The sequence below is a fragment of the Larsenimonas rhizosphaerae genome (genome assembly GCF_023700005.1).
GTDB lineage: Bacteria > Pseudomonadota > Gammaproteobacteria > Pseudomonadales > Halomonadaceae > Larsenimonas > Larsenimonas rhizosphaerae.
In genome coordinates this window covers 1-57,671 of the sequence record NZ_JAMLJK010000001.1, presented here as the reverse complement: position 1 = coordinate 57,671, position 57,671 = coordinate 1, and the positions used below count along the sequence as shown (strand labels likewise).

The following is a 57,671-nucleotide window of genomic DNA, read 5'->3' as shown; positions in this document are numbered from 1 at the left end:
CGCCGTCTTCGTATTCAAGGCCTCGTGCCATCTCGGGAGCTGTCACGGAGTACGCGCCTCGACCGGCATGCGTATCTATATACGTAATACCTGAATCCTTACGTAATAAGTGGTCAATGACCCCATGAAGGGCCAGATGTTTATGCACATCGGCAATGTTGCCGGCGTGATAGGCATGCTGATAGGAAAGCACCGGGGTCTCCTGGACAGAAAAAAGGCGCCTCGGCGGGCGCCCTGGAATACAGACTGACTGACTCAGCCCTGATTGGGTACAAGCGTTATTTCCACGCGACGATTCTGAGCACGGCCGGATTCGGTAGCATTGCTGGCCACCGGATTTTGCTCGCCCCCTCCCTGAATATTCAGGCGGTTATACGCCACACCATCCTGAGCCAGATAATTGCCCACTGCCTGGGCACGTTGCTGTGACAAACGCTGATTGTAGGATTCAGCACCAGTGGAGTCGGTATAACCAATAATGTTGATATTGGTATCGCCATATTCCTTGAGTACTTGCGAGACACCGCTCAAGGCATTGTTGATCTGAGGCGTCAACTGAGTCGAATCCGATGCAAAGGTGATGCTGCCCGGCATGTTCAGAACGATCTGATCGCCGACACGCGAGACGCTGACGCCGGTACCCTGCATTTTTTGACGCAACTGGGCTTCCTGACGGTCCATGTAGTAGCCAATGCCGCCGCCAGCTGCAGCGCCCAGAGCGGCGCCGATCAGTGCCTTGTCGGTACGGTGATGTCCGCTTTTGGTGGCGCCGGCAACAGCCCCGACGGCCGCGCCAATTCCTGCCCCCTTGGCCAGACTGGATGTCTGCTGTTCGTTGGTATACGGGTTATAGGTAGAACACCCTGCCAGCGCAATAGCGGCACTCAGCGGCAGCACCATCCACATTGTCTTTTTCATAGTCACTCCATCAAATCCTTGACGCTGCTCAGGCGATATCACATAACGCCAGAACATCATTTAGAAACAGCAATCCCTTGTCATTCACCTGAATACGGGAGCCCTCACTACTCAGTAAGCCGCGCTGTCGGGCAGGCAAAAGATGCGCTTGAAGTTGCTCCGATGACAGCCCGGTACGTTCATACCATAACGAGGATGGCACGCCTTCAACAAGGCGCAACGCGTTCATCAAGAATTCGAGCGGCAACTCTTCGGCGTCGATGGTTCGTTGCCCGGCCAGAAAACCTCTGGGGTCGACCCGCCGTCGCAGATACGCCTCAGGCTGGCGCGTTTTCCAGTAGCGTGAAACCGTCAGCTCTCCGTCATGCCCTCGATGGGTTATCTTTCCGTGCGCTCCGGCCCCGATGCCGAGGTAGTCTCCAAAAGTCCAGTAATTCAGGTTATGGCGTGATTGACGGCCGCCACGTGCATAGGCCGAGATTTCATAACGCGCATACCCGACAGACTCCAGCCACCGATGCCCGGATTCCTGAATATCCACCAGCGTATCTTCGTCTGGCAGATCAGGTGGCCGGGAATAAAAGGCCGTATTCGGCTCAAGGGTCAACTGATACCAGGACAAATGCTCCGGGCCCAGTGCCTCTGCCGTTTTCAGATCATCCATGGCAGAGGCGACCGTCTGGCCCGGCAGGCCATGCATCAAATCGATATTGATGTTGTCAAAGCCTGCTGATCGCGCATGGGCAAAGGCAGAAAGGGCCTCTTCACGACCATGAATGCGGCCCAGAATCCTCAGCGCCGTTTCATCAAGACTTTGTACCCCCAGAGATAATCGGTTGATACCTGCCTCACGGTATCCTTCAAGATAGCGACGCTCGGCTGTCCCGGGGTTGGCTTCCATCGTGATTTCCGCATGATCGTCAAAGGCAGCATTGGCGCGCAGCGCCTCGAAAAGACGAGCATAACCACGATCGGAGAACAGGCTGGGAGTTCCGCCACCGATGAAGACAGCACTGATGGCTCGGCCCTGAAGCATCGGAGCATCTGCCTTGAAATCATCGATCAAAGCATCGATATATGCCGCTTCATCCATGCCCGCGCCAGCATCTGCCTGATGTGAATTGAAATCACAGTAGGGACACTTTTTGATACACCACGGCACATGTATATAGAGTGCAATTGAAGGTAGGATCATGTTCTGGACAAAAGGCCGATCAAATCTCGCACGGCACGGCCCCGATGGCTGTTGTGATTCTTGTCTTCCTTTGACAGCTCGGCTGCCGTGCACCGATGATCAGGTAGATAAAAAAGCGGGTCATAGCCGAACCCGCCTGCTCCCCGAGGCGACGTCAGTATTTCTCCCTGCCAGTCTCGTTGAACAATCAGAGGCACCGGATCGTCGGCATGGGTCAGATACACCAGCACACACCAGTAGCGGGCCTGACGGTGACCGGAGGGCACATCTTCGAGGGCCTGCAATAGCCGGGTATTATTATCGGTATCCGTTGAATCGGGGCCTGCATAGCGTGCGGAGTAGATACCGGGCGTGCCGGATAATGCATCAACAGCCAGACCCGAGTCGTCGGCAATCGCAGGAAGACCCGTCTGTCGGGATGCGTGTCGAGCCTTGAGCAGAGCGTTTTCAACGAATGTCAGGCCGGTTTCTTCAGCGCCTGACACGCCAAATTCAGACTGAGAGCAAATCGTCAGTCCCAGCGGCAACAGCAGCTGGCTGAACTCAGCGAGCTTGCCTGCGTTGCCACTTGCCAGTACCAGTGAGGGCATGGAGTAATCACCTTGGTGGAATAGGGGGCAAGTGTAATCCGGTTGGCATCACGCCACCATGAGCCTGAAGAGCGCCATTGACGTCACAAGATGGCGCCTGGTGCCATTTGTTACTTGATTCATCCTTTAGCTAACGGCTGAATATGCCGTAATACCAGGATGAAGCACGAGGCAGACCCGACATCGAAGGCTGCATCCAGCATTAGCGTTAAGGATATCAGGGCCGAAAATACAGGCCGGTAAAAATATGCTCACATGTGAAAACCGTTACCTTAAGTTACAAAAAGGGCGTATAGTTACTCAGGCTTGTCGCTGGTTTTCTACCGAACCACCTGACGACTCCCTAGCGCCTACAGCATCCAGGAGGCTGTGTGGAAATTGAAACCAGTGTCACGGTCGTACTCGTGACTGAAATAAATCCTCAAAGCGAGCTGTTCGTACAGTACGTCAGAGACAAGCTCAGCTGCGAGGTTGAAGCTCTGGGGCCCAGAGACAACGTGCCCGATGATAATGACAGGCACTTTGTTGTCTTGCTTGATGCTGACCATGTCAATGAAAAGGATATGCATCAGTGGGAGGAGTGCGCCGCCAGTGATCAAAACAACATGACCATGGCAGCGTTCAACCTGGCTGACGAGAATCAGGCAATCACACTGGCAACAACATTTCGCCTCCAGGGCGTATTTTATCGTCGAGACAGCCTGGCACTGATCTGCAAGGGCATTGCCAAGCTCATCAACAGCGAGCTCTGGATGTCCAGAACCCTGATGACGCGACTTATCAAGTTCTACCGGCGCCAACAGGTCAACGCCTACCGCCCGGCCTGTGGATTGACACACCGCGAGCTTGAGATTCTGCGTTTGCTGGGTACCGGCGCATCAAATACCGAGATCGCAAACCAGCTGTTCGTCAGCGAACATACTGTCAAGTCTCATCTCTATAATATCTTTCGCAAGCTCAAGGTCAAAAACCGGATACAGGCCATGAACTGGGTTCGTCAGAATCTGGGCACGCCGTCCATGACACAAGGCCAGTCAAGACAGGCCGACTAGATACCTGTGTATCAAAACGAAAAAGACCGCCGGCAGTGTACGGCGGTCTTTTTTTGTCTGTCGATGCCTAATCAGGCAGCTTTCAGTGGCTTTTCTGCAACGGGGGCAAAGGTAGCGGTGACGCCATTGAAGGCTTTCAGTTCGACCGTAATATTGCGCTCTCGAGAGGAAGCCATGAAGTTATCGATATCCTCGAAAATATCCGGGTCAATGTATCCGGCACTGCCCGCATCGATGATCAGATAGCTGTTTTCAGGTACCAGATCAAGATACTGTCGCAACCGCTCACGACTCAGAAACGAAATATCCTTGTGAATCCGTAACAGACAGTGATGCCCGCTTTTGTTGAAGGACATGACCGAACGATGGTTGGAACGCAGCATGAAGAACAGGCCGCACAGCACACCGACCGCTACTCCCTTGAGCAGATCCGTCATCATGATGACCACTACGGTCGTGGCAAAGGGGGCGAAGCGTTTCAGGCCAGACCTGTACAGGGACACCATCATTCCCGGCCTTGCCAGCTTGAAACCGGTATGGAGCAGAATCGCCGCCAGACACGCCAGTGGAATCCACTCAAGCATGAAGGCAAAAAACATCACACTGACCAGCAGCAGTGCCCCATGAATAAAACCGGCCAGTCGGGTACGCCCACCTGCCTGCACGTTGGCAGAGCTTCGAACGATCACGGCCGTCAGTGGCAAACCGCCAATCATCCCGCACACCAGGTTGCCAACCCCTTGTGCCTTCAGTTCTCGGTGAGGCGGTGAGTGGCGCTTGTAGGGGTCAATCTTGTCAACGGCCTCCAGGCTAAGCAGTGTCTCCAGACTGGCTATCAGAGCAATCGTCAGTGCCGTCATGTATACAGCCGGATCCAAGAGGCCACTCAAGGCAGGGCCCTGCAACTGCCCCAGAAAGGCGGCGGGACCATCCAGACCGGGCAACTGTACATATTGCTCACTGTTCAGAACCGAAGGCGCTTGCACAAGCACGGACAGTCGATCGATACCGATCGCCACCACAACCGCCATCAAGGCCGCAGGAATACGTCGAAGATACCCCAGCCGCTGCCCGGCCGGACTGTCCCACAGCCAAAGAATCCCCAGAGATACCAGCGTAATGACCATTGCCAGAGGAGAAATCGCCTGAACCCATGCCGCCGGAGACAGACTTTCCGGTAATGCACCGTCCGGTATACCGAATGCCGTCGGCAATTGATTCAAAATCAGGATCAAACCAATTGCCGCCAGCATTCCCTTGATAACTGAAGCGGGAACATATGATCCAATCTTTCCAAGTTTGAGATAGCCAAATACCAGCTGTATTACGCCGGCCAGTACTGTGGCCATCATCATTTTTTCAAAACCGAGCGCATTGATGGCACCAAGGACAATGACAGTCAGACCAGCGGCAGGGCCACTGACACTCAATGCCGAGCCACTCAAGCTGGCGACTACCAGTCCTCCCACGATCCCCGCAATCAACCCCGATACCGGGGGAGCGCCAGAGGCAATGGCAATACCAAGGCACAATGGAATAGCCACCAGAAATACTACCAGCCCTGCCGGAAAATCCTGAGCACTGTATTTAAGCGTAAAGGGAAATGACATTCTGAACTCCTTTCAAAATAGGTTGATGCTGAATATCAGTCCGGTGTAACCCATCGGTCCGGCCCCACATCGTAGGCTGCGATTTCACGCAGCAGCCCTTCTTCCAGTGCATAAACCATTCCATGGAGCCGTATCCCCCTTTCCGTACCGGTTGCTGCCTGTTTTATTGCTTCGAAGCCGGATAGTTTTTCTATCTGGCTTATTACATTAAGTTCGACCAGACGATTTACCCGACTATTGTCATCGGGAAGCTCTTCGAGTTCCTTTTTGTTTTTATCTCTGGTTTCCTTTATTTCAACAAGGTGATTATCAACATGGAAAAGATTTGTTTTCTCTTCTTCCATGGCAGCTTTTACACCACCACAAAGATGATGGCCGCAGACAACAATATGTTTAATACCAAGGGCATGAACAGCATATTCAATGGCGCTGGCACACCCCGGCTGATCAAGTGAAACAATATTTGCGACATTGCGGAAAATAAATAATTCGCCTGGATCAGCGTTACATAATAATTCTGCAGGTACACGACTATCTGCGCATCCTATCCAGAGGGCGTAAGGAACCTGTTTGATGGCCAAACGTTCAAAAAAGCCGGGGTCCTCTTCCACCTTTCTGCTTGCCCATGCCTGATTTTCAAGAAGAATTCTCTTATTAAAGTCCATCACCTTTCTCCAACCACACCATGAAAATGAGTCATCTTTTCTTCTTAGCCAAAAAACAAGTTCACCACCTTTTCATTAGGCCAAAGCGCCTTTTTTGTGCTCGTTGTGCCATTTCGGTTTAGAGAATTGTTAAAAACTGCGAAATGTAACGTTTTTCTCGTATAATTTGACCCAAATTCAGGATATGAAAAAAAGATATATTTAAATGCACATATAAACCCCGCTTTAGTGCTAGGTCACCGTATAGCAAACAACTTAAACAGGGTTTAAACCCGGCACGCCGGGTGATCAGACAAAATTAATATTTTAAATTTTATTAATAAACGTTATATTTTGTTTTATCCTGAAAGGAAGCTGCACTTTATCTCATTAAACTTAGGCATCACCCCATGGATAGCGCTGTGAAAACGATTATTATGGTAACGCTCGACAATCCACAGAATGAACTCTTCCTCGAATATTTGAGAACAGAGTTGGATTGCAGCGCGTATTCCATGGAGCCAGGTCAACTGGACCTGGAATCGGTGAGTGATACACCTGTACTGGTGTTGCTTGATCAGGACTATGTAGATGACGATATAGCTCGACAGTGGTCGCAGCATGCTCAGCAGAACGAGCAGTTTATTATGGCGGGATTTAATCTCGACACCGAGGAAGATGCCGTCAAGTTAATGATGCGCTTCCCACTTCAGGGTGTTTTCTATCGACGCGACCCCCTGAAGATGATCAGCAAGGGGGTAAATATTTTATTTACCGGCGAGATGTGGCTATCCCGCGCCCTGATGGAAAAACTGCTTTCAGCTTACTGGTATCGCCAGCGCAGCGAGTCTGCACCATTTAAATCGCTGACACGGCGCGAGATGGAAATTCTTCAATTATTGAAGACAGGAGCAAGTAATCATGACATTGCTCAGCAACTGGCCATCAGTGAGCACACTGTCAAGTCACATCTTTACCATATCTTCAGAAAGCTGAAGGTCAGAAACCGCGCTCAGGCTCTTAATCTGCTGAGGGAGCAGCTGGACGCAGCCTTCTAGACAGAAGGCCACGTCCTTTTTGGTCAGACGAGGTGCAGGTGTTCCTTGATCAGAGACACCAGCGTGATATTGGCATCTTCTGCGGTGGTATCCAGATGAACCAGATGGGCCTGCTCATCGGATGTAAATGGTTCAAGGTTGGCCAGCTGGTGCTCCAGTACCTCCAGACCTGCATCGGAAACGTTGTCACGCGACCGACTCCGCTTGGTAATTCGCCGTACCAGCGTCGCATGGTCAGCTTCGAAGCTGACCAGCAGCACTGGTAATCCCCGGCATTCGGCCTCATGCCTCAGCAGGGTTCGCTGCGCTTCTCGCAGGCACGTACCATCGACACAGACACTGTGCCCCGCCTGCAGCATCATGCCCGACAGCTCGGCCAATCTTGCATAGGTCCTTTCAGTGGCCACCGCCGTGTAAAGGCCGGATTCGATATCAACCTGTCGGGATGGGCCGAATGGGTTCATGCCATGGAGACGCTTGCGCTCCACATCCGATCGCACCCGAATTCCACCCAGTTGACGTACTGCCTGCTCGGTAAACCGGCTTTTCCCGCTGCCTGAAACTCCTACCGAAATAATCAGATACGGCATGGAGAACTCGCTATAGCGCTCAGCCAGCGCCAGATAACGCCGAAAATCAGCCAGTACAGCATCCCTGTCGGCAGGATGCAGATCCGGCTGCTGAAACCGGAACATGGCGATCTTGGCGCGCACCATGGCACGATAGGCCTTGTAGAAGGGCAAAAGGCGTACCAGACCATAGTCGCCACTGCGTTCGAGATAGCGATCCAGTACCCGATTGGCAAGCTCCTGCTCACCACGCACTTCCAGATCCATGACCAGAAAGGCCAGCTCGCACCCGACATCATTCCAGCGGAACTGATCGTTGAATTCGATACAGTCAAAGATCAGCGCCCGACCGTTGTGCAGCACGGCGTTGGCCAGGTGAACATCACCATGATTATTGCGGATAAAACCTTCATCATGCCGACGCTGAAATTCATCATGAAAGCGCTCGAAGGCGTTATCCGTCCATGCCTTCAACGCCACCAGACGCTCGAGATCAGAGGCATCACTTAACAGGGGTTCCAGCTGATCAAAGTTTTCGCGAGCCGGTGCATATACCGCTGCGGCCGTGCCGAACTTGCTGTCGACATCCGCCTGTTCGGTGCCTGCGTGAAAGGCCACCAGCTGATCCACCAGATCATCCATGAGAGTCTGTGTCAGCTGTCCGGTGGCCTGCAGGGTACTGAACAGTCCTTCATTATCGAATTGCTGCATACAGACGGCATATTCGAACGGCTCACCCTCACCATCCAGTTCAGGACGCTCCGGTGTTCCCGTAATTGGCACAACGCGCAGGTAAAGATCGCCTGCGAGGCGTTTATTCAGTCGTACTTCCTCTTCGCAGAAATGCCGCCTCTTTTCCAGTGTCGAAAAATCCAGAAAGCCGAAATCAAGTGGCTTCTTGATCTTGTAGGCATATCTTCCGGTCATGATGATCCATGAAATATGCGTCTCACGCACATCAAAAGCATCTACATCATGGTGATAGCAGGCTGCGTCCTGCAATGCGTTAATCAACGTCTGACTCAAAATCGTGCCTCCCATGACGATGTCATCGTCATGTCAATCAGTCCGCCAGACCTGTGTCAGAAAGACCTGACGGCAGAATAATGGAATTCAGGATGTCATCTCGGCGAAGACATGTTCGGCCGCGTCCAGGGTATCCTGAAGGTCTTGTTCGCTGTGGGCACTCGACATGAACCCGGCTTCATAATTTGAAGGCGCCATGTAAATACCGCGGGCCAGCATGCCGGTAAAGAACTGCCGAAACGCTTCTACGTTGCAATGTGTCGCAGCATCAAAGTCACTGACGTCGGTAGCGGTAGTAAAGAAAATGCCGAACATGCCGCCGGCACGCTGGGTGATCAGGGGAATACCTGCCGCGCGAGCACGAGCCTCAAGCCCATCACATAGTGTATTGACACGTTGTGTCAGCTCATCATGAAAACCGGGGGTGCGAATCTTGTTCAACAGCGTAATGCCTGCGGCCATGGCCAGCGGATTTCCGGCCAGCGTGCCGGCTTGATACACCGGGCCCAGCGGTGAAATGTACTCCATGATATGACGCTTTCCACCAAAGGCGCCGACCGGCATGCCGCCGCCGACAATCTTGCCCAGGCAGGTCAGATCAGGCGTAACACCGTAATGCGCTTGAGCACCGCCAAGCGCTACCCGAAATCCGGTCATGACTTCATCGAGAATCAGAACGCTGCCGTGAGCATCACAGACTTCGCGAAGGGTTTCCAGAAATCCTGGGGCCGGAGGGATGCAGTTCATGTTGCCTGCAACCGGCTCGACAATGATCGCTGCGACCTGGTCACCTTCGGCGGCAAAGAAATCACGCACGCCATCACTGTCGTTATAGCCAAGCGTGATGGTGTGCTCGGCAAGCGATGCAGGCACGCCAGGCGAGCTGGGCTCACCGTGGGTCAGTGCACCGGACCCGGCCTTGACGAGCAGGGAGTCAACATGGCCGTGATAGTTGCCTTCAAACTTGACGATCTTGTCACGCCCGGTAAAGCCACGGGCCAGACGAATGGCAGACATGGTGGCCTCGGTGCCCGAGTTGACCATTCTTACCATGTCCATGGAAGGCATGATCTCGCAGATAAGGTCCGCCATGTCCGTTTCAATCGCGGTCGGCGTGCCAAAGGACAGGCCATTATCGAGTCGATCACGTACGGCAGAAAGTACATCGTCATCGGCATGCCCGGTAATCATCGGGCCCCATGAGCCGACATAGTCAATATAACGCTTGCCTTCGACATCAAACAGGTAGGCCCCCTTGGCCCGCTCGATGAATACCGGCGCCTGATCAAGCCCCTTGAAGGCTCGCACTGGCGAATTGACGCCACCGGGAATATGGCGTTGTGCACGGGAAAAGAGTTCTTCGGAAGTCGCCATGACAGTGTCCTGAATAGCAATGGGTAAAAAGGGTTACTACCGGAAAATTGCCTGAGGCAATCCGGCCTTCAGCTGTCGCACACGTTGCCCAGGATCAGGGTACCGGAACACGGCACCCACAACAGCAATCAGGTCAGCTCCGGCGGCGGCTACCTCCGGCGCAGTATCGCTGTCAATACCACCAATCGCGGCGACAGGGCAGCCAAGTTGTCGAGCCTCGCTCAAAACCGATAATGGCGCAGCCACTGCGCCGGGCTTGGTACGGGAAGGATAAAAGCGACCGAACGCCACGTAGCTGGCGCCATTGTCCAGCGCCTTGCGAGCCAATGCCAGATCACCATGACAGGTAGCACCGATAATGGCGTCTGTACCCAGCATGCTGCGCGCCCAGGCCACATCAGCATCATCGGTGCCTACGTGTACTCCAGCTCCCACTGCGCTGGCCAGCATGACGTCATCGTTGATGATCAGAGGGGTATTTGATGCCTGACACTGCTCGGCCAGCCAGTGGGCCTGACGATACCGAAAGGCATCTTCCGTGGATTTATTACGGTACTGAAGCAGCGCCACTCCCTCGCGGAGTACTGCCCTTATCGCAGACATGAATGTATCTTCATCTGCAAGCAGATCTGCGTCGGTGATGACATATAGCCCGGACTGCCAGGCTTTTGCAGAGTCGCGCGCGTCAGTAAAGGCAGCCGTCATGAAGCAGACTCCTGTTCGGTCGGGCATCGGTTGGGAAACGCCTGACCGCCGCCCTGTTGCAGCGATCGATCAAGCGTCTGCCATGTGTAGCGCTGTGCCAGTAGGCAGGATGACACTACCGTTTCGCCACGAGCCAGCCAGACCGCGCAGCTTGCGGCCAGCGTGCAACCCGATCCATGAAACTGGCCGGGCAAGCGAGACCAGACCCAGCTTTCCACCGGGTTACCCCCTGTATAAAGCTGATGCCTGACAACCCTGTCCGCCAACGGCGCGTGATCTGTTCCGGTTACCAGCACATGTTCAGCACCCTGACGATAAATACGGTGAAGCGCGTCATCCACGTCAGGGGTGCCCGCCAGTCTGAAAAGCTCCAGATGATTTGGCGTCAACAGGGTTACCAGCGGCAATAGCCGCTCACGAAAGGCATCAACGAGAGTGTCGGAGGACAGCTCCCGACCACCGCCGGCCTTCAGTACCGGATCGATAACGACAGGCACTTCAGGATGGCGACGGCAGACCTGCTCAATGACGGTGATGGCTTCCAGGCTGGACACCAGCCCTACCTTGATGGCCTGAAACGACATGTCCTGTTCAATGCAGTGCACCTGCTCCGCCATGACCTGTGGATCGACCGGGTAGACCGCATGCACGTCACGGCTATCCTGTACTGTCAGTGCCGTGGGCACGGTCACCGGCCAGCACTGCTGAGCTCGAATGGCCTCCACATCAGCAACCATGCCTGCCCCTCCAGTCGGGTCATGACCGCTGAAGACCAGCACGACCGGCAATGTCAAAACGGCTTGACCACCGTCAGGATGACGACCGCCACCAGCACAAGCGTAGGCACCTCATTGAAAAACCGGTAGAAGACGTGACGGCGCGTCTTGCCGCCATTGGCAAAGCGCTTCAAATGAGCCAGACACATGTGATGAAAGCCAATGAGGACAACCACCAGTGCGGCCTTGGTATAAAACCATCCCTGCTGAAGGACAGACGGATTCAACACCACAAGCCACAACCCAAGCACCACAACACAGACCATGGCTGGAACCATGATGCCCCGATAAAGCTTGCGCTCCATCACCTGAAAACGCTGACAACCGGTTTCATCGCCCTCTTCCAGAGCGTAGGCGTGATATACAAATAGACGTGGCAGATAAAACAGCGCGGCAAACCAGGCCACGATGGCAATCAGGTGAAAAGACAGCACCCACGGATACATAACAACTCCTTCACTCAGGCTCACGGCAGGATCGGGCTATCGACGATAGCGATAATAATTTTCGATTGAATCACGGGTAATAATACCGGAAATTTTTTTGATCAGGGGCGCAGTCGTATGTTCAACGTACAGGGCATCAACACCATATTCCGTCAGCTGATCAAAGGCTTCCGACAATGTGGCCTGAAGATCGATTGGGGCCAGCTCAATCCGCTTCGCGGGTATATCCATTAGATTGATGGTATCGATGCCTTCCCACTCGTCATCCAGAAGAACACGAGCAAGATCTGCCGCACTCATGGCCAGTGGCCGCTGATCCTTGTCATCACGATCAATGACAACCCACACCGGCTTGGCCTCGAGAAAACGCTGTGCCCTGGCGCGCTCCAGCCTTTCGGGTGACCGCACAATGGCACGGTCCATCACTGCCGGGACGGCAATACGGGATAACGCCTGCATCAGAGGCTGCTGAAGCGGGTGAAGCCCCTGAGAGGACAGCGTGGACACAAAAAATCCCTGACAGTGCCAGCACTGTCGGCTGGCCAACCCGGAAACCACTACGGCCAGCATGCCATAGATGATGATGCTGGTATTATGAGTCAGCTCTATCAACACCATTATGGCCGCCAGCGGTGCCTGAAGTACGGCTCCCAGCATTGCTGCCATGCCAAGCATGGTATAAAGATCATGATTGGAAGCAATGGCCGGCAACAAGGCCTCTCCCGCTATACCACACAACGCGCCTGCCGTGGCACCGATCACCATGATGGGCCCGATCATGCCGATGGGAATTCCCCAGGCAAAGGTCAGGGCCGTCAGGATCAGCTTGCCCCCCGCCACGACAAGCAGCATGATCAGGCTGGGAGACTGGTTCAACGTGTAATCGACCGTATCGTAGCCAATGCCCTGCACTTCAGGATAAAACCACGCTATCGCCCCCGTCATGCCGCCGATAATCAGTGCCCGCCACCACCAGCCAATATGATTTTGAGTCTGGGCAAGACGCACCAGCCGAATAAATGCACCGGCCATCAAACCAAGTACCAGCGCCATCATGCTGATCCAGGGAAGGTCCGTCAGTTGACCGGTAATGTCATCAGGAATCGTGAAGGCCGGTTCTACACCATACATAAGCTGTGAAACCACAGCGCCCATGGTGGAAGCCAGAATGATCGGCATGAATCCGGTAATGGTGTATTCCATCATCACCACTTCCATGGCAAAGATCACACCCGTGATGGGCGTATTGAACGAAGCTGAAATTCCGGCAGCCGTTCCGCACCCCACAAGCACCCTCAAACTGTTGTGCGGCAACCGAAGCCGTTCTCCCATCCAGCTTGATGCACCAGCGCCTAGATGAATCGCAGGCCCTTCACGACCCGCCGATAGCCCACCCATTACGGACAGGATGCCCACCCACCACTGGTTTATCCAGTTGAGCAGTGGCATCTGTCCCTGATGGTAGCTCAGGCGTTCGATCACATGACCCACCCCCATTTTGGTGTGCTTTTGTGACTGCAGGGCCAGAGCGCTCATGATGAGCACCGATGCCGTGATCGGCAGCACCGAGCGCACCCAGGGTAATAGATGCTCGAAGTCTTCCGAGCGCTGATCCGGCATCAGCATCATGGCACCAAGATCAATCAGCTCACGAAAGCCGATCAGAATGCCTCCCGTCAGCGTACCGGACAGAAACCCCAGCAGGCACAACTGTGGAAGCGCATCGATACTGGCCAGTTGACGTCTGAAATTATCCAGTGAAAATCGGGTGACGCTGGAGCGACGGTAGCGCACGCATTTCTCGCTTCATTGAAGTTAAGGTTCGGCATTGCCGGGCAAGACACAATGCACCTTTATGTGCCCATGTTTGACCCGACACAATGTAGCCAACGATAATGATATCTTCCTTCCATGCGAAAGCAGGAGTCTGCAATGAGCGGGGTTACTTCCTTTGTACCCACCCCTTTGATACTGACAGATCGTGCGGCTTCTCGCGTTAGAATGCTGACCGATGAACAGGGCAATGACGAACTCAAGCTGAGAGTTTACGTAACCGGCGGTGGCTGTTCGGGGTTCCAGTATGGATTTGATCTTGTCGACGAGCTGCAGGAAGACGATACGCTGATTGAAAACGGTAACGTTACCATGGCTATCGATCCATTGAGTTACCAGTATCTGGTCGGCTCGACCGTCGATTTTGAAGAGGGTCTGGCAGGTGCTCGATTCCTGATTCAGAACCCGAACGCCACCACAACCTGTGGCTGTGGTGCATCCTTCATGGTCTGATCAACTGATCAGATCTCTCATTTTACCGCCGTCAGGCGGTATTTTTTTGTTATACACACCCAAAATTGATTTTTTGTGCCTGTGGATAACATTTTTCCTTCATTTGCCCTTCCAGCCTGTCACAGCAGGGCATGCAGAGGATAGCTGCATGCCATTTCACCTATTGATAACCAGGCTTACAGCTACGGTATGCGGGCGTTGATAAATCAGGGATAATCCGCTCTGTGGATGAATGCTCATGTTATCCACATACTGTCAGACCTCCCCACCCAGCTTTTCAACCGTATGCCACTGTAATTGTAAACACGACACTGTTTTGTTCTAAAGCGGGAAAAATGGCTTATCCACAGAAAGTGGCGTACACAATAATCACAACCACTACAAAAATTCTTTAAATAAATTCTTTATATTTAATTAAAGACCTGAAAAGACCAAGGTGTGGAAAACACTGACGGTTACTCACAGGCACGTTATACTGCGCGGAATTCAAAGATCACTTCTTCACCTCCTGACGTAACGAGGTCACGCCGTGAATTATCCGGACCGCTTTGATGTCATCATCATCGGCGGTGGCCATGCTGGAACCGAAGCCGCACTTGCCGCCGCTCGCATGGGATGCCAAACCCTGCTGCTGACACACAACATCGAGACACTTGGTCAGATGTCGTGTAATCCTGCCATTGGCGGGATCGGCAAGAGTCACCTTGTCAAGGAAATTGACGCACTGGGTGGCGCCATGGCACTGGCAACGGACCAGGGTGGTATTCAGTTTCGAGTACTCAACGCTCGCAAGGGACCTGCTGTACGGGCAACACGGGCACAGGCTGATCGGGTACGCTACAAGGCAGCCATTCGATCCATTCTTGAAAACCAGCCCAATCTGACGTTGTTCCAGCAGGCCGCGGACGATTTGATCGTCGATAACGATACGGTTCGTGGTGTTGTCACAAGCAGCGGTATTCGGTTTTTCGGCGAGACAGTCGTGCTGTGTACCGGTACGTTTCTGGGCGGAATCATTCATATCGGCCTTGAAAAACAGACCGGTGGCAGGGCAGGAGATCCTCCGGCCAATGCGCTGGCACAACGGTTACGTGAGCTACCTTTCCATGTCGGTCGTCTCAAGACAGGGACACCTCCCAGAATCGATGCCAGAAGCGTTGATTTCTCGGAATTGACGGAACAGCCTGGCGATACACCACTGCCGGTCATGTCCTATCTGGGACACCGCAACATGCATCCTGCTCAGGTGAGCTGCCATATCGCGCATACCAATGAACAAACGCATGACATCATCCGCAATAACCTTGATCGTTCCCCGATGTATTCAGGCGTAATCGATGGTATAGGGCCACGATACTGCCCTTCCATCGAAGACAAGATTCATCGTTTTGCCGACAAGAACAGCCACCAGATATTTCTCGAGCCCGAAGGGCTTGATACTCATGAGCTCTATCCCAACGGCATTTCCACATCATTGCCGTTTGATATCCAGCTCTCCCTGGTTCGTTCCATCAAGGGCCTTGAGAAGGCGCACATAACCCGGCCGGGTTATGCCATTGAGTATGATTTCTTCGATCCCCGAGATCTGAAGCACTCACTGGAAACCAGGTTCATTCATAACCTGTTTTTTGCCGGACAGATCAATGGCACAACAGGGTACGAAGAAGCCGGAGCCCAGGGGCTGCTTGCCGGACTTAACGCTGCTCGTCGTGCCAAATCGCTCGAGAGCTGGTGCCCACGGCGCGATGAAGCCTACATCGGCGTTATGGTGGATGATCTGATCCGAATGGGAACGCAGGAACCCTATCGAATGTTTACCTCGCGCGCGGAATATCGGTTGCTGCTGAGGGAAGACAATGCTGATCTGAGGCTGACTCCTGTAGGGCGCGAACTTGGCGTAGTGGATGACGCTCGCTTCAAGGCATTCGATGAAAAACGCACGATGATGGAGCAGGAAAGTCAGCGGCTGGCATCTACCTGGATACAACCGGGATCACCAGAGGCTGATCGGCTCAAGGACAAGACCGGCCCGCTCGGACGGGAATATCGTTTGCTTGACCTGCTGCGACGCCCGGAACTGACTTATGACGATATAGCGCCTCTTGCAGAAGGCGGGATTGATAATCCAGACGTCATTGAACAGGTACAGATCCAGGCCAAGTATCAGGGCTATATCGAGCGGCAGCAGCAGGATATTGACAAGCTACGTCGCCACGAAGCAATGGCACTGCCAGCATCACTTGATTACAGTCGTATAGAGGGGCTGTCGAATGAAATTCGACAGAAGCTGGCAGCCGCACGCCCCGAAACCCTGGCTCAGGCCGGACGAATTTCCGGTGTTACCCCGGCAGCAGTATCGCTTTTGCTGATTTATCTTAAAAAGCATGGTCTTGCCACTCACCTGAAGAGTGCTGATTCGGCATGACACCGCGTTGCGAACAAATTCTTGAAAACGGACTGGCAGCCATGGCGCTGCCACTTTCCAGTACGACGCAACAGCGATTACTGGATTATGTCGCCTTGTTGCACAAGTGGAACAAGGCTTATAACCTCACCGCCGTTCGCGACCCGGAACAGATGGTTTCGCGGCACGTGCTGGACAGTTTAAGTATCATGCCCTGGGTGACTGGCCCTTGCCTGCTTGATATCGGAGCTGGCGCCGGCTTGCCTGGACTGGTGCTGGCCATGGTAAACCCGGAGCTTCAGGTAACTCTGGTGGACAGCAATGGCAAGAAGGTCCGCTTTCAGCAGCATGCCTGCCTGGCGCTGGGTATCGACAACGCCGTGCCGGTGCACACCCGCATCGAGGCCTTCAATCCGCCACGGCCGTTTGAACAGATTGTAAGCCGTGCCTTTTCCTCCCTGACGGATTTTGTAGAGCTGAGTCAGCCATTTCTGGCTCAGGGGGGCGAATGGCTGGCCATGAAGGGGCGGCTTGATACAGAAGACACCACTCTGCCTTCAGGGGTTCAGGCGCACGACAGTGTGCCCCTGAATGTGCCGGGGGAAACCGGGCAACGCCATTTGGTGCGTGTTCGGAAAACAGCTCTCTAGTGCCATGACATGTTTGGCTAAAGGAATGTAATCGTGACCCGGATTATCGCCCTGACCAACCAGAAAGGCGGTGTTGGCAAGACTACCACCGCTGTCAATCTGGCAGCAGGCCTGGCGGGCCTGAAAAAACGCGTATTGCTGGTGGATCTTGACCCTCAGGGCCATGCCACCATGGGCAGCGGCATCGATAAGCATACTCTTGAACAGGGCAGTGTACTGGACGTCCTGCTTGGTGAACGGCGCGCAGAAGAGGTCATGGTCTTCGCGCAGGCGGCAGGCTATACCGTACTGCCTGGCAATGGTGATCTTACCGCGGCCGAAGTTGACCTGCTCGAGCGAGATGGTCGTGAGCGTTGCCTTGATACTGCCCTTGGTGCCGTTGCAGACCAGTTTGATGTCATATTGATTGACTGCCCGCCATCATTGAACATGCTGACCGTCAATGCGCTTACCGCTTCCCATGGCGTGCTTATCCCCCTGCAGTGCGAGTTCTATGCGTTGGAAGGGCTGTCAGCGCTGCTGGATACGGTGGAACAGATCCGTGACAGTGTGAATCCGGACCTTGAGGTCTACGGCATTGTTCGTACCATGTTTGATAATCGCAACAGTCTGACGCGTGATGTCAGTAAGCAGCTGTCCGATTATTTTGGCGATGTGCTGCTGAAAACCGTGATTCCACGCAATGTCCGCGTTGCTGAAGCCCCAAGCCATGGTCTGCCGGTTACAAGCTACGCCAGACTGTCTCGGGGAAGTCATGCCTACAGAGTTTTGGCCAAGGAATTGAGCCGCCGTCTGTCGCTGTAATGTGAGGAAATACCATGACGCGCAAGCGTGCTTTAGGACGAGGATTGGATGCATTGATCGGAGCTGGCGCCAGGCAGCGTTCACAGCTTCAGGCACCCTTGTCACCTGCAGAAAGTGATATTTCGACGCTCGATCCCGTTGAGTCATGTGAGCAACCCGAGTCAGTCGATGAAGCGCTGCTGGCATTGCCACTGCATCAGTTGCGACGCGGCAAGTACCAGCCTCGTCGCGATATGCAACCTGAGCGTCTTGAGGAACTGGCTGGTTCGATCCGTGCTCAGGGAGTCATGCAGCCAATCGTCGTCCGGCCGGTCAGCGACCGCGGTCCGGTTTCCTATGAAATCATTGCTGGCGAGCGCCGTTGGCGCGCTGCCCAGCTGGCGGAGCTGACGACCATTCCTGCCATCGTCCGCACCATGGATGATGAGACGGCACTGGCGATGTCGTTGATCGAAAATATTCAGCGTGAAAATCTTAGCGTCATTGAAGAGGCACTGGCATTGAAACGCTTGATTGATGAATTTGACCTGACACAGCAACAGGCCGCCAACGCGGTGGGGCGCTCCAGAGCGCAGGTCGCCAATCTGCTTCGTCTGCTGGCGCTTGATGATGAAGTGCAAACCCTGCTGGAGCGTGGTGATCTCGATATGGGGCATGCGCGTGCGCTGCTGGCGCTTAAAGGCTTGAAGCAGCGTCATACCGCACGAGATGTGGTATCCCGTGAACTGACCGTTCGGCAAACCGAGGAGCTGGTCAAGCGTGTACAGGCAGGGCAGGCCGAAAGCAGCAAGTCATCAAGACATTCTGAAAATACCGATGTTGCCCATCTGGAGACTCAACTGGGCGAATTGTTGGGAGCCGCCGTCAAGATTGCACACGGCAAGGCCGGCAAGGGAAGGCTGACCATTCGCTATACCAGTCTGGATGAGCTGGATGGCATTTTGTCGCACATAAAATGATGCGGATTAAGTGCGGTTTAATTGACATTACGCGTTGGCTGTAAATTGCTGCGTAATGTCGGCACTTTAGTGGCAATCAGGTGAAAAATCACGATATTTGACTGCTTTTACATTGAAGCACATGCAGTGCTCTCTTATAATCCGCCGAGCTTTGTCTGCCGGGCAACAGCCCGACAGATGCAAGTAACCTGGGACGTGCGACTGGTAACATGACAAACCATACCCCCGCAGCAATCAAACGCCCTGTTGTCTTTCGTTTGCTGGCAGTACAGGCACTGGCGGTCATGGTCATGATACTGGTCGGCGGATGCCTTCACGGCATCGAGGGTGCGGTATCTTCCCTCAAGGGAGGAATCGTCTGCCTTCTGCCCAATCTGTATTTTGCATGGCGCGCCTTTATCGTTCAGGGAGCACGGCATGCCCAGCAGATCATTACCGGGTTTTACCGGGCTGAAGCCGGAAAGTTTGGTTTGACGGTGGCGTTGTTCCTCGTGATCTTCGTCGCAGTGCCTCCTTCAAACCCAGCTTATTTTTTTGGCGCTTACGTGGCGGCACTGTGCGTTCACTGGCTGAGTCCATTGCTGGTAAAGCGTCCCTAGTCGCCCAAGGAACCGAGGCAGAGTTATGGCAGGCAACACTCCGACTTCATCGGAATATATTCAGCACCACCTTCAAAACCTGACCTTCGGGTACCACCCCGAAAACGGTCTGTCGCTGGCGCATAATGCAGCAGAAGCGGCGGATATGGGGTTCTGGGCGATTCACCTTGATACCATGGGATGGTCCATTGCCTGTGGCGTTCTTTTCCTTTTCGTGTTCAGGAAGGTGGCACGCTCAGCCACTACCGGTGTTCCGAGTGGCCTGCAGAACTTCGTCGAAATGATCGTTGAATTCGTAGACAGCTCCGTCAAGGAAACGTTCCACGGCAAGAGCAAGCTGATTGCCCCGCTGTCGCTGACCATTTTCTGCTGGATCTTCCTGATGAACATGCTGGATCTGGTACCAGTGGACTGGGTGCCGGAACTTGCCAAGCGCATTGGCGTAGACTTTTTCGGTGCCGATCCGCATCACGTGTTCTTCCGCATCGTGCCGACCACTGACATCAATGCCACCTTTGGCCTGTCGTTGAGCGTTTTTGCGCTGATCCTGTTCTATTCCATCAAAATGAAAGGGTTCTCCGGCTTTATCGGTGAGCTCACGCTCCATCCGTTCTCCAGCTCCAACATGCTGATTCAGGCGATCCTTATCCCGGTCAACCTGTTGCTCGAGCTGGTAACCCTGCTGGCCAAGCCCGTATCACTCGCATTGCGTTTGTTCGGTAACCTGTATGCCGGTGAGCTTATTTTCATTCTGATTGCCCTGCTTGGGCTGTGGCAGCTGCCACTGCACTTCGCCTGGGCGACGTTCCACATCCTGATCATCGTGTTGCAAGCCTTTATCTTCATGATGCTGACGATTGTTTATCTCAGTCAGGCCAGTGAAGATCACTGATGCTGATCGGATACCCTTGACCCTTAACCAACCCTAACCACTACTTGATGCACAATCTGGGAGAGTAACCATGGATCCTTTAATTCTCGGTATGACTGCTATTGCCGTATCCCTGCTGATCGGTCTCGGCGCCCTTGGCACCGCTATCGGTTTTGGTCTGCTGGGCGGCAAGTTCCTTGAAGGCGCGGCACGTCAGCCGGAAATGATCCCGCAGCTGCAGGTCAAAATGTTCATCGTGGCGGGCCTGCTGGATGCCGTTGCCATGATCGGCGTAGGTATCGGCCTGTTCTTCACCTTCGCTAACCCGTTTGTGGGCTAATGTCGCCGAGGCCTGAGGCCATCGGAATGTTAACCACCCCCAAAACGAAGCGAGAGGTACTGGCGTGAATCTGAACCTAACCATTATTGGTCAGTCCATCGCCTTCGCCGTTTTCGTCTGGTTCTGCATGAAGTACGTTTGGCCTCCGGTCATTCAAGCCCTTCATGAGCGTCAGAAGAAAATTGCCGATGGCCTGGATGCAGCCAGCCGCGCTCAGCAGGAGCTGGACGAGGCCAGCCGGCAGGCTGAAAAAACATTGCGTGAAAGTCGCGATGAGTCTGCCCGGCTTCTGGAACAGGCGCGCAGCCGTTCCAATCAGATGATTGAGGAAGCACGTGATGATGCGCGTGCTGAAGGCGAGCGGATGATTGCCAATGCTCGCACCGAGATCGAGCAGGAAGTCAATCGTGCCAAGGAACAACTGCGTGCACAGGTCTCTACACTGGCGATTGTCGGTGCAGAGCGTGTTCTTGAGGCTTCTGTCGACGAACAGGCGCATCGCGAATTGCTGGACAAGCTCGCGGCTGAACTCTGAGGGGAAGCCCCATGGCTGATACGTCACAACTTGCTCGTCCCTATGCCAAGGCCTCCTTTGATCTGGCGCGGGAATCCTCACAGCTTGATCAGTGGTCAGCCATGCTGGCCACTGCGGCCCGTGTGTCTCTGGACAAGCGGATGCGTGAGGTGCTTTCCGACCCGCGCAGGTCTCGCAAGGACAAGGCCACCCTTCTGATCGACGTCTGCGGCGACGCCCTGGACAAGCATGGTCAGAACTTTATCCGTGTACTGGGAGATCAGAATCGTCTGCTCCTGCTGCCGGAAGTGGCTGAGCTGTTCGAGGAAGAACGCGCCGGGTTCGAGAAACGTACGGACGTCGTTATTGTTTCGGCCTATCCGCTGGACGACGAGCAACAGAACACGCTGGCAGACGCACTTAAAAAGCGTCTTGACCGCGAAATCTCTATTACTACTCGGGTGGACAAGTCGCTGCTGGCCGGTGCCGTGATTCATGCAGGAGATACCGTGATCGATGGTTCCCTGCGTGGTCGACTGGCAAAGCTGGCCAGCGCCTTGAATATCTGAGACCGAGGGACATGGCATGCAGCAACTGAATCCTTCTGAAATCAGCGACGTCATCAAGAATCGTATTGAAAAACTTGATGTTGATGCTGAAGCACGTAACGAGGGCACCATCGTCAGTGTGGCCGACGGCATCATTCAGATGCACGGCCTCAACGACGTCATGTTCGGGGAAATGATTGAATTCCCGGGCGATGTTTTTGGCATGGCGCTTAACCTTGAACGCGACAGCGTAGGTGTCGTGGTTCTGGGGAACTATCTGAGCCTTCAGGAAGGCATGACCGGCAAGTGCACCGGCCGTATTCTTGAAGTCCCGGTCGGCAAGGAACTGGTGGGGCGCGTTGTGGATGCCCTGGGTAATCCGGTCGATGGCAAGGGTGACCTTAAAACGACTGAAACCGATGCGGTTGAAAAGGTTGCTCCGGGTGTTATCACCCGTCAGGGCGTTGACCAGCCGGTACAGACCGGGCTCAAGGCGATCGATGCGATGGTGCCTATCGGTCGTGGTCAGCGTGAGCTGATCATCGGTGACCGTCAGATCGGCAAGTCCGCGATCGCCATCGATGCCATTATCAACCAGAAAGGCAAGGGCATTACCTGTGTCTATGTCGCCATAGGCCAGAAACAGTCCACTATTGCCAACATCGTTCGCAAGCTCGAAGAGCATGGTGCGATGGAACATACCATCGTGGTTGTAGCTGGTGCTGCCGATCCTGCTGCCATGCAGTTTCTGGCACCGTATGCCGGTTGCACCATGGGCGAATATTTTCGCGACCGCGGTGAAGACAGCCTGATCGTTTACGATGACCTGACCAAGCAGGCCTGGGCATATCGTCAGATTTCCCTGCTTCTCAAGCGTCCGCCTGGCCGTGAAGCCTATCCGGGTGACGTGTTCTATCTCCACTCCCGTCTGCTTGAGCGTGCTGCACGTGTCAACGAAGACTATGTCGAGAAGTTCACCAATGGTGAAGTGAAGGGTAAAACCGGTTCACTGACGGCACTGCCGATCATTGAAACACAAGGTGGTGACGTTTCCGCATTTGTTCCTACCAACGTGATCTCTATCACTGACGGTCAGATCTTTCTGGAAACCAACCTCTTCAACTCCGGTATCCGTCCTGCCATCAATGCTGGTCTGTCGGTTTCACGTGTAGGTGGTTCTGCGCAGACCAAGATCATCAAGAAGCTGGGCGGCGGTGTTCGTCTTGCCCTGGCACAGTATCGTGAACTGGCAGCCTTCTCCCAGTTTGCATCCGACCTTGATGAAGCAACCCGTAAACAGCTTGAACACGGGCAGCGCGTTACCGAACTGATGAAGCAGAAACAATACTCTCCGATGTCCGTATCAGAGATGGCTGTTTCCCTTTATGCGGCTAACGAAGGCTACCTGAACGACGTTCCGGTCGATAAGGTTCTGGATTTCGAACGTGCCCTCATCGAGTACATGCACTCCGAGCAGTCTGAACTGCTGGCGCGCATTGACGAGAAAGGCGGCTACGATGACGGAATCCAGCAGGGCCTGAAATCAGGTGTCGAAACCTTCAAGTCGACTCAAAGCTATTGATGCCGTGGTAGAGCCTGCTCCGCAGGCTCTACCTTGAGTTGCTCGAACAGGATATCGCTATGGCAGCCGGAAAAGAGATTAAGTCCCAGATCGGGAGCGTCAAGAACACGCAGAAGATTACCAGCGCCATGGAAATGGTGGCTGCATCCAAGATGCGTCGGGCGCAGGACCGCATGGCAGCCAGCCAGCCTTATGCTCGTCAGATTCGCAAGGTAGTCGGACACGTATCCAAGGCCAACCCCGAGTATCGCCATCCTTATATGCAACCGCGTGACGTAAAGCGTGTGGGCTATATTGTCGTCACGTCCGATCGTGGACTGTGCGGTGGCTTGAACGTCAATCTGTTCAAAAGTGTCATGCGTGACGCGAAGCAGTGGCGTGATCAGGGGGCCGAGGTTCGTTTTTGTGCTATCGGTTCCAAGGGCAGCGTTTTCTTCCGTAAATACGGTTCCAGCGAGCTGCTGGCTGCCAAGTCCGGAATTGGCGATGCGCCTGTAACCCAGGATCTGATCGGCAGCGTGAAGGTCATGCTGGATGCATTTGATAATGGTGAACTCGACCGCCTTAACGTGGTGTGCAACGAGTTTGTCAACACAATGACTCAAACACCGATCGTCCGTCAGTTGTTGCCTCTTACGGTGGACGAGCCCGCGAAGGATCAGACCACCGATCCGTCGAGCAGTGCTCCGTGGGATTACCTCTACGAGCCGGACGCGAAAGCGTTGCTCGATACACTGCTCGTACGCTATGTCGAATCTCAGGTCTACCAGGCCGTGGTCGAAAACATTGCCTGTGAGCAGGCCGCACGCATGATTGCAATGAAAAATGCGACGGATAATGCCGGCAATATGATCGACGAGCTGCAACTTGAGTATAACAAGGCCCGTCAGGCGGCTATTACTCAGGAAATTTCCGAGATCGTCAGCGGAGCAGCTGCCGTTTAACAGGTTGAGTGAACAGGTTTTTTAGCAGGTTTAAGAGGAAACAGGATGAACGGACGTATCGTACAAATCATCGGTGCGGTGATTGACGTCGAGTTTCCGAGGGACAATGTACCCAAGGTTTATGACGCACTCGAAGTCGTCAACAGCGACACCATTCTGGAAGTACAGCAGCAATTGGGCGACGGCATTGTTCGTACCATTGCGATGGGATCTACCGAGGGCCTCAAGCGGGGTCTCGAGGTTGCCAATACAGGTGCTCCCATTTCAGTGCCGGTCGGCCTGAAAACGCTGGGCCGTATCATGAACGTGCTGGGTCAGCCCATCGACGAAGCCGGCGAAATCGGTGAAGACGAGCGGATGCCGATCCACCGTGCAGCACCCAGCTATGCCGATCAGTCTTCTTCCAGCGAGCTTCTGGAAACAGGGATCAAGGTCATCGATCTGGTCTGCCCGTTTGCCAAGGGTGGCAAGGTCGGCCTGTTCGGCGGCGCCGGTGTAGGCAAGACCGTCAACATGATGGAGCTTATTCGTAACATCGCCATCGAGCACAGCGGTTATTCCGTATTTGCCGGTGTAGGTGAGCGTACTCGTGAAGGTAACGACTTCTATCATGAAATGACCGAGTCCAACGTTATCGACAAGGTATCGCTGGTTTACGGTCAGATGAACGAGCCGCCGGGTAACCGTCTGCGTGTTGCACTGACAGGTCTGACCGTTGCGGAAAAATTCCGTGATGAAGGTCGCGACGTACTGCTGTTCGTTGACAATATCTATCGCTACACCCTGGCGGGTACCGAAGTATCTGCACTGCTTGGCCGTATGCCGTCTGCAGTAGGTTATCAGCCTACTCTGGCAGAGGAAATGGGCCAGCTTCAGGAACGTATTACGTCAACAAAAACCGGATCCATTACCTCCGTACAGGCGGTATATGTCCCGGCAGATGACTTGACCGACCCGTCTCCGGCCACCACGTTTGCCCACCTTGACGCCACTGTCGTTCTGTCGCGTCAGATCGCTGAACTTGGTATTTACCCTGCCGTTGACCCGCTTGATTCCACGTCTCGTCAGCTGGATCCATTGGTAGTAGGCGAAGAGCACTACAATATCGCCCGTCAGGTACAGAACGTACTTCAGCGTTATAAGGAGCTGAAGGACATTATTGCCATCCTGGGGATGGATGAGCTGTCTGACGAAGACAAGCAGCTGGTGGCACGTGCGCGTAAGATTCAGCGCTTTTTGTCACAGCCGTTCTTCGTGGCCGAGGTATTTACCGGTGCGCCAGGCAAGTATGTTTCCCTGAAGGAAACGATTCGTGGCTTCCAGGGCATCCTTGATGGCGACTATGACAGCATGCCTGAGCAGGCGTTCTACATGGTTGGTACTATCGATGAAGCCATCGAGAAAGCCAAAAACATGAAGTAAGCCAGCGCCTGGCGGAGAGGACATCACCATGGCATCGAAGATCCACTGCGATATCGTTAGCGCCGAGAAAAGTATCTTTTCCGGTGAGGTCGAGCTGGTTGTAGCGGCGGGTACTGAAGGCGATCTCGGCATTCGTGCGGGTCACGCGCCACTGTTGACCGCACTGGCGCCGGGTCCTGTACGTATCGTCACTGAAGAAGGCCATGAAGACATTTTTTATGTCTCCGGAGGCTTTCTCGAAATTCAGCCGGATATTGTGTCCCTGCTGGCAGACACTGCTCAGCGCGCTCGTGATATTGATGAAGCTGAAGCCGAGCAGGCACGTCAGGAAGCTCAGCGTGAGCTGGAGCAGCATGAATCGGCCGAGCAGCACTCCATTGCCCTGGCGCAGTTTGCCGAGGCTAGTGCGCGGCTCAGAACGCTTCATCAGCTCAAACGTCGTCGCTAGTAACAGCAGTAGTGTGGCACACAAACTAAAACGGCTTCCCTTGGGAAGCCGTTTTTTCGTATGGGATGATTAATCATCATCTTCATCATCATTGACGACAAATGCCCGTTTATCATCAGGTACCAGAACGGTATCACCCTTGCCAAGATCTAGGGTCTGTTCATCGGGACCGCTGGCACCGATACCGATTACCTCGGCGATGGAGGTTTTACCATCGGCGCGCTCCAGTACTTTCAAACGTACGTCATGGCCCTTGTAGCGAGTCGTGATGATGCTTCCTGCTTCCGGTGCCTTCTTCAAAAAATATAAATCGTCGTAGTGTTCACGAACGCTTTCCTGCTGGGGGGTATCCCATTGAATCTGGCGTGCAGACATCCCTGTGCTCCTTTGATATTCAATTAAATCATGATGCGCCGATAAGTCAGAAAATTCCTTGAAGACTGATTTATGCGCCTTTGTTTTCTCACCCTGCCAGTATGGTGGATTTTCTCGAGCCTTGCGCTGGCCGCATCTGATTCGGGCCATTGCGATGCTACTGAAGCAGCAGCGCTTGAAGCGCAGATTGCCGTGTGGGATACAGCGTATTATCAGGAAGGCACTCGTCTCGTGAGTGATGGTATCTACGATAGTAGTCGTGCACTACTGGCGCGGTGCCAGGCTAATCATCATCTGTCACCCGCGCCCGCCTACCCGCTGCCAGAGCAACGCATTCATCATCCCTATCCGCAGCTCGGGCTCAGGAAACTTTCTGGCAGGGAGGAATTACGTCAGTGGCTTTCACGCCTCGACACGCCGAAGTTTTATATTCAGCCCAAGGTGGATGGTGTGGCCGTTACGCTGGTATATCGATCAGGCGAGCTTGTACAGGCCATCAGTCGTGGTGATGGGCAGTACGGGCAGGACTGGTCTGAAAAAATAAACGGTATTGCCGGTCTTCCCATGAAGCTTTCCCCGCCCTTTTCGGCAACCGTGGTGGTGCAGGGAGAGTTGTATGCACGTCGAGAAAATCATGTTCAACAGGAAGGAAGCAGAGGTGCTCGTCATGATATCGCAGGATGGATGAATAGACGTGTCCTTGAAACTGCACTCCGGAGTCGTATCGGTTTTTTTGCTTGGCGCTATGTCAGTGACGAGCTTTTCGATGCACGCCTTGCGCAGCTGGGCAGGTGGGGATTTTCAACCGTGGAACAGTTCAGCCATGTGGTGAACTCGGTGGATGACATCCAGCAATGGCGAGCACAATGGTTTGAATCACCCTTGCCCTTCGCCACGGACGGTGTGGTAATTCACGCGTCTGATCCTCAGGTGGAAGAGCCTGCGGTTGCCTGGAAGTATCCGGCTCTGACGGGTGTCAGTCGCGTGATTGATGTCCACTTTTCCATCGGTCGGACCGGTCGTATTACACCGGTTCTGGAAGTTGCCCCCGTAGTGATCGATGATCGTACTGTACGTCGTATCTCCCTTGGTTCCCTCAATACACTTAAGCATCTTGGGATCATTCCAGGAGATATCGTGCGTATACGCCTTGCCGGTGCGGCTATTCCTGTTATTGACCAGCGCCTGATAGCGGCTACTGGGGCAAGGCCCTTATCGCTGCCTGATCCAGAGGCTTATAACCGGTTGAGTTGCCTTGTATTGAGCGATGAATGTCAACAGCAATTCATTGCTCGTCTGGTGTGGATGTCATCCTCCAGCGGGCTCGCCATACGTGGAATAGGACGCCGTAGCTGGACACGCCTTGTCCATTCGGGCGTGATTCACCGGCTGGATGACTGGCGACACCTTCGAGAGGATCAATTGCTGGCGGCGGGAATCAGTCCGGGCCTGTCAACATCACTGTCTCAGGCTTTTCGGCAGGCAGAAAAGGCAACACTATTGATGTGGTTGAAGGCACTTGGAACCATCTCAGTCTCGGAATATAAGTATTTCAGAATGAAAAGCCTGAACATGAATCGAAAAAACATATTAAAGAATGTTATTAACTACCAGGAAAAAGGTAGTCAAAGCAGCATTTTGAGGGCATTCATGAACGATGGGGATGGAGAAAGGCTGGTAAATGGCTGGTTGGATTAAGGTTTTTTGTTACAGTACGTTTTCAGACTTCAGTGTAAATATCCCTGGTCAAAGCTTTTTTCTGGTGGCTCATCCTTGTTTATTGGGATTTTTTTGTTTTCAAGGCATTGATTTTAATGGTTTTATGGAGTGTTCTAAGCTAGTGTCATGAGGGGTATGGTACAATGTTACTTTAAGTTAGTACTTTTACCATACTAACGTACAATGTATTTTTATGTATCCGGAGACTAAAGTAGGGCGGTATGTAGTCATGCTTTTGCCATGATAGAGCCATAAGCAGGTAACAAGGGTCGTTAAACCCTTTGGCAAGAATGCCGTTATTCCTGTGTGACAGCTTGCTCCTGGATCAGGCAATGAGGATCTCCTCAGGCGGGGTTGTTCAGCAAGTAACTGGTTCATGTGAACCGAGTGACTGGCAACTTTGATCGAGAAAGCGGTGGCTCCCCTATTCAATAGCCAAACTAGCTGGCTGAGGAGAAATACTATGACATTATTGATCGTTGGCGGCGCCCTTTACGCCCTTCTCATCCTCTTCATGGCAGGTGCCATGATGGTCTCCGGCCGAGCCAGTGAGCGCGAAGAAAAATTGGCATATGCCTTTACGACGTCACAGGATGGCAGTGCAAATGAATTCCAGTTCCCGAACCATCGCGATGCTGCCTGATTCTGTGGAGCTGAATATAAAAAACGGGCCAATCGGCCCGTTTTTCATGAACGGCTTTCAGCATGAAGCGTCCCTGAGCGCCTGAACGGCCGGAAGCGTCTTGCCTTCTACGTATTCCAGAAATGCTCCCCCGCCAGTAGAGATATAGGAAATATCATGGGCAACATCGTACTTGTCGATGGCTGCCAGGGTATCACCGCCTCCAGCGATGGAGAATGCATCACTTTCGGCGATTGCGTGTGCCATTGCCTTGGTGCCATTACCAAATTGATCGATTTCGAAAACACCCACCGGTCCGTTCCACAAAATGGTTCCGGCCTGTTTGAGGCTTGCAGCAAAGCTGGCGGCTGTTTTAGGGCCCACATCAAGGATCATGTCATCTGAATTGATGTCTTTGAGTGACTTGACTGTCGCCTCGGCATTTTCCGAAAATTCAGTAGCTACCACCACATCTTCCGGAAGAGGGACATTAACCTTTTCCATCAGGGTTTTGGCCTGATCAACCAGGTCTGCCTCATACAATGACTTGCCTACGTTGTAACCCGCGGCGGCGATGAACGTATTGGCAATTCCGCCACCGACGATCAACTGGTCACACTTTTCTGACAGGGCGTTGAGCACTTCCAGCTTGGTAGAGACCTTGGAGCCACCTACGATGGCCACCAGAGGGCGATCAGGTTTGGAAAGCGCCTTCTCCAATGCATCCAGTTCGCCGGCCAGCAGCGGCCCTGCGCAGGCCGTTTCAGCATAGCGAGCCACTCCATGGGTTGATGCCTGAGCCCGGTGAGCCGTACCGAAGGCATCCATGACATAAATATCGCACAAGGAAGCGTATGCCCTGGATAGGGACTCGTCGTCTTTCTTTTCACCCTTGTTGAAACGAACATTTTCGAGCAGCACCACTTCGCCGGGCTCGATCTCCAGCATGCGACCGTCCAGATAGTCCTTCTCTACCCGAACGGTAATCCCCAGCAGTTCACTCAAGCGGTTGGCTACTGGCGCCATCGAAAATTCATCGTCCGGTTCACCCTCGACAGGACGACCCAGATGGCTCATCAGCATCAGACGGGCCTTTTGTTCAAGTGCCGCCTTGATGGTTGGCAGGCATGCCCTGATCCTGGCATCCGAGGTTACTCTGCCATCCTTGACAGGAACGTTAAGGTCCTGGCGTACAAGTACTCGCTTATCGGCCAGGTCCAGTTCTGACATGGTACGAACGTTCATAACAGCATGCTCCTTGTAAATTGCATGAAGTCGGATGACTTCGAGGTTATCAAGCCGATAGCCAGCGCCTGGCCACATCGATCATACGATTGGTATAGCCCCATTCATTATCAAACCAGCACACCAGTTTCACGAGATGCCGACCTGCAACACGTGTCTGGGTGGCATCCAGAATGGATGAACGAGAGTCATGATTGAAATCAATGGATACCATGGGATCAGCAGTAAAGCCTAGTTTTCCATCAAGGTGGGTGCGAGCCGCCTCTGCCAGACGGTGATTGACCTGATCCACGGTAACCGGGGTATTCAGTGTCAGTGAAATATCCATCATTGATACATTAATGGTGGGAACGCGAACGTGCAGACATTCAAAGCGGTCTTCAAGATGGGGCATCAATCTTGAAATACCGGTCTTGAGGCTGGTGGTCACGGGAATCATCGAGCTCATGGCAGAGCGAGCCAGGCGAAGGTCGTCCGGATGGGCCGCATCAATTACGGGTTGATCGTTCATGGCCGAGTGCAGGGTGGTAGTAACGCCGTAGGTTACGCCGAATGCGTTATCCAGCTCGGTCAACACTGGTACCAGTGCATTGGTAGTACAGGAGCCTGCCGAAATGATGGTGTACCTGGGATTCAGAGCGTCATGGTTGACACCATCAATGATGGTGGCATCCACATCGTCTCGAGCCGGATGAGAAAACAGAAACCGTGAGGCGCCTGCCTGCAGGTGCTGTTCGGCATAGGCACGTGTGCCGGAATGACCCGAACAATCGAACACCATATCAATCCCCAGACTGGACCATGGGAGTAGCGTGACAGAGGGCTCACGCAACAGCGTGATGGGAGGGTTATCATCGATCAGCAATTGATCTCCCTCGAGATGCACGTTGCCCGGGAAACGGCCATGAGTAGAATCCAGTCGTGTCAGGTAGGCCAGCGTATCTGGCGCAGCAAGGTCATTGATGGCCACGACCTGTAGCTCGTCATTCAATCGACGCTCGGTGATGGCGCGCAATACACAGCGCCCGATACGACCATACCCATTGATGGCAATTCGATAGCTCATGGACTCTACAGTTAAAGGTCATGTGTTCAGGGGCCCATGGTAGCGTAGAAACCATCTCCACTGTCATGAGGAATTACTGATATTGATGTCAGCCTTATGCTACTTTTGTATAAACTGAAACGGCTGACACGTCCATTGGTCACTCCGGCATGATAGGGTGCCACCGATACCCTATAAGGTATGCGCCATGCTGGAATGCATGGACGTTGCTGGATCAAAAAACTATTAACGAGAGAAGAGGCAGATCCCACGGATCTGTTGGTCATGTCACAACGTGATTTTTCACATGTCACATGTTCCCTGTCATAAACGCCAAGGAGTAGCATAAATGACGGATATTGCGAAGCTGTTGGGTGACGAAGCAGATCATTTGCTGAGCCATACCTGCACCGGGTTCAAAAAAGAGGATCTGTATCTGCCGGGCAGCGATTATGTTGATCGTGTCATGACCGACAGTGATCGTAGTCCGCTTGTACTGCGTAATATGCAGGCGCTGTTTGATAACGGGCGTCTGGGCGGTACCGGCTATGTCAGCATGCTGCCGATTGATCAGGGTATCGAACACTCGGGTGGCGCTTCCTTTGCACCGAATCCGATGTACTTTGATCCCAAGAACATTGTTGAGCTGGCTATTGAAGGTGGCTGCAGTTGCGTAGCTTCCACGCTGGGCGTGCTTTCAAGTGTGGCTCGACGTTATGCGCATCGTATTCCGATGATGGTCAAGCTCAATCACAACGAGACCCTGACGTATCCGGCCATTTATGACCAGACCCTGTTTGCACAGGTAGAGCAGGCGCATCGCATGGGGTGCGTCGCGGTGGGAGCCACCATCTATTACGGCTCGCCGGAAAGTCGTCGTCAGATTACCGAAATCAGCGAAGCCTTCGAGCGTGCGCATCAGCTGGGTATGGTCACGGTGCTGTGGTCCTATCTGCGTAACCCGGCATTCAAGAAAGACGGAACGGACTATCATGTGTCATCCGATCTTTCCAGCCAGGCAGTACACCTTGCCGCGACCATCAAGGCGGATATCGTCAAGCAGAAGCTGCCTGAAAACAATGGTGGCTACAAGGCGATCGGTTTTGGCCATACCCATGACAAGGTATACAGCGAGCTGACATCCGATCATCCGATTGACCTTGCGCGCTATCAGGTTGCCAATGCCTATATGGGGCGTGCGGGATTGATCAATTCCGGTGGTGGTTCCAAGGGCGAATCGGATCTGGCTGAAGCCGTACGCACTGCGGTCATCAACAAGCGTGCTGGTGGCATGGGCCTTATCTCGGGTCGCAAGGCCTTCCAGAAGCCGTTTGCTGAAGGAGTGCAATTGCTGAACTCCATTCAGGACGTCTATCTGTCGAAGGATGTCACGATTGCCTGATGGGTAACGAGTGATAAAAAAGCCCGGCCATTGGCCGGGCTTTTTCGTGAGCAGGAATCAAAGCAGTGCTTCAGCCCGTTCAACGATCTTTTCTGCAGTAAAGCCGAAGTGTTTGAACAGATCTTCAGCCTTGCCTGATTCACCATAGGTCGTCATGCCGATGACATCGCCATCGAGACCGACATACTTGTACCAAGTCGACGGGATGGCTGCTTCTACCGCCAGACGTGCACGCACATTCCTTGGCAGGACGCTGTCGCGATAGGCATTGTCCTGCTCATCAAACAGTGTTGTGCAGGGCATGGAAACAACACGTACCTTATGGCCCTTGTCTTCAAGAACCTGTGCTGCATCCATGGTGATGCCGACTTCCGAACCTGTAGAGATCAGGATCAATTCCGGCTTGCCATTGTCTGCATCCTTGAGGATGTAGCCACCACGACGGAGGTTGGCCAGCTGTTCATCGTTGCGTGCCTGCGGATTCAGGTTCTGACGTGAGAAAATAAGTGCTGTAGGGCCTTTTTCACGCTTGAGCCCTTCTACCCAGGCTGCTGCTGTTTCGGTGGCATCGCAGGGGCGCCAGGTATGGAGGCCCGGCAGGTTGCGCAGATCAGCCAGTTGCTCGACAGGCTGGTGCGTCGGACCATCTTCACCCAGGCCAATCGAGTCGTGTGTGAACACATGGAGAATACGTGTATGAGACAGCGCAGACATGCGGACAGCGTTGTGCATGTACTCCATGAACACCAGGAAGGTAGCATCATAGGGAATAAAGCCGCCATGGGTAGCAATGCCGTTGGCAATGGCACCCATTCCGAACTCACGAACACCATAGTGCAGGTAGTTGCCGCTGAAGTCGTCGCGGGTGATGGCCTTTGAACCGCTCCATAGCGTGAGGTTGGATGGTGCCAGGTCCGCACTGCCGCCCAGCAGCTCGGGAAGGCCCGGGCCCAGATCGTTCAGTACTGCCTGAGAAGCCTTGCGCGAGGCAGTTTTTTCCTGCTTTTCCTGAGCAGACTTGACCAGAGCATCACCATCAAAGTCATCCGGCAGGCGACCACTCTGTCGACGGGAAAGTTCTGCAGCAAGTTCCGGATGTGCCTTTTCATAGGCAGCCATCTGTTCCTTGTGCGCCTGCTCAAGCGCCTTGCCCTGCTCCCTTGCATCCCACGCGGTGTAGATGTCATCAGGAATTTCAAATGGGCCGTATTCCCAGCCGAGTTGTTTGCGGGTAGCAGCTACTTCATCATCACCAAGGGCAGCACCGTGAGACTCTTCCTTGCCGGCCTTGTTGGGCGAGCCGAAACCGATCACGGTCTTGCAGATGACCAGAGTGGGTTTGTCAGTAACCTGCTTGGCATCTTCGATGGCCTGATTGATCTGGTCGCGATCATGTCCGTCGATAGTATCAATGACATGCCATCCATAGGCGCGGAAGCGCCCGGCGGTATCGTCGGTAAACCAGCCTTCAACCTCGCCATCGATCGAAATACCGTTGTCGTCGTAAAATACGACCAGATTGCCCAGACCCAGCGTGCCCGCCAACGAGCAGGCTTCATGGCTGATCCCTTCCATCAGGCAGCCATCACCGGCAAATACCCAGACACGGTGGTCGATGACATTGAAATCATCGCGGTTGAACTGAGCAGCCAGGGTTTTTTCGGCGATGGCCATGCCAATACCGTTGGCCAGTCCCTGTCCCAGCGGACCCGTGGTCGTCTCGATGCCTGGTGTATACCCGTGTTCCGGGTGGCCTGGCGTTTTGGAACCCAGTTGGCGGAAGTTCTTGATCTCCTCGAGGGGGAGGTCATAACCGCTCAAATGCAGCAGGGCGTAGTGCAGCATGGAGCCATGGCCATTGGAAAGAATAAAGCGATCCCGATCTTCCCAGTCAGGGTTGGCCGGGTTGTGCTTCAGGTGATCTCTCCAGAGTACCTCGGCAATATCAGCCATGCCCATGGGCATGCCGGGGTGACCGGAATTGGCCTGCTGCACGGCGTCCATGGACAGCGCACGGAGGGCGTTGGCTAGGTGACGGCGAGATGGCATATCGGTAATGCTCCTGCAGAAGATAGAACGAGGGAAACGTGTCTTCCCGCTTTCGGATGAATCGTGCTGGATCAACAGAATAGCGTCTCATACGGTGTGGAGATAGGTCATTGCTACAATGCGGTGCACGTCAGGGTGGGCAGCGATCAGTATTGTGTAAAAGCGTACCCGGCCTTCTTACACGAACCGAAATTAATTTTTATTAATATGGATTAGTAAACCCTGTAGGATTGGGGCATACATTTAACGGGTCAGACAGCGTTGTTCCAGATACATGACCAGGCAATGGGTTTAGAACGGGAGGCCAGCGATGTCGATTGTCGAAACGTACAGCGCTGATTTTTCAGAGGAGTCCTGTCTTGCACGACTTCTTGACGATGCAGTAGATACACCCTGCACAGATGCCTTCATGGAAGATGTCCTGACACGCCTTATTACCATGGCCGGTCGTGGCATCGGTCATGTCTGGAAGGTTGAAGATAACGGTGAAGCGCTCGTTTCCAGCGATCAGTGGTTCAGTACTGTTGAAATGGTGCCCGGGCAATTCGAAAAATTTTGTAAACATGCGGTCGAAAGTGCTCTGGCAGATCCGCATAGTGCGCCTAACGAAGCCCTGTACTACCGGTATCCGGTAGAAAATGACCTTTCTGAAAAAGAAGCACTGGCCCAGCGAAATCATGTCCTGAACGAGTATGGTATCCATCATGTCACCTGTCTGCCGGTGCTTGTCCGACGCAAGGTTCGACTGATACTGGAGTTTTTCTGGGCCAATCCCGTTCTGCCCGAGTCGGATTATTCCTTTTTCCTGAAGCAGTTTGGCATTCAGCTGGGTTTCATCCTGGAGTGCCGCGAGAATGAACAGCAGCGCACCCGAAGTGAGCAAAAGCTCAAACGGATTCTGGATAGCGCGGGTGACGGATTTATAGGTATGGACAGCGAGGGCTGTGTCACCGCATGGAATATTGCTGCTGCGACATTATTTGGCTGGTCTCGAGAAGAAGCCATGCATCACCCGGTCAGTGAGCTGATTGTACCGCCAAGCTATCGGGAGGCTCACGACGCCGGGATGGCACGGTTTTTACGCACGGGGAAAAGCCTTGTGCTGGGTAAGCAACTGGAAATGCCCGGCCTGCACCGTGATGGCAGAACACTGCAGCTGGAGATGACACTCTGGTCATTGCAGGATAACCAGCAGTGGGAGTTCTACGCCTTTATTCGCGATATTTCAGGACGCAAGCAGCGCCAGAGCGAGCTTGAACGACGTGCGGATTATGATGAACTGACAGGATTGCCACGACGGGGGCTGCTGCTTAAATTACTGGATCAGGTGCTACAGGACCCCCAGTCCACACCCATAGGGCTGATGTTTATTGACCTTGATCGCTTTAAACGCATCAACGATACCTTTGGGCATGAAGCCGGTGACACTGTTTTGTGCACCATGGCAGAACGGCTTCAGAATAATGCAGGGTCGGATAACCTGGTAGCCCGTCTTTCCGGCGACGAATTCGTGGTTCTCTGTCCAGAGCTTACCTGCGAGCGGGAAGCTTCCTATCTTGCGATGCAGCTTCTCAAGAGCTTTGACAGTCCGGTGGATCTTGGCGACGACCATGTTTTCGTCTCGGGCAGCATTGGCGTAGCGCTGTCAACGTGTGAAAGCACTTCCGTTGGTTTGCTCAAATGGGCGGACATGGCCATGTACGAAGCCAAGGGCAAGGGCCGTGGCACGTTCGAAGTATTCAATGATCACATGAATTCCCGGCTGGCTCGGCGCATGATGATGGAGCGTGATCTTCACGAGGCGATTTCCCAGGGACAGCTGGAGCTTTACTATCAGCCATTGATCGCCTGTGGCAGTCGGAGAGTTGTATCTGTCGAGGCCCTGCTGCGATGGAATCATCCTGTACAGGGGCTGATCATGCCGGAGGATTTTATTCCGGTTGCCGAGGAATCCGGATTGATCGTGCCTATTGGCAGCTGGGTCCTCGAACAGGCCTGCCGTCAGGCGCGTCTCTGGTCATCGCTGGGTGATCAGGACAGTCCAATGACATTGTCTGTCAACCTGTCAGGACGTCAGCTGGCGCAAGCCAATCTTCTGGATCATATCGAGCGCATTCTCGACCAGCTGTCCTTTGATCCTCGTGAAATACGGTTTGGCTTTGAAGTGACGGAAACCGTCATGATGCGTGACCCGGCCAGTGCCGCCCATACCTTGGCTCGGCTTCGTGCACTGGGTACTTATCTCTCCATTGATGACTTCGGTACTGGCTATTCTTCCATGGCCTACCTCAAGCACTTCCCGACGGATGCCATCAAGATCGATCGATCCTTTATCAACGATATTGCCCATGACGAGCGAGATCAGGCCATTGTTGGCGCCATCGTCAACCTTGCCATGGGGCTGGGCATTGATGTGGTAGGTGAAGGTGTAGAAACCCAGGCACAGGCCGATATGCTGTGCAGTCTTGGTGTTGATTATATTCAGGGCTTTTTGTATGCCACCCCCATGCCTGTTCCGGCATTCGAGCAGTGGTACCACGACTGGCACGATAGTCAGTCGGCGAGCTAGGCAGTCTTACAGTCAGCGTGTACACTTTTTGCCATTCTACACCCCGCCTGTTCCGTGCCGTCTTCGGACGCAGCGGTCTGTTATTGCATTGATGTGAGGATCAAGGACGTTTCATGAGCGAATACTCACTGTTTACTTCTGAGTCGGTGTCCGAAGGCCACCCTGACAAGATCGCCGATCAAATCTCGGATGCCGTGCTGGACGCACTGATTGCGCGTGACAAGCAGGCCCGCGTGGCTTGTGAAACACTGGTGAAAACCGGTGTTGCCATCGTGGCGGGTGAAATTACAACGAATGCCTGGGTTGATCTGGAAGATCTGGTACGCCGGGTGATTTCCGAGATCGGTTATACGTCATCGGCTGTAGGTTTTGATGGTGCGACCTGTGGTGTACTGAACCTGATCGGCAAGCAGAGCGTAGATATTGCTCAGGGCGTGGACCGTACTCGTCCAGAAGACCAGGGCGCAGGAGATCAGGGGTTGATGTTTGGTTATGCTACCAATGAAACCCCCTCCTATATGCCCGCGCCAATCCATTATGCGCATCGCCTGGTCGAGCGTCAGTCGGAGCTTCGCAAGAATGGCACCCTGCCATGGTTGCGCCCGGATGCCAAAAGCCAGGTTACGTTCCGCTATGGTGATGATGGCAAGCCTGTTGCTATAGATGCCATTGTTCTGTCGACACAGCATGACGAAAATGTTTCTCAGGACGAGCTGCGTCAGGCGGTGGAAGAGTTGATCATCCGTGAAGTGCTGCCGGCTGACTGGATCACCGACAGTACCGAGTTTCACATCAACCCGACCGGGCAGTTCGTTATTGGTGGTCCGGTAGGGGATTGTGGTCTTACCGGCCGCAAGATCATTGTAGATACCTACGGCGGCATGGCGCGTCATGGTGGCGGAGCATTTTCCGGCAAGGATCCATCGAAGGTAGACCGCAGCGCGGCTTACGCGGGACGCTACGTGGCCAAGAACATTGTGGCCGCCGGCCTGGCAGATCGCTGCGAAATTCAGGTGTCCTATGCCATCGGCGTAGCTGAACCAACGTCTGTATCAATCAATACCTTTGGTACCGGCCTGGTCAGCGATGCTCGTATCGTTGAGCTGGTACGCGAGCATTTTGATCTGCGTCCCTATGCCATTACCACCATGCTGGACCTGCTGCATCCCATGTATCAGCTGACGGCATCCTATGGCCATTTCGGGCGTGAGCCGTTTGAACACAGCTATACCTGGACAGACGTCAACGGGCAGCAGCAGACAGAAACCTTTACGGCCTTCCCCTGGGAAAGGATCGATAGAGCGGATGACCTCAAGGCTGCTGCCGGGCTGTAAGCCTGTCAGTCAGTTTGATGGAACCCGGCCACGGCCGGGTTCTTTTGCGTTTATACCTACAAGAGGATAGCGATGTGTCGCTGGTGGAATTTGCCCGACGCAAGCAGGTCGTCCCGAGTCTGTCACTTTATGGCGTTACCTGCCTGAGCCACATGGCGCTGGGGCTCTTTGCCTCACTGATCATTGGTTTGATACTGAAAACCCTGGGGAACTCCCTGGGAGTTGCTCCCCTGGTCGATATGGGACAGACCGCCATGTCCCTGATGGGCGCGGCCATCGGAGTAGCCGTGGCCAATGCGCTGAAGGCACCACCGCTGGTGCTGTACAGCGCGCTGGTATCGGGAACGGTAGGGGCAAGCCTCGGCGGGCCGGCAGGCGCACTGGCGGCTACGCTGGTATCGGTTGAAATCGGCAAGCTGATATCGAAGGAAACAGCACTGGATATCGTGGTGACTCCTCTGGTCACTATCGGCACCGGTTATCTGGTGGCTCAGCTCATTGCTCCCCCCCTGGCTGCCGCTCTGACCGGACTGGGGCAGACCATCAGCTGGGCCACGGAGTTGCGCCCCATCATCATGGGGGTAGTGGTCGCCACGGTCATGGGACTGGCACTCACGGCTCCCATTTCGAGTGCTGCCATCGCCATCATGCTGGATTTGAACGGTCTGGCCGCCGGAGCGGCGACGGTTGGCTGTGCTGCCCAGATGATGGGATTTGCAGCCGCCGGCTACCGGGACAATGGCATTGGTCCATCAATCGCCATCGGCCTTGGTACCTCCATGCTGTTGATCGGCAACATTGCTCGCAACCCCTGGATTTTAGTGCCGCCCACCGTTGCCGGAGCGCTTCTGGCTCCTTTGGCCACTGCTGTACTGGTACTGACCAGTAACGCTGCTGGCGCAGGAATGGGCACCAGTGGGCTGGTCGGCCCTGTCATGGTGCTTCAGACCATGGGGCTTTCCGCAACATCGATGGCAGGTACTGCGGTGCTGTGTATTCTGGCACCGGCCATACTGGCGTGGATTATTCATCATTTCATGCAGCGCGGCGGGTTGATCCAGCCCGGTGATCTGCGTCTGTCCGTCGAGTAACGTACATGCTTAATATTGCAGCCTTGTTCATCACGATTACGGCGTTGTTCCTGTGGTTCAACCACAAGGTTATACGATTGCCACCCACGATTGGCGTCATGGTGATCGGGCTGGTGCTGTCGCTGACGCTGGTGGGCCTGAATCATCTGGGGGTTACCGTATTGACCGATCATGCCCAGTACTGGCTGGAGCAGATCAACTTCAACACCCTGTTGATGGACGGCATGCTGTCCTTTCTGTTGTTTGCAGGCGCACTGCACGTGGATATCCACGAGCTCAAGAGTTATCGCTATTCCATCGGGTTTCTGGCGACGTTCGGCGTTGTATTATCCACTGTCGCCGTAGGCAGCGCCGCATGGTGGCTGTTTGGCTGGTTCGGCATGGATGTGCCTTATATCTATTGCCTGATCTTTGGTGCCCTGATTGCTCCGACGGATCCCATTGCAGTGCTGGGTATCATGCAAAATGCCGGCGCTCCGAAGGATATGGAGATCAAGATTGTTGGTGAGTCCCTGTTCAACGATGGTGTCGCAGTCGTGGTGTTCACAGCCCTGGTGGGGGCAGCATCCGCCGGTGTTCATACGCTGACACCCTCACACGTTGGCCTTCTGTTTCTGGAAGAGGCCGGTGGTGGTGTCGTTCTGGGAGGAGCGCTGGGGGCGCTGGTGTATTTTCTGATGAAAAGCATCGATCAGTATCAGGTGGAGGTCATGCTCAGTCTGGCACTGGTCATTGGCGGGTATGCACTTGCTTCCACTCTGCACGTCTCCGGCCCCATTGCAATGGTGGTTGCCGGTCTGATCATCGGCAACATGGCACGTGTGGGGGCGATGTCGGATAACACGCGCCGCTATGTTGATGGGTTCTGGGAATTGATCGATGAAATTCTTAATGCCGTGCTGTTTGTATTGATCGGGCTTGAGCTGCTGATCATCCCTTTCAACAGTTATTACATCTGGATCGCAATGCCGTTGATCCTGTTGATTTTGATGTTTCGCTTCATCACGATCGGTGTACCGATTACCCTTCTTCGGAAGTGGTATTCCTTTCGTACCGGGACAACACGTGTGCTGACCTGGGGCGGGCTGCGTGGCGGTATTTCCGTAGCGCTGGCACTGGGCCTGCCGGATACCCCCTACCGAGAATCGCTGGTGGTGATTACCTATATCATTGTCCTGTTTTCGATACTGGTACAGGGGCTTACCATCGGTAAGCTGGTAAGTGCTGTTCTACCAGAGGATGGTTCAGTCAAATCATCAGGTACCACCAGACATCACTCCTAGGTGCAAGGATATGCGGCGTGGTGACAGCGCCGCTGCCCGGTACTTTCCTTGTGTCGTAAACTTCTTGCCGTCCGGGCCGAAGAAGTACAGGAAGGTTCGGTAAATCATTGATCTTCGTTATACTGTTATCTCGTTCCGTTCGGGTAGTAGATGCCTGATTAATGGACGATTTTTTCTGTACCGCTCGAGGGGCGCTGCAGCGGTCAAACCGCGAGGCTCGAGAGGTTCGTCTACCACTGTCAACGGCGCCCATTCGATATGAATGGAGACAAGTATGTGCGCAATGGCGTATGACACGGCATCACAGGGTGACTTCAAGGTTGCTGACATGTCGCTGGCGGACTGGGGACGTCGCGAGATTCGCATCGCCGAAACCGAAATGCCGGCGTTGATGAAGATTCGCGAAAAATACCGTGCCGAACAACCGCTCAAGGATGCCCGGATCGCCGGCTGTATCCATATGACCATCCAGACAGCCGTACTGATTGAAACCCTGATCGAGTTGGGTGCCAGCGTACGCTGGTCTTCCTGCAACATCTTTTCGACTCAGGATCAGGCGGCGGCAGCCATTGCCGCGGCAGGCATTCCTGTCTTTGCCTGGAAAGGCGAAACCGAGGACGAATTCTGGTGGTGCATCGAACAGACCGTGGAAGGCCCGGATGGCTGGAAGCCCAACATGGTGCTGGACGACGGGGGCGATCTGACAGAGCTTCTGCATGACAAGTACCCGCAGCTGCTCGACGATATTCACGGCATCAGTGAAGAAACCACCACGGGCGTTCACCGTCTGATCGATATGATGAAAAAAGGCACGCTCAAGGTGCCGGCCATCAACGTCAATGACTCGGTCACCAAGTCCAAGAACGATAACAAGTACGGCTGCCGTCATTCCCTGAGCGATGCGATCAAACGTGCGCTGGACCATCTGCTCTCCGGCAAGCAGGCGCTGGTGATCGGCTACGGTGATGTAGGCAAGGGCTCTGCGGCAGGGCTTCGTAACGAAGGCATGATCGTCAAGGTCTCCGAGATCGACCCGATCTGTGCCATGCAGGCCTGCATGGACGGCTACGAAGTTGTCTCTCCTTATGTTGACGGCAACAACGATGAGAATGGCGAGTCTGTCGACAAGGCACTGATGGGCAGGATTGATCTGGTGGTCACAACGACCGGCAACGTCAATGTCTGTGATGCCGGCATGCTGAAAGCGCTGAAGAAAGGAGCCGTAGTCTGCAACATCGGCCACTTCGACAACGAAATCGATACGGCCTTCATGCGCGCCAACTGGGGCTGGGAAGAAGTGAAGCCACAGGTCCACAAGATTTATCGTGATGGCTCACAGGATAACTTTGATCCGACCAGTAGCGACTACCTGTTGCTGCTTTCCGAAGGGCGTCTGGTCAACCTGGGCAACGCGACAGGTCATCCGTCTCGTGTCATGGATGGCTCCTTTGCTGACCAGGTACTGGCACAGATTCATCTGTTCGAGCGTAAGTTTGCTGATCTCGAGCAGGGAGCGCGTGCTGAGCGCATCACGGTTGAAGTACTTCCCAAGCAGCTTGATGAGGAAGTGGCACGCTATATGGTGGAAGGTTTTGGTGGTGTGCTGACTAAAATGACCTCCAAACAGGCAGATTATCTTGGCGTGCCGCAGGAAGGCCCGTTCAAGCCCGATGAGTATCGTTATTGATATCTGCCTTTCATGATGTCTGAACCACAAACAGCATGATGACAATGCCGCCCTTCGGGGCGGCATTTTTCGTTTTGGGCTACAGGTGATGGCGTGCCTTGTAGTGTCGAGTGTACTGATCGACAGCAATCATGGCGCTGACCACCATGTCAGGGGTGGGCTCGAACGCGAGGTTGTGGCTGGTCTCGCCTTCCTTGAGCGCAGCAGTAGCAACAGCGGTCAGCGACTCGGTATCGTCGGCACTGAGCGACAGCGCATCCAGGGTCACCGGCAGCCCCAACTCGATATAAAGTGCGAGATATCGTTCAAACTCGCTGTCCGGTGTGCCCAGCAGCATGAGCTGGGACAAGGTGCCGTAGGCCACCTTTTCGCCATGTGTCAGGTGGTGAATGTCGCCCTTGAGCGCCGTGAAGCCGTTATGAATGGCATGTGCGCAGGCCAGGCCGCCGCTTTCAAAGCCGAGGCCGCTTAATAGGGTATTGGCTTCGACAACGGCCTCGAAGGCAGGGGTCACAATGCCCGCCTGATTGGCCTGATAAGCCTGACGTGCATAGGTAAACAAGGTCTTTTCACAGGTTTCGCCGATGGCGGCACCGAGTAAAGTGGAGTGACCGCCAGCCATGGTAATGGCATTGGCAGCGATGGCGGATCGTGCTTCAACCCAGGTAGCCATGGCATCGGCAATGCCGGAGGCCAAAAAGCGAGGAGGCGCCTTGGCAATGATCCCGGTATCGACCAGTACAAGATCGGGGTTCTTGTCATAGAAACGGTAGCGGTCGAATTGCCCTTGATCGTCATAGATCACTGACAATGCACTGGTGGGTGCATCAGTGGATGCGGTAGTCGGAAAGATGGCACAGGCACTGCCGATATCATCGGCCACTGCCTTGGCGGTATCGAGTGTCTTTCCGCCGCCCAGCCCGACAATGACATCGGCATCAAACCGTTCGGCCAGCTTGCCCAGTCGCGTGATTTCTCCAGCGGAAGCCTCACCATTGAATATTTCGTGGTGGGCATGAATATCGGCCTGATCAAGGTGTCTCATCAGAGCGTTACCGGTCATGTTCCAGACAAACTCATCGGCAATGATGAGGTGACGCTGCCCTATTTTCTTGAGGTGGTCAGCGCTGTCGAGGAGAATGCCTGGGCCCTGTACATAGCGTGAAGGGCTGATGAAAACGCGGGGTATCGGCTTGCTCGGTGACATGGTGCCTCCTGGGTTTGAACGTCGGATGCCGTAGTGGGACGTTGTCTTCAGAGCATAGATGCTCGTAACAGGCAGAATCATCATGTCGCCGTGTAAAATTGACGCAGCTACATTGAACAGGAAACAACGAGAACAACCTGTGGCTCAGAGGTTGTTTTTTGCTCTTTGAAGTTGAAACAAAGGACAAGCATTAATGACGTTGAATACCGAATGCGTCGAGACCCTGTTCATTTCCGATTTGCATCTGGGAACGCCGGATTGTCAGGCCTCTCGACTGTTGTCATTGCTGGATATCGTGACGCCGACGCGGCTCTTTCTGGTAGGCGATGTGTTTGATCTGATCGCGATGCGCCGGCGGGCAGTACTGACCACTGCCCAGCAGTCGCTGATCTCTCGCATTATTGATATTGCCGGGGGGGACTGTCAGGTCATTTATATTCCAGGCAACCATGACGCGTCCTTCCGACGTTTATGCGGCACTGAAATCTTCAATATCCGTATCGAGCAGGAGTACTTCCATACCCTGAAAGACGGTCGGCCTCTTTTGATCGCTCATGGCGATGAGTTTGATGATCAGATGCATGAGGCCGTAGCCCCCTGGCTGCACCAACTGGGCAGCAGGATGCTGAACGGGCTTCGCGTGATCAATCGCTGGATTACGCAAACCCGTGAGCGGTTCAATCTGCCCTACTGGTCACTCTCGGCGGCGATCAAGCGACGTTCCGAGCGTACCAAACGCTATATCAATGTATTTGAAACGGCGGCGCTTGAGCGAGCCCGAAGCGAGAAAACGTTCGGCTACATGGGCGGTCATATCCACCTTCCCAGCCTGCGTGAGCATGAAGGGTACCTTTATGCGAACTGTGGTGACTGGGTTGAACACTGCACGGGGCTGGTTGAAACGCATGATGGTGAACTTCACTTGATTGATTACGAGTTGAATATACTCGCGACTGCGCCTGTCTTCTCGGGCAGTAAAGCGGTCTGAGACATTGTTCAGGTATCTGTATGAATCGAATTAATGTTGGTGCCCAGAAACATTCATTCGTTTCCTGGCAAGGAGTTAGGCACACTACGCTGACTGACTCGACACTTGTGTCGCCATCCCTGTTTCAAGAGACCGTGCCATGACGACTGCCTCCTCTCACAGTATCAGCTTTGAATTCTTTCCCCCGCGTACGGAATCGGGTGATCAGAAACTGCAGCTGGTGCGGGACAAGCTGGCCGCTCGTTCACCGCACTTCTTCTCCGTGACCTTCGGTGCCGGCGGCTCTACACGAGACAAGACCTTCAATACAGTGGCTTCTGTGCGTCAAAGCGGCATTGACACTGCACCGCATCTGTCCTGCGTTCTGAGTGATCGCAGCGCCGTGCGCGATATGCTGCATCTGTATCGTGAAGAGGGCGTCGAGCGCATCGTGGCCCTGCGAGGTGACATGCCTTCCGGGTCGATGGGCGGCGGAGAATTTCGGTATGCCTCCGATCTGATTTCCTTCATCCGTGAGGAAACCGGCGATCATTTCAAGCTTTCGGTGGCAGCCTACCCAGAGTGTCATCCGCAGGCTGAACATCTTGAGCGTGACATCGGTCATTTTGTCGACAAGGTCAAGGCCGGGGCCGATATGGCCATTACCCAGTATTTCTTCAATGCCGATGCCTATTTTCATTTCGTTGATCGAGTGCGGGCCCACGGGGTAGATATTCCAATCGTGCCTGGCATCATGCCTATTACCAACTACTCCAAACTGGCTCGTTTTTCGGAAATGTGCGGCGCGGATATCCCGCGCTGGATGCGCCGGCAGCTGGCCTCCTATGGTGATGATAGCGCCAGCCTGCAGGCGTTCGGCCATGAGGTCGTTACAGGCCTGTGCCAGCAGTTGATCGATGGCGGTGCACCAGGGCTTCATTTCTATACGCTTAACCAGGCCGAACCCAGCCTGAACATCATTGATGAATTGCGTCTTGAGTCCTGAGTCCTGTGCTCGCGTTTTTTGCTTCTTCTGACTAGCGTTAGCGTACGACGTGATACAGGAGAAGAACATGAACAGGGCAAAATGGCTGGGTCTTGCGCTGGCGCTGGGTAGCCTGCCGGCGCTGGCTGACGTCAGCGTTGACATGAACAGACTAACGGATCAGGGCACTTCAGAGGCGGTCGGAGCGGTCACGTTCAAGGATACTGACTATGGGCTTCTGATCACTCCTGATATTCACGGGCTTCCTGCAGGCTCGATGCACGGCTTTCATCTACATCAGAACTCCAGTTGCCAGCCATCGGTCTCGGAAGGCAAGACCACCCCGGGCGGTGCCGCAGGGGGGCACTTTGATCCGGCAGGTAATGGGCTTCACGCCGGACCTTATGTGAAGGAAAGTCATCTTGGGGATCTGCCGGTACTGATGGCAGATGCCAGGGGCAATGCAGCAACGCCTGTGCTGGCGCCGCGGCTAAGGGAAAGTGATCTGTCGGGACACGCCCTCATCATTCATGAAGGGGGAGATACCTACGGTGAGCCACCAAAGCTTGGGGGCGGGGGAGCCCGCTGGGCATGTGGTGTCGTCAGATGACCCATGATGCCCCTTGAAAAAACGGCGCCTCGGAATTGATCCGGGCGCCGTTTTTTATTCACCGGCTGAACTTGTCCACACCCGGTTGTTCAGCGGTCGGGCGGGGTGATGATCCTGACTGTCTGGATCGTGTCATCAGCCGGCGTTTCCCGGGGCTGATTGACGCGTGTCTCTATTTCCGGGCTACTGGTATCTTCCACAGGCAGTTGCTCGAAGAAGTCGCAGCTGACGCATTCCCGATATAGCACACCCTCATTTTCCCAGCTGCGTATTCGATCCATTGCGGCGCAGCGAGGGCAGATGGCGCCGGCAATGAACCGTTTGGGCGTTGCAGTCATACGGTCTCCAGAAAGTCAGCAAGCGGGCCTGACAGGTCGGCCCGTGCAAGGTGTCATGCCGCGTCGCGCGGGGTAATACCCGTATGACGCAGCAGTGCGTCTATGCTGGGTGGCCGACCCCGGAATGCCTCAAACAGCTCGGCTGCATCACGTGAACCACCCATTTCCAGAATATTTTCCTTGAAACGACGGCCGGTGTCCGCATCAAAGATGCCGGCTTCTTCAAATGCGGCAAATGCATCTGCCGACAGCACTTCGGCCCATTTATAGCTGTAGTAACCGGCCGCATAGCCGCCAGCGAAGATATGGCTGAAGCTGTGCTGGAAGCGATTGAAGTCCACCCGTGGCGTTACGCTGACCTGATCGCGAACATGATCAAGCAGTGCCTGGATGCCCTCGGCAGACGGTGCATCGTGCTCATGATGCAGTTGCAGATCAAACAACGAAAATTCCAGCTGGCGAGCCATTTGCATGGCTGACTGGAAGTTGCGAGCGGCCTGCAGCTTATCGAACAGATCGTCTGGAAGCGGTTCGCCGGTATCGACATGAGAGGCAATCATGTCCAGCCCTTCACGTTCCCAGCAGAAGTTTTCCATGAACTGACTGGGAAGTTCGACAGCATCCCAGGCCACACCGTTGATGCCTGACACATCGGCCACATTCTGGCGAGTCAGCATGTGATGTAACCCATGGCCAAACTCATGGAACAGGGTCAGTACTTCGTCATGGGTCAGCAGGGCCGGTTTGCTGCCTACCGGCCGGGTAAAGTTGCAGGTCAGATAGGCCACGGGCAATTGCAGGCTGCCATCAGCCAGGGTGCGTCGTACACGGCATTCACCCATCCAGGCGCCACCACGCTTGCCTTCCCGGGCGTAAAGGTCCAGATAGAAACCGGCAATCGGCTGGTCGTTTTCCAGAATGTCGAAATACCGTACATCGGGGTGCCAGATGGGAACATCGTCGCGCTCGCTGAAACTCAGCCCGTACAGTTTTTCCGTGACCCTGAAAAGGCCCGCTACCGCCTGGGGGGCCGGGAAGTAAGGGCGAAGCTCTTCCTGGGAAATGGCATACCGGTCCTGGCGCAGCTTTTCACTGACATACCCGACATCCCAGGGTTGTAGATGTTCGATATTCAATTCATCCAGAGCGTACTGACGCAGCGTGGCCATGTCTTCCTGGGCCTGGGGGATTGCCTTCTCGGCCAGATCCAGCAGGAAATCCATTACCTGGCGTGGGGAGTCAGCCATCTTGGTGTAGAGGGAATAATCTGCGTAGGTATCAAACCCGAGCATGCCAGCCAGCTCCTGACGCAGGCGGACGATATCGCTCATGATGGCCGAGTTATCGAACTCGCCGGCATTCGGGCCAAGCTCGGAGGCACGTGTAGTGAATGCGGTATATACGGTTTCGCGCAGGTCCCGGTCATCAGCGTAGGTAATGACCGGGTAAAAGCTCGGAAAATCCAGAGTGATTCGGTAACCGGTTCTTTCCTTGGCTTCAGCATTGGCTCGAAGTGCATCCAGTCCGCTTTCCGGTATACCGGAAAGCCTTGATGCATCTTCAAGGTCCATCGACCAGGCCTGAGTGGCATCAAGCACGTGGTTGGAAAAGGTGTTGGCCAGTTCGGCGAGTCGTGCCTGAATATCGCCAAAGCGCTGTTTTTCAGCGGAAGGAAGATCAACACCGGCCAGTCTGAAGTCGCGCAGCGTATGATTGATGGCTGTCTGTTGTGCCTGGCTTAGCCGGGTAAATTCGTCGCTGTCCTTCAGGGCTTGATAGGCCTTGAACAGCCCTTCATGCTGGCCGATCCAGGTGCCGTATGCCGATAGTTTTGACAGGCAGCCCTGGTAGGCCTCGCGCAGTGCAGTAGAGTTCATCGTGGCATTCAGGTGCGATACCGGTGACCAGGCCTGAGACAGTCGGTCACCCAGTGCCTCAAGTGGTTGCGCCAGCCCGTCCCAGCTGTAATCGCCCTGTTCGACCAGCCGTTCGATCTCTGCCTTGTTCTCCTGGATCAATGTATCCACGGCGGGTTCGATATGTTCCGGCTCGATCGATTTGAACGGCGGAAGGACATGGGGTTCCAGCAATGGATTGTCGGACATGAAAGACCTCGTTGCCTGCGAAAAGATATACTGATAGACAATGAGGGTAGCGGGTGATGGTTTCAATCGCTGCCGGAATTTAATACCTGCGCCGACCGCGCGGCAGGCAAGGAAGATATTCAATGAGTGAAGTGGCTGAACGCTGGGGATCACGGCGCGCCTTTATCATGGCCATGACCGGGGCGGCTGTAGGGCTTGGTAATATCTGGCGGTTTCCATACATGACCGGTGAGAACGGCGGCTCGGCCTTTCTGATGCTGTACGTGATATTTGTACTGCTGTTGGGATTGCCGGTCATGATGGCTGAAATTCTTGTCGGGCGCGCCGGTCGGCGTACACCGATGCAGGCGCTGAGCCATCTGGCCCTGGAGAATGGCCACTCCAGGCACTGGCGGTTGATAGGTCTGATGGGCGCGGCCACCGTCTTCTTCATTCTGTCCTTTTATTCGGTGGTCTCCGGGTGGTCCTTCGAGTACATGTTTGATGCGCTTGGCGGGAATTTCACCGGTATGTCACCGGCAGAGATTGGCGGATCCTTCAATACCTTCCTGGCAGACCCGTTCAAGGTCATTTTCAATCATACGCTGTTCATGCTTCTGACCATGTCCGTGGTCGCTGCGGGCATCGGCAGCGGGCTTGAAAAGCTCAATAACCTGTTGATGCCGCTGTTGTATCTGTTGCTGTTCGTTCTGGTGGGCTACGGGGCTACCACGAGTGGCTTTACCACGGCACTGGCCTGGCTGTTTACGCCCAACCCTGCCGCGATCGATATAACCGTGGTTCTCAATGCCATGGGGCATGCGTTTTTCACTCTGGCTATCGGGGCGTGTGCACTGATGGCGTATGGCGCCTACATGCCGGACCGTCAGAGTCTGCCGACGGCAGTCATCGCTGTTGCATGTCTGGATATTCTGGTGGCATTGCTGTCGGGAATTGCCATTTTTTCCATCGTGTTTTCCCAGGGAATGGATCCAGCCTCGGGTCCGGGCCTGATGTTCGTTACCCTGCCTATTGCGCTGGCGGATTTACCGGGGGGCAATATCTGGCTGGGTGGCTTCTTTCTGCTGCTGGCCATGGCAACCTGGACATCCTCGATCAATCTGGCCGAACCGATGGTTGCGATGCTTCAGTCCGCCGGGCTCAAGCGTGGGGTGGCAGCCCTGCTGATCGGGGTCGGCGTCTGGCTGATGGGTCTGCCTTCGGCACTGTCCTTTTCAAGCCTGGCCGACTGGACGCCTCTTGAAGGCAAGACGTTTTTTGATCTGGTGACATCGATCCCGACGGATATCTTCCTGCCGTTGGGCGGTGTGCTGATTGCCATCTTTGCGACCTGGATCATGGATCGGCAGCGAGCCTTTGATGCTCTGGGGGCGAGTACTACACTGTGCCGCGGGTGGCTTTGGGTGACGCGATGGATTTCCATTCCCCTGGTGATCATCGTGTTGATCAGTTCCTTGTGGCATCAGGGGTGATGCTGTCTGAACATGAACAGGGAGAGTGGTATGACCATACGCAGTTTCAAGGGCACAACGCCGGTATGCGGTGAACGCGTATTCATCGACGAGGCCAGCGTCGTGATTGGTGATGTAACGCTGGGCGATGATACATCGGTCTGGCCGACAGCCGTGATTCGTGGCGACATGCATCATATTCGTATCGGAGCGCGCACCAGTATTCAGGATGGCGCCGTGCTGCATATTACCCATGCCAGCGATTACAACCCGGACGGTTATCCTCTGTTGATCGGCAGTGACGTGACTGTCGGGCATCGGGCCGTGCTGCATGGCTGCACCATTCATGACCGGGTACTGGTCGGCATGGGGGCTGTTGTGCTCGACGGCGTGGTGGTTGAAAGCGATGTACTGATTGCAGCGGGAGCAATGGTTCCTCCCGGCAAGCGTCTGGAAAGCGGTTATGTCTATGCCGGCAATCCGGTCAAGGCATTGAGACCTCTGAAGGAGGCTGAATATGCCTTCTTTGACTACTCCGCCGGCAATTATGTCAGGCTCAAGGATGATTTCCTCGCCGAAACGGATCACTAACCCGTCAAATGCAGTGCCAACCTATTGTTGGCACTGCATTTTTTGCGTCATACTTGTGTTTTTATCCAGTATGGCGACGGCATGGCCAATTTCAATACGCATCTCGGAGTAGCAACGGTAGCCGGTGTCGTGACAGCGGGACTCGGTTATCAGGCCGCCCTGTGGCCCTGGACCAGCGCCTTTACCGTGGCAGGTCTGGTGGCGTTGGGTGGCATTCTGCCGGACATTGACGCCGATAATTCCCATGCGGTGAGGTTGATGTTCACTGTGCTGGCCATTCTGTGTGTGGTAATCATGGTGGTGATGTATCAGCCCCACCTGCAAACATCGTGGCTGCTCGGCGCTGCCGTGCTGACCTTTGTCGGAGTACGCTATCTGGCAAGCCGTGTCTTCAAGCGCTTTTCGGTACATCGCGGGATCTGGCACTCATTGCTTGCCGGTGGCGTCAGCGGTTGCAGTGTGGCCGCGCTGAGTTTTCAGCTTTTTGCCCAGCCGCCAGCTCAATCCTGGTGTTATGGTCTGGCCCTGTTTATCGGCGTGTGCGTGCACCTTCTGCTGGATGAGTGCTACAGCATCGACCTGGTAGGCAGCCGCGTGAAGCGGTCTTTTGGTACAGCCTTCAAGCTGTTTGACTATTCCAAGCCGGCATCGGCCGTACTGATGCTACTGGCCTTTGCTGCCCTTGTACCCTGGCTGCCTCCCTGGCAGGCTCTTCTTGCACTGGTTCAGCACACCATCAGCCTTTAGGTCGCGATATACCGCCCTGGGCGCGTCGCATGGCGCGCTGAGCGCGGGTGTCCGCCCGCTCCATTTCCAGCAGGTTTTCCTCCACAAATACCAGATGCTCATGGGCGCAGGTCCGAGCATCCTCGGCGCGGCCCTCCAGAATGGCATCCAGCAGTTGCTTGTGTTGTCTGATTAAAAAGTCTCGGTTGCCAGGCTTGTCAAACAGGTATGCCAGATTGGCGGTGATGCTTTTTTCCAGCAGGTGAAAGATGCCCCGAATGTTATGCAACACCAGCACATTGTGGGCGGCTTCCGCGATGGCTAGGTGGAAGGAGGCATCCGCGCGCGCTTCTTCCTGGGAGCCTTCCGGCGCCGGGTGATGGTAGCTGTGCTCCAGTGCCTCGAAACACGCCCTGAGCTTGTCACGGTCAGCGGGAGTAGAGCGCAGGGCGGCGTAGTACGCTGAGATACCTTCCATGGCGTCACGAAATTCCAGCAGGTCCAGATGAAATTCCTCATGACGTGACAGCATCTCGAGAAGGGGATCATCGTAGCGGCTGTTCAACCGGTCGCTGACATAGGTGCCTCCCCCCTGGCGGCTGGTCAGCAGGCCTCGGGCTGCCAGCTTCTGGATGGCTTCCCTCAGCGATGGTCTGGAGACCCCGAACTGCTCCGCCAGCTCTCGTTCAGGGGGCAGTTTCTGGCCGGGACTCAGGCTGCCCTCGAGCATCATGGCTTCCAGTCGTTCGGTAATGACATCCGCCAGCCGAGGCTGACGTACGGGGCGATACTCCATGGGGGCCTCTCGAGCGCAGCGCAATGGGAAGTCAGGAACGCTATTGTGTCAAATACCCTCTTTCCCGGGAAATATAAATTGGTAAAACCAATTTATATTTATTTCCTGTTATCAATACCTTCCATCTTCAGGATGTTTAAAACACCTCGAATACCGTATTTAGCCGATACTAAAGAATGAATCTGCCGGCATTGACCCTCTGCGGTAAATCGCCCTACTGTGGGCAATCCTGTTAAGTAAATTGGTAATACCAATATTATCGGCGAATGCAAACAAGCGTTCGTCGTGATCAGGGCTTTGACCGTACTGCGGCACTACAAGCGTCGTATGCATCAATGACAACAATAAATGCCGGATTGCCGACTACCCATCTCGACTGCGTCAACAACGACAACTTGAGCGCTTGAATGCGCCTTCGACAAGGGATCATCCTCATGGGGAATGGTTTTATTCATGCCATTGCATTTACGCCATTGCTGCTGGCGGGCGTACTGTTGCTGGGGCTCAACTGGCCGGCACGACGTGCCATGCCGCTGGTACTGGCCGTCACCATCGCCATTGCCTTGTTCATCTGGCAGATGAGTGCATTACGAATAGCTGCATCCGTGATACAGGGGCTGCTGCTGACGGCGTCGATTCTCTGGATTATTTTCGGCGCCATTCTACTGTTGAACACCCTCAAGCATTCCGGTGCCATTGCTGCCATTCGCGGCGGCTTCTCCACCATTTCACCGGACCCGCGTATTCAGGTCATCATCGTGGCCTGGCTGTTTGGCTGTTTCATTGAAGGTGCTTCCGGCTTCGGGACGACCGCTGCCGTCGCTGCTCCCTTGCTGGTCGCGCTTGGTTTTCCGGGAATGGCTGCCGTGGTCATGGGCATGATGATTCAGTCGACCCCGGTTTCCTTTGGTGCCGTGGGTACGCCCATCGTGGTGGGTGTCAGTGGCGGGCTGGATCAGGTGGCCATCAGTGCCCGGCTTGAAGCGCAAGGGTCCAGCTGGGAGGTGTTTTATCACCTCATCACTTCAGGCGTTGCCCTGACCCATGCCGTGGTCGGTTTGTTCATGCCACTTCTGATGAGCATGATGCTGACCCGATTCTTCGGAAAAAACCGTCGTTGGCGTGAAGGACTTGAGGTGGCTCCCTTTGCACTGTTTGCCGGCGCCAGCTTTGTGATTCCCTACGCGCTGGCCGGAGTATTTCTCGGGCCTGAATTTCCGACGCTGATTGGTTCACTGGTCGGTCTGGTCATCAGCGTTGCGGCCGCCAGACGCGGCATGTTGATGCCAAAGACGACCTGGCAGTTTCCAGCGATGGCGGACTGGCCCACGGCCTGGCAGGGCAACATCGAGATTCGCTATGACGATGTGGCCAGTCGTCCCATGCCTCTGTGGCTGGCCTGGCTGCCGTACCTGCTGCTGGCGATGGCGCTCGTCGTGACGCGCGTGTTTCCCGACATCAAGGCCTGGTTTGTCAGTACGCTGTCGATGGGCTGGACCAATATTCTGGGCGTCGAAGGTATCTCCAGTACCATTTCTCCTCTCTATCTGCCCGGCGGAGTGATGGTGCTGGTCGTACTGGCAACGCTGGGATTGCACCGAATGCGCTGGCACCAGTGCAGGGCTGCACTGGCGGAGTCTTCCAGTACGTTGCTGGGCGCGGGATTTGTGCTGATCTTTACGGTGCCGATGGTGCGTATCCTGATCAACTCCGGCGTCAATGCGGCGGACATGGTATCGATGCCGGTGGCCATGGCAGATCTGGTTGCGGGTGGGGTGGGAGAAATCTATCCGTTCTTTGCTTCGTCCGTCGGCGCTCTTGGGGCCTTTATTGCCGGGTCCAATACGGTATCCAACCTGATGCTGTCCCAGTTCCAGTTCAGCATCGGTGAGCTGTTGGGCGTCTCTGGGCTGTTGACCATCGTAATGCAGGCAGTGGGTGCTGCTGCAGGCAACATGATCGCCATTCACAATGTGGTGGCTGCCGCGGCCACGGTGGGATTGCTGGACCGCGAAGGCCAGATTCTACGCAAGACCATTATACCTACCCTTTACTACCTGGTGGCATCCGGTGTGCTGGCAATGGTCTTTACAGGCCTGGCCATGCGCTGGGATCCACTGGTAACCCATTTGTCCTGAGGAGTGATCTTTCATCATGGCTCATGCTGTCGATGCCGTTATTGAAGCCCTGTCCGGAGTCATTGATTCATCCCGGCTGATTACCGATCCGCTACGGCGTCTGGCCTATGGCACGGATGCCAGCTTTTATCGGCTGATTCCGCAGCTGGTCGTGCGGGTGGATAATGAACGGGAGCTGCAGGCGGTATTGGCAGCCTGTACGACGCATGAGGTTTCGGTAACCTTTCGTGCGGCGGGTACTTCTCTTTCCGGCCAAGCGATCACTGATAGCGTGCTGATCCAGCTGGGCAGGGCGTGGCAGCAACACCGTATTCTGGATGATGGCCGAGCCATTACGTTGCAGCCAGGGGTGATCGGTGCACGTGCCAATCAGTTGCTGTTGCCTTTCCAGCGCAAGATCGGCCCGGATCCGGCTTCGATCGACAGTTGCATGATTGGCGGTATTGCTGCCAACAATGCCTCCGGCATGTGTTGCGGTACGGCCAATAATACCTACCAGACCGTTCAGGATATGCGGATGGTGCTGGCCGATGGCACTGTGCTGGATACTGCCGACAGCGCCAGCGTTGCTGATTTTCGACGCCGCCATGGCCCGCTTCTTGCCAGACTGGAAGCGCTGGGGGAGCGTACTCGAGCCAATACGGCACTGGCTGACCGTATTCGGCACAAGTACCGGCTCAAGAACACCATGGGTTACAGCCTGAACAGTCTTGTGGATTTCAGTGACGGCATCAGTATCCTCAAACACCTTATGGTCGGCTCGGAAGGTACGCTGGGCTTTATAAGCAGTATTACTTATCGAACGATCGTTGATGAGCCCTTGAAGGCAGCAGCATTGGCTTTCTTTCCCGATATGGCTACTACCTGTCGGGCAACGCTGGCGTTGAAGTCTACGGCTGTATCCGCAGTGGAGCTGATGGATCGCGCCGCCTTGCGCAGCGTCGAGGATCAGCCGGGATTGCCGGAAAGCCTCAAACGCCTCCCTGAGGGGGCCGCAGCACTTCTTGTTGATGTACGTGGCAACGATGAGGTCGAGCTTGATAAGCGGCTGGGTGACGCAATGGCAGCTCTGGAAGGTCTGCCGACCTGCGAGCCCATTGAGTTTACCCGGGATGTGTCCACTTACAGCATGTACTGGAAGATCCGCAAGGGGATGTTTCCTGCGGTAGGTGCCGTGCGTGACAAGGGCACAACGGTGGTGATCGAGGATGTGGCTTTCCCGATCGAGCACCTTGAGGAAGGTGTGCGGCAGTTGACCGATGTTTTTGCACGCCACGGGTATCAGGATGCCATCCTGTTTGGGCATGCACTGGAAGGCAATCTGCATTTTGTCTTCCCCCAGGGCTTCGAGCGTGCAGGAGAGATCGAGCGCTATGAGGCTCTGATGGAGGACGTGGTTCAGCTGGTTGGCGAACGTTATGACGGCTCGCTGAAAGCCGAGCACGGTACGGGGCGTAACATGGCGCCTTTTGTCGAACGGGAGTGGGGTGCCGACGCCTATCAGCTGATGTGGGAAATCAAGGCGCTTCTTGATCCGCGTAATTTGCTGAACCCGGACGTGATTCTGACCCGGAAGGCGACGCTCCATCTTGAAAACCTCAAGCCGTTGCCGGCAGCAGACAACCTGATTGACCATTGCATAGAATGCGGGTTCTGTGAGCCGGTATGTCCTTCACGCCATCTGACGTTAACGCCACGGCAGCGCATTGTGGTTCGGCGCGAAATGGCACGGCTGGAGCAGGAGGGGCGCCACGAAGAGCGAAATGCTCTTGATAAAGGCTGGCAGTACGACGGCCTTGATACCTGCGCGGCGGATGGCATGTGTCAGACGCGCTGTCCGGTAGGCATTAATACCGGAGATCTGATCCGGGCATGGCGTCATGAGCAGCACGGTGCAGATCAACGCCTGAGTGCACCGCTAAGCCGCCATTTTGGCGCGGCCACGCGCATGGCGCGCTGGGGGCTGGGAGCAGTAAACGGTGTACACCGCCTGATTGGTACTCCACGCATGAGTAGACTGGCTTTCAAGGCTCGCCATCTGAGTCATGAACAGCTCCCCCTGTGGACTCCGGCCATGCCACGACCGGCTGAGACCACATTGCCGTCAGCGTCGTCGGGCAGGATGCGGCGGGTGGTTTATCTTCCTTCCTGTGCCACACGCATGTTTGGCCCGGCAGAAGGGCAGCAGGAATTATCGGTCATGGCGTTGACGCTCAAGGTGCTTGAACGTGCCGGGATGGAGGTGATTGTTCCTGAGCCTTTCAATCAGCTGTGCTGTGGTATGGCCTTTCAGTCAAAGGGCCATCTTGATGAAGCCAACGCCAAGGCTGATGAGGTCAACAAGGCGCTGCTGGTCGCCACCGAAAACGGACGCTGGCCGGTAGTGTGTGATACCTCGCCCTGTGTCTCGCGCATGAATGAGCGTCTGGATGGCAAGTTATCCCTGTTCGAACCTGTTGTCTTCATTCATGCCCATGTACTGGACTACCTCTCCATCGAACCTGTAGATGAAAGCATCGCTCTGCACGTGACCTGTTCAAGTCGACGCATGGGACTGACTGATACCTTCAAGGCAGTTGCACAGGCCTGTGCGCGTGAGGTGGTCATGCCGGCAGGCATGGAATGCTGCGGCTTTGCCGGAGACAAGGGGTTTCAGGTACCCGAGCTCAATGCCTCGGCACTTGAAGGGCTTGAACAGGCGGTGGCCGGCTGCGAGCGAGGGTATTCCAATTCTCGTACCTGCGAGATCGGGCTGAGTCAGCACAGCGGTATACCCTACTATTCCATCCTGTCACTGGTAGAACGAGCCAGCCGAAACGGTGCTCGAAAACCGGTTTCAAACTAATTTCATTCGAGGGGTTGTGTTCGAGGCAGTGCGAGCGTAAAGTACGCATCCGCTGCCGGGGACGTCGCAAACGGCCAGGCAGCTGAAGTAGCGCAACCTACTGATTTGGTTTTGATTTTCAGGATTGATCGAAAAGAAAAACATTGACAGGTCGGCA

The 57,671-nt window shown here is 54.6% G+C and carries 52 protein-coding genes and 1 riboswitch (1 of these 53 running past the window's edge); of the genes, 32 read left to right on the top strand and 20 right to left on the bottom strand.

Translation table 11 applies throughout. The annotated features are described in order from the left end of the window. The 4 genes from rlmJ to rdgB all read right to left on the bottom strand — a co-directional run. Positions 1 to 148, bottom strand: the beginning of a protein-coding gene (gene rlmJ / locus NAT21_RS00260) for a 23S rRNA (adenine(2030)-N(6))-methyltransferase RlmJ (RefSeq protein WP_350355170.1). The gene continues 644 nt to the left of window position 1, outside the view; 148 of the gene's 792 nt are visible here — the first part of the coding sequence; its start codon is at positions 146 to 148; its stop codon lies beyond the left edge, outside the window. Positions 149 to 255: 107 nt separating this feature from the next. Then, on the bottom strand, positions 256 to 918 hold the full coding sequence (locus tag NAT21_RS00255; protein ID WP_250934723.1) for a YiaD family glycine zipper/OmpA-like lipoprotein: 663 nt from the start codon (positions 916 to 918) through the stop codon (positions 256 to 258). A 28-nt stretch (positions 919 to 946) separates the two neighbouring features. Beyond that, complete coding sequence (gene hemW / locus NAT21_RS00250; RefSeq protein WP_250934721.1) at positions 947 to 2,113, bottom strand: radical SAM family heme chaperone HemW; 1,167 nt, start codon at positions 2,111 to 2,113, stop codon at positions 947 to 949. Next, entirely contained in the window at positions 2,110 to 2,703 is a 594-nt protein-coding gene (gene rdgB, locus NAT21_RS00245; protein WP_250934719.1) for an RdgB/HAM1 family non-canonical purine NTP pyrophosphatase, read from the bottom strand. The genes hemW and rdgB overlap by 4 nt, the downstream gene beginning before the upstream one ends. A gap of 371 nt (positions 2,704 to 3,074) precedes the next feature. Here rdgB and NAT21_RS00240 point away from each other — a divergent pair, with 371 nt between their 5' ends. Then, positions 3,075 to 3,755: a LuxR C-terminal-related transcriptional regulator gene (locus tag NAT21_RS00240; protein WP_322974104.1), complete on the top strand. Its 681-nt coding sequence runs from the start codon at positions 3,075 to 3,077 to the stop codon at positions 3,753 to 3,755. Between the two features lie 71 nt (positions 3,756 to 3,826). On the opposite strand, the gene NAT21_RS00235 is transcribed toward NAT21_RS00240, so the two are convergent. Both NAT21_RS00235 and NAT21_RS00230 read right to left on the bottom strand, forming a co-directional pair. Next, positions 3,827 to 5,365 (bottom strand): SulP family inorganic anion transporter, encoded by a 1,539-nt coding sequence (locus NAT21_RS00235; protein WP_250934718.1) that lies wholly within the window; start codon positions 5,363 to 5,365, stop codon positions 3,827 to 3,829. A gap of 35 nt (positions 5,366 to 5,400) precedes the next feature. Continuing rightward, positions 5,401 to 6,030: a carbonic anhydrase gene (locus NAT21_RS00230; RefSeq protein ID WP_250934717.1), complete on the bottom strand. Its 630-nt coding sequence runs from the start codon at positions 6,028 to 6,030 to the stop codon at positions 5,401 to 5,403. 401 nt (positions 6,031 to 6,431) lie between these two features. Here NAT21_RS00230 and NAT21_RS15540 point away from each other — a divergent pair, with 401 nt between their 5' ends. Then, on the top strand, positions 6,432 to 7,067 hold the full coding sequence (locus NAT21_RS15540) for a response regulator transcription factor (RefSeq protein WP_250934716.1): 636 nt from the start codon (positions 6,432 to 6,434) through the stop codon (positions 7,065 to 7,067). Positions 7,068 to 7,090: 23 nt separating this feature from the next. Here NAT21_RS15540 and NAT21_RS00220 read toward each other — a convergent pair whose 3' ends face one another. From NAT21_RS00220 to NAT21_RS00195, 6 genes are all read right to left on the bottom strand, one after another. After that, positions 7,091 to 8,677 carry a bifunctional aminoglycoside phosphotransferase/ATP-binding protein gene (locus NAT21_RS00220; RefSeq protein ID WP_250934715.1) on the bottom strand — a complete coding sequence of 529 codons (1,587 nt, stop codon included), beginning with the start codon at positions 8,675 to 8,677 and terminating at the stop codon, positions 7,091 to 7,093. 72 nt (positions 8,678 to 8,749) lie between these two features. Beyond that, positions 8,750 to 10,036: a glutamate-1-semialdehyde 2,1-aminomutase gene (hemL, locus tag NAT21_RS00215; protein WP_250934714.1), complete on the bottom strand. Its 1,287-nt coding sequence runs from the start codon at positions 10,034 to 10,036 to the stop codon at positions 8,750 to 8,752. Positions 10,037 to 10,072: 36 nt separating this feature from the next. Beyond that, on the bottom strand, positions 10,073 to 10,741 hold the full coding sequence (gene thiE, locus NAT21_RS00210; RefSeq protein ID WP_250934713.1) for a thiamine phosphate synthase: 669 nt from the start codon (positions 10,739 to 10,741) through the stop codon (positions 10,073 to 10,075). After that, entirely contained in the window at positions 10,738 to 11,520 is a 783-nt protein-coding gene (gene thiD / locus NAT21_RS00205) for a bifunctional hydroxymethylpyrimidine kinase/phosphomethylpyrimidine kinase (RefSeq protein ID WP_350355169.1), read from the bottom strand. Before thiD ends, thiE begins: the two co-directional genes overlap by 4 nt. Positions 11,521 to 11,531: 11 nt before the next feature. Further along, complete coding sequence (hemJ, locus tag NAT21_RS00200) at positions 11,532 to 11,963, bottom strand: protoporphyrinogen oxidase HemJ (protein WP_250934710.1); 432 nt, start codon at positions 11,961 to 11,963, stop codon at positions 11,532 to 11,534. Between the two features lie 36 nt (positions 11,964 to 11,999). Then, positions 12,000 to 13,757 (bottom strand): chloride channel protein, encoded by a 1,758-nt coding sequence (locus NAT21_RS00195; protein ID WP_250934708.1) that lies wholly within the window; start codon positions 13,755 to 13,757, stop codon positions 12,000 to 12,002. A gap of 138 nt (positions 13,758 to 13,895) precedes the next feature. Here NAT21_RS00195 and erpA point away from each other — a divergent pair, with 138 nt between their 5' ends. The 14 genes from erpA to NAT21_RS00125 all read left to right on the top strand — a co-directional run bounded on the left by erpA (position 13,896) and on the right by NAT21_RS00125 (position 26,334). After that, a complete protein-coding gene (gene erpA / locus NAT21_RS00190; RefSeq protein ID WP_250934706.1) occupies positions 13,896 to 14,249 on the top strand; it encodes an iron-sulfur cluster insertion protein ErpA in 354 nt (117 codons plus the stop codon). A 529-nt stretch (positions 14,250 to 14,778) separates the two neighbouring features. Beyond that, positions 14,779 to 16,674 carry a tRNA uridine-5-carboxymethylaminomethyl(34) synthesis enzyme MnmG gene (gene mnmG / locus NAT21_RS00185; protein WP_250934705.1) on the top strand — a complete coding sequence of 632 codons (1,896 nt, stop codon included), beginning with the start codon at positions 14,779 to 14,781 and terminating at the stop codon, positions 16,672 to 16,674. Then, a complete protein-coding gene (gene rsmG, locus NAT21_RS00180; protein WP_250934704.1) occupies positions 16,671 to 17,303 on the top strand; it encodes a 16S rRNA (guanine(527)-N(7))-methyltransferase RsmG in 633 nt (210 codons plus the stop codon). The genes mnmG and rsmG overlap by 4 nt, the downstream gene beginning before the upstream one ends. Positions 17,304 to 17,336: 33 nt before the next feature. Continuing rightward, positions 17,337 to 18,107, top strand: a complete 771-nt coding sequence (locus NAT21_RS00175) for a ParA family protein (RefSeq protein WP_250934703.1) — start codon at positions 17,337 to 17,339, stop codon at positions 18,105 to 18,107. 14 nt (positions 18,108 to 18,121) lie between these two features. Continuing rightward, positions 18,122 to 19,066 (top strand): ParB/RepB/Spo0J family partition protein, encoded by a 945-nt coding sequence (locus tag NAT21_RS00170; protein ID WP_250934702.1) that lies wholly within the window; start codon positions 18,122 to 18,124, stop codon positions 19,064 to 19,066. 209 nt (positions 19,067 to 19,275) lie between these two features. After that, positions 19,276 to 19,665 carry an ATP synthase subunit I gene (locus NAT21_RS00165; RefSeq protein WP_250934701.1) on the top strand — a complete coding sequence of 130 codons (390 nt, stop codon included), beginning with the start codon at positions 19,276 to 19,278 and terminating at the stop codon, positions 19,663 to 19,665. Positions 19,666 to 19,690: 25 nt separating this feature from the next. Further along, positions 19,691 to 20,557, top strand: a complete 867-nt coding sequence (gene atpB, locus NAT21_RS00160; protein WP_250934700.1) for a F0F1 ATP synthase subunit A — start codon at positions 19,691 to 19,693, stop codon at positions 20,555 to 20,557. Positions 20,558 to 20,627: 70 nt separating this feature from the next. Beyond that, a complete protein-coding gene (atpE, locus tag NAT21_RS00155) occupies positions 20,628 to 20,876 on the top strand; it encodes a F0F1 ATP synthase subunit C (RefSeq protein ID WP_250934698.1) in 249 nt (82 codons plus the stop codon). Positions 20,877 to 20,940: 64 nt separating this feature from the next. Further along, a complete protein-coding gene (locus NAT21_RS00150; protein ID WP_250934696.1) occupies positions 20,941 to 21,411 on the top strand; it encodes a F0F1 ATP synthase subunit B in 471 nt (156 codons plus the stop codon). A gap of 11 nt (positions 21,412 to 21,422) precedes the next feature. After that, complete coding sequence (locus NAT21_RS00145) at positions 21,423 to 21,959, top strand: F0F1 ATP synthase subunit delta (RefSeq protein WP_250934693.1); 537 nt, start codon at positions 21,423 to 21,425, stop codon at positions 21,957 to 21,959. Between the two features lie 16 nt (positions 21,960 to 21,975). Then, on the top strand, positions 21,976 to 23,520 hold the full coding sequence (gene atpA, locus NAT21_RS00140) for a F0F1 ATP synthase subunit alpha (protein WP_250934690.1): 1,545 nt from the start codon (positions 21,976 to 21,978) through the stop codon (positions 23,518 to 23,520). A 59-nt stretch (positions 23,521 to 23,579) separates the two neighbouring features. Then, a complete protein-coding gene (gene atpG / locus NAT21_RS00135; protein ID WP_250937925.1) occupies positions 23,580 to 24,464 on the top strand; it encodes a F0F1 ATP synthase subunit gamma in 885 nt (294 codons plus the stop codon). A gap of 45 nt (positions 24,465 to 24,509) precedes the next feature. Then, a complete protein-coding gene (gene atpD / locus NAT21_RS00130; RefSeq protein ID WP_250934687.1) occupies positions 24,510 to 25,886 on the top strand; it encodes a F0F1 ATP synthase subunit beta in 1,377 nt (458 codons plus the stop codon). A gap of 28 nt (positions 25,887 to 25,914) precedes the next feature. Further along, positions 25,915 to 26,334: a F0F1 ATP synthase subunit epsilon gene (locus tag NAT21_RS00125; protein ID WP_250934685.1), complete on the top strand. Its 420-nt coding sequence runs from the start codon at positions 25,915 to 25,917 to the stop codon at positions 26,332 to 26,334. Positions 26,335 to 26,403: 69 nt separating this feature from the next. Here the strand turns inward: NAT21_RS00125 and NAT21_RS00120 are convergent, their stop codons facing one another. Continuing rightward, positions 26,404 to 26,709 carry a hypothetical protein gene (locus NAT21_RS00120; protein ID WP_250934683.1) on the bottom strand — a complete coding sequence of 102 codons (306 nt, stop codon included), beginning with the start codon at positions 26,707 to 26,709 and terminating at the stop codon, positions 26,404 to 26,406. A 72-nt stretch (positions 26,710 to 26,781) separates the two neighbouring features. On the opposite strand from NAT21_RS00120, the gene NAT21_RS00115 reads away from it, so the two are divergent. Beyond that, on the top strand, positions 26,782 to 28,407 hold the full coding sequence (locus NAT21_RS00115; protein ID WP_250934681.1) for a DNA ligase B: 1,626 nt from the start codon (positions 26,782 to 26,784) through the stop codon (positions 28,405 to 28,407). A gap of 484 nt (positions 28,408 to 28,891) precedes the next feature. Next, positions 28,892 to 29,071 (top strand): hypothetical protein, encoded by a 180-nt coding sequence (locus tag NAT21_RS00110; protein ID WP_250934679.1) that lies wholly within the window; start codon positions 28,892 to 28,894, stop codon positions 29,069 to 29,071. A gap of 57 nt (positions 29,072 to 29,128) precedes the next feature. On the opposite strand, the gene NAT21_RS00105 is transcribed toward NAT21_RS00110, so the two are convergent. Then, positions 29,129 to 30,295, bottom strand: a complete 1,167-nt coding sequence (locus NAT21_RS00105; RefSeq protein WP_250934677.1) for a phosphoglycerate kinase — start codon at positions 30,293 to 30,295, stop codon at positions 29,129 to 29,131. A gap of 49 nt (positions 30,296 to 30,344) precedes the next feature. After that, the gene (locus NAT21_RS00100; protein ID WP_250934676.1) at positions 30,345 to 31,361 is read right to left on the bottom strand and encodes a type I glyceraldehyde-3-phosphate dehydrogenase; all 1,017 of its coding nucleotides are present in this window, start codon (positions 31,359 to 31,361) and stop codon (positions 30,345 to 30,347) included. Between the two features lie 328 nt (positions 31,362 to 31,689). Between NAT21_RS00100 and NAT21_RS00095 the strand changes: the two genes are divergently transcribed. Continuing rightward, positions 31,690 to 32,742 (top strand): class I fructose-bisphosphate aldolase, encoded by a 1,053-nt coding sequence (locus NAT21_RS00095; RefSeq protein WP_250934675.1) that lies wholly within the window; start codon positions 31,690 to 31,692, stop codon positions 32,740 to 32,742. 57 nt (positions 32,743 to 32,799) lie between these two features. On the opposite strand, the gene tkt is transcribed toward NAT21_RS00095, so the two are convergent. After that, a complete protein-coding gene (tkt, locus tag NAT21_RS00090; protein WP_250934674.1) occupies positions 32,800 to 34,791 on the bottom strand; it encodes a transketolase in 1,992 nt (663 codons plus the stop codon). A gap of 310 nt (positions 34,792 to 35,101) precedes the next feature. On the opposite strand from tkt, the gene NAT21_RS00085 reads away from it, so the two are divergent. The 5 genes from NAT21_RS00085 to ahcY all read left to right on the top strand — a co-directional run bounded on the left by NAT21_RS00085 (position 35,102) and on the right by ahcY (position 42,755). Beyond that, on the top strand, positions 35,102 to 37,360 hold the full coding sequence (locus tag NAT21_RS00085; RefSeq protein ID WP_250934673.1) for a putative bifunctional diguanylate cyclase/phosphodiesterase: 2,259 nt from the start codon (positions 35,102 to 35,104) through the stop codon (positions 37,358 to 37,360). 113 nt (positions 37,361 to 37,473) lie between these two features. Beyond that, positions 37,474 to 38,694 (top strand): methionine adenosyltransferase, encoded by a 1,221-nt coding sequence (gene metK / locus NAT21_RS00080; RefSeq protein WP_250934672.1) that lies wholly within the window; start codon positions 37,474 to 37,476, stop codon positions 38,692 to 38,694. A 74-nt stretch (positions 38,695 to 38,768) separates the two neighbouring features. Then, positions 38,769 to 39,785 (top strand): PTS sugar transporter subunit IIC, encoded by a 1,017-nt coding sequence (locus NAT21_RS00075; protein ID WP_250934671.1) that lies wholly within the window; start codon positions 38,769 to 38,771, stop codon positions 39,783 to 39,785. A 5-nt stretch (positions 39,786 to 39,790) separates the two neighbouring features. Then, positions 39,791 to 41,068 (top strand): cation:proton antiporter, encoded by a 1,278-nt coding sequence (locus NAT21_RS00070; protein WP_250934670.1) that lies wholly within the window; start codon positions 39,791 to 39,793, stop codon positions 41,066 to 41,068. A gap of 180 nt (positions 41,069 to 41,248) precedes the next feature. Further along, a riboswitch (S-adenosyl-L-homocysteine riboswitch) is annotated at positions 41,249 to 41,326 on the top strand. 16 nt (positions 41,327 to 41,342) lie between these two features. After that, the gene (ahcY, locus tag NAT21_RS00065; protein WP_250934668.1) at positions 41,343 to 42,755 is read left to right on the top strand and encodes an adenosylhomocysteinase; all 1,413 of its coding nucleotides are present in this window, start codon (positions 41,343 to 41,345) and stop codon (positions 42,753 to 42,755) included. 79 nt (positions 42,756 to 42,834) lie between these two features. On the opposite strand, the gene NAT21_RS00060 is transcribed toward ahcY, so the two are convergent. Further along, positions 42,835 to 43,962 (bottom strand): glycerol dehydrogenase, encoded by a 1,128-nt coding sequence (locus tag NAT21_RS00060; protein WP_250934666.1) that lies wholly within the window; start codon positions 43,960 to 43,962, stop codon positions 42,835 to 42,837. 193 nt (positions 43,963 to 44,155) lie between these two features. Between NAT21_RS00060 and NAT21_RS00055 the strand changes: the two genes are divergently transcribed. From NAT21_RS00055 to NAT21_RS00045, 3 genes are all read left to right on the top strand, one after another. After that, positions 44,156 to 44,950 carry a UDP-2,3-diacylglucosamine diphosphatase gene (locus tag NAT21_RS00055; RefSeq protein ID WP_250934664.1) on the top strand — a complete coding sequence of 265 codons (795 nt, stop codon included), beginning with the start codon at positions 44,156 to 44,158 and terminating at the stop codon, positions 44,948 to 44,950. Positions 44,951 to 45,089: 139 nt separating this feature from the next. Beyond that, the gene (metF, locus tag NAT21_RS00050; protein WP_250934662.1) at positions 45,090 to 45,935 is read left to right on the top strand and encodes a methylenetetrahydrofolate reductase [NAD(P)H]; all 846 of its coding nucleotides are present in this window, start codon (positions 45,090 to 45,092) and stop codon (positions 45,933 to 45,935) included. Between the two features lie 67 nt (positions 45,936 to 46,002). Next, positions 46,003 to 46,524, top strand: a complete 522-nt coding sequence (locus NAT21_RS00045) for a superoxide dismutase family protein (protein ID WP_250934660.1) — start codon at positions 46,003 to 46,005, stop codon at positions 46,522 to 46,524. 89 nt (positions 46,525 to 46,613) lie between these two features. On the opposite strand, the gene NAT21_RS00040 is transcribed toward NAT21_RS00045, so the two are convergent. Then, positions 46,614 to 46,862 carry a YheV family putative zinc ribbon protein gene (locus NAT21_RS00040; RefSeq protein ID WP_250934658.1) on the bottom strand — a complete coding sequence of 83 codons (249 nt, stop codon included), beginning with the start codon at positions 46,860 to 46,862 and terminating at the stop codon, positions 46,614 to 46,616. Positions 46,863 to 46,915: 53 nt separating this feature from the next. Then, positions 46,916 to 48,967 (bottom strand): oligopeptidase A, encoded by a 2,052-nt coding sequence (gene prlC / locus NAT21_RS00035; RefSeq protein WP_250934656.1) that lies wholly within the window; start codon positions 48,965 to 48,967, stop codon positions 46,916 to 46,918. 122 nt (positions 48,968 to 49,089) lie between these two features. Between prlC and NAT21_RS00030 the strand changes: the two genes are divergently transcribed. From NAT21_RS00030 to NAT21_RS00020, 3 genes are all read left to right on the top strand, one after another. Beyond that, the gene (locus NAT21_RS00030; RefSeq protein ID WP_250934654.1) at positions 49,090 to 50,439 is read left to right on the top strand and encodes a sodium-dependent transporter; all 1,350 of its coding nucleotides are present in this window, start codon (positions 49,090 to 49,092) and stop codon (positions 50,437 to 50,439) included. A gap of 30 nt (positions 50,440 to 50,469) precedes the next feature. Beyond that, positions 50,470 to 51,009: a gamma carbonic anhydrase family protein gene (locus NAT21_RS00025; RefSeq protein WP_250934651.1), complete on the top strand. Its 540-nt coding sequence runs from the start codon at positions 50,470 to 50,472 to the stop codon at positions 51,007 to 51,009. An 81-nt stretch (positions 51,010 to 51,090) separates the two neighbouring features. Beyond that, positions 51,091 to 51,756, top strand: coding sequence for a metal-dependent hydrolase (locus tag NAT21_RS00020; protein ID WP_250934649.1), 666 nt, complete (start codon positions 51,091 to 51,093; stop codon positions 51,754 to 51,756). Here NAT21_RS00020 and NAT21_RS00015 read toward each other — a convergent pair. Further along, the gene (locus NAT21_RS00015) at positions 51,746 to 52,531 is read right to left on the bottom strand and encodes a GntR family transcriptional regulator (protein WP_250934647.1); all 786 of its coding nucleotides are present in this window, start codon (positions 52,529 to 52,531) and stop codon (positions 51,746 to 51,748) included. The genes NAT21_RS00020 and NAT21_RS00015 overlap by 11 nt on opposite strands. Before the next feature lie 434 nt (positions 52,532 to 52,965). On the opposite strand from NAT21_RS00015, the gene NAT21_RS00010 reads away from it, so the two are divergent. Together NAT21_RS00010 and NAT21_RS00005 are read left to right on the top strand one after the other, a co-directional pair. After that, positions 52,966 to 54,669 carry an L-lactate permease gene (locus NAT21_RS00010; RefSeq protein ID WP_250934645.1) on the top strand — a complete coding sequence of 568 codons (1,704 nt, stop codon included), beginning with the start codon at positions 52,966 to 52,968 and terminating at the stop codon, positions 54,667 to 54,669. Positions 54,670 to 54,685: 16 nt separating this feature from the next. Next, on the top strand, positions 54,686 to 57,514 hold the full coding sequence (locus NAT21_RS00005) for an FAD-binding and (Fe-S)-binding domain-containing protein (protein WP_250934643.1): 2,829 nt from the start codon (positions 54,686 to 54,688) through the stop codon (positions 57,512 to 57,514). The last annotated feature ends 157 nt before the right edge of the window (positions 57,515 to 57,671 follow it).

Coding starts and splice junctions, on each gene's coding strand:
- NAT21_RS00255 (WP_250934723.1), bottom strand. CDS start 918: ATGAAAAAGACAATGTGGATGGTGCTGCCGCTGAGTGCCGCTATTGCG.
- hemW (WP_250934721.1), bottom strand. CDS start 2,113: ATGATCCTACCTTCAATTGCACTCTATATACATGTGCCGTGGTGTATC.
- rdgB (WP_250934719.1), bottom strand. CDS start 2,703: ATGCCCTCACTGGTACTGGCAAGTGGCAACGCAGGCAAGCTCGCTGAG.
- NAT21_RS00235 (WP_250934718.1), bottom strand. CDS start 5,365: ATGTCATTTCCCTTTACGCTTAAATACAGTGCTCAGGATTTTCCGGCA.
- NAT21_RS00230 (WP_250934717.1), bottom strand. CDS start 6,030: ATGGACTTTAATAAGAGAATTCTTCTTGAAAATCAGGCATGGGCAAGC.
- NAT21_RS00220 (WP_250934715.1), bottom strand. CDS start 8,677: ATGGGAGGCACGATTTTGAGTCAGACGTTGATTAACGCATTGCAGGAC.
- hemL (WP_250934714.1), bottom strand. CDS start 10,036: ATGGCGACTTCCGAAGAACTCTTTTCCCGTGCACAACGCCATATTCCC.
- thiE (WP_250934713.1), bottom strand. CDS start 10,741: ATGACGGCTGCCTTTACTGACGCGCGCGACTCTGCAAAAGCCTGGCAG.
- hemJ (WP_250934710.1), bottom strand. CDS start 11,963: ATGTATCCGTGGGTGCTGTCTTTTCACCTGATTGCCATCGTGGCCTGG.
- erpA (WP_250934706.1), top strand. CDS start 13,896: ATGAGCGGGGTTACTTCCTTTGTACCCACCCCTTTGATACTGACAGAT.
- rsmG (WP_250934704.1), top strand. CDS start 16,671: ATGACACCGCGTTGCGAACAAATTCTTGAAAACGGACTGGCAGCCATG.
- NAT21_RS00170 (WP_250934702.1), top strand. CDS start 18,122: ATGACGCGCAAGCGTGCTTTAGGACGAGGATTGGATGCATTGATCGGA.
- NAT21_RS00165 (WP_250934701.1), top strand. CDS start 19,276: ATGACAAACCATACCCCCGCAGCAATCAAACGCCCTGTTGTCTTTCGT.
- atpB (WP_250934700.1), top strand. CDS start 19,691: ATGGCAGGCAACACTCCGACTTCATCGGAATATATTCAGCACCACCTT.
- atpE (WP_250934698.1), top strand. CDS start 20,628: ATGGATCCTTTAATTCTCGGTATGACTGCTATTGCCGTATCCCTGCTG.
- NAT21_RS00145 (WP_250934693.1), top strand. CDS start 21,423: ATGGCTGATACGTCACAACTTGCTCGTCCCTATGCCAAGGCCTCCTTT.
- atpA (WP_250934690.1), top strand. CDS start 21,976: ATGCAGCAACTGAATCCTTCTGAAATCAGCGACGTCATCAAGAATCGT.
- atpG (WP_250937925.1), top strand. CDS start 23,580: ATGGCAGCCGGAAAAGAGATTAAGTCCCAGATCGGGAGCGTCAAGAAC.
- atpD (WP_250934687.1), top strand. CDS start 24,510: ATGAACGGACGTATCGTACAAATCATCGGTGCGGTGATTGACGTCGAG.
- NAT21_RS00125 (WP_250934685.1), top strand. CDS start 25,915: ATGGCATCGAAGATCCACTGCGATATCGTTAGCGCCGAGAAAAGTATC.
- NAT21_RS00120 (WP_250934683.1), bottom strand. CDS start 26,709: ATGTCTGCACGCCAGATTCAATGGGATACCCCCCAGCAGGAAAGCGTT.
- NAT21_RS00115 (WP_250934681.1), top strand. CDS start 26,782: ATGCGCCTTTGTTTTCTCACCCTGCCAGTATGGTGGATTTTCTCGAGC.
- NAT21_RS00110 (WP_250934679.1), top strand. CDS start 28,892: ATGACATTATTGATCGTTGGCGGCGCCCTTTACGCCCTTCTCATCCTC.
- NAT21_RS00105 (WP_250934677.1), bottom strand. CDS start 30,295: ATGAACGTTCGTACCATGTCAGAACTGGACCTGGCCGATAAGCGAGTA.
- NAT21_RS00100 (WP_250934676.1), bottom strand. CDS start 31,361: ATGAGCTATCGAATTGCCATCAATGGGTATGGTCGTATCGGGCGCTGT.
- NAT21_RS00095 (WP_250934675.1), top strand. CDS start 31,690: ATGACGGATATTGCGAAGCTGTTGGGTGACGAAGCAGATCATTTGCTG.
- tkt (WP_250934674.1), bottom strand. CDS start 34,791: ATGCCATCTCGCCGTCACCTAGCCAACGCCCTCCGTGCGCTGTCCATG.
- NAT21_RS00085 (WP_250934673.1), top strand. CDS start 35,102: ATGTCGATTGTCGAAACGTACAGCGCTGATTTTTCAGAGGAGTCCTGT.
- metK (WP_250934672.1), top strand. CDS start 37,474: ATGAGCGAATACTCACTGTTTACTTCTGAGTCGGTGTCCGAAGGCCAC.
- NAT21_RS00070 (WP_250934670.1), top strand. CDS start 39,791: ATGCTTAATATTGCAGCCTTGTTCATCACGATTACGGCGTTGTTCCTG.
- ahcY (WP_250934668.1), top strand. CDS start 41,343: ATGTGCGCAATGGCGTATGACACGGCATCACAGGGTGACTTCAAGGTT.
- NAT21_RS00060 (WP_250934666.1), bottom strand. CDS start 43,962: ATGTCACCGAGCAAGCCGATACCCCGCGTTTTCATCAGCCCTTCACGC.
- NAT21_RS00055 (WP_250934664.1), top strand. CDS start 44,156: ATGACGTTGAATACCGAATGCGTCGAGACCCTGTTCATTTCCGATTTG.
- metF (WP_250934662.1), top strand. CDS start 45,090: ATGACGACTGCCTCCTCTCACAGTATCAGCTTTGAATTCTTTCCCCCG.
- NAT21_RS00045 (WP_250934660.1), top strand. CDS start 46,003: ATGAACAGGGCAAAATGGCTGGGTCTTGCGCTGGCGCTGGGTAGCCTG.
- NAT21_RS00040 (WP_250934658.1), bottom strand. CDS start 46,862: ATGACTGCAACGCCCAAACGGTTCATTGCCGGCGCCATCTGCCCTCGC.
- prlC (WP_250934656.1), bottom strand. CDS start 48,967: ATGTCCGACAATCCATTGCTGGAACCCCATGTCCTTCCGCCGTTCAAA.
- NAT21_RS00030 (WP_250934654.1), top strand. CDS start 49,090: ATGAGTGAAGTGGCTGAACGCTGGGGATCACGGCGCGCCTTTATCATG.
- NAT21_RS00025 (WP_250934651.1), top strand. CDS start 50,470: ATGACCATACGCAGTTTCAAGGGCACAACGCCGGTATGCGGTGAACGC.
- NAT21_RS00020 (WP_250934649.1), top strand. CDS start 51,091: ATGGCCAATTTCAATACGCATCTCGGAGTAGCAACGGTAGCCGGTGTC.
- NAT21_RS00015 (WP_250934647.1), bottom strand. CDS start 52,531: ATGGAGTATCGCCCCGTACGTCAGCCTCGGCTGGCGGATGTCATTACC.
- NAT21_RS00010 (WP_250934645.1), top strand. CDS start 52,966: ATGGGGAATGGTTTTATTCATGCCATTGCATTTACGCCATTGCTGCTG.
- NAT21_RS00005 (WP_250934643.1), top strand. CDS start 54,686: ATGGCTCATGCTGTCGATGCCGTTATTGAAGCCCTGTCCGGAGTCATT.